This is a genomic window from Roseiarcus sp. (assembly GCF_049514155.1).
Taxonomy (GTDB): Bacteria; Pseudomonadota; Alphaproteobacteria; order Rhizobiales; family Beijerinckiaceae; genus Roseiarcus.
The window spans coordinates 1-55,322 of the sequence record NZ_JBEKVH010000001.1 but is presented as its reverse complement, the minus strand read 5'-3'; the positions used below and the strand labels follow the sequence as shown (position 1 = coordinate 55,322).

General features: G+C 69.3%; 50 protein-coding genes and 1 riboswitch (1 of these 51 running past the window's edge). Of the genes, 26 read left to right on the top strand and 24 right to left on the bottom strand.

Annotation, left to right across the window (positions count from 1 at the left end):
- The 3 genes in view from odhB to lpdA are tightly spaced (at most 28 nt apart) and all read left to right on the top strand, a layout consistent with a single transcriptional unit that may run on beyond the window.
- On the top strand, positions 1-149 hold the end of the coding sequence (odhB, locus tag ABSF49_RS00250; RefSeq protein ID WP_424110624.1) for a 2-oxoglutarate dehydrogenase complex dihydrolipoyllysine-residue succinyltransferase. The gene continues 1,105 nt to the left of window position 1, outside the view; only the last 149 of its 1,254 coding nucleotides appear in the window; its start codon lies beyond the left edge, outside the window; its stop codon occupies positions 147-149.
- Positions 150-177: 28 nt separating this feature from the next.
- The gene (locus tag ABSF49_RS00245) at positions 178-561 is read left to right on the top strand and encodes an MAPEG family protein (protein ID WP_424110614.1); all 384 of its coding nucleotides are present in this window, start codon (positions 178-180) and stop codon (positions 559-561) included.
- A gap of 28 nt (positions 562-589) precedes the next feature.
- The gene (gene lpdA, locus ABSF49_RS00240) at positions 590-1,987 is read left to right on the top strand and encodes a dihydrolipoyl dehydrogenase (protein ID WP_424110613.1); all 1,398 of its coding nucleotides are present in this window, start codon (positions 590-592) and stop codon (positions 1,985-1,987) included.
- Positions 1,988-2,044: 57 nt separating this feature from the next.
- Here lpdA and bfr read toward each other — a convergent pair whose 3' ends face one another.
- Positions 2,045-2,524, bottom strand: a complete 480-nt coding sequence (gene bfr / locus ABSF49_RS00235; RefSeq protein ID WP_424110612.1) for a bacterioferritin — start codon at positions 2,522-2,524, stop codon at positions 2,045-2,047.
- A 193-nt stretch (positions 2,525-2,717) separates the two neighbouring features.
- On the opposite strand from bfr, the gene ABSF49_RS00230 reads away from it, so the two are divergent.
- The 5 genes from ABSF49_RS00230 to ABSF49_RS00210 all read left to right on the top strand — a co-directional run bounded on the left by ABSF49_RS00230 (position 2,718) and on the right by ABSF49_RS00210 (position 8,991).
- Positions 2,718-3,479 (top strand): CDP-diacylglycerol diphosphatase, encoded by a 762-nt coding sequence (locus ABSF49_RS00230; protein WP_424110611.1) that lies wholly within the window; start codon positions 2,718-2,720, stop codon positions 3,477-3,479.
- A 73-nt stretch (positions 3,480-3,552) separates the two neighbouring features.
- Positions 3,553-4,065, top strand: a complete 513-nt coding sequence (locus tag ABSF49_RS00225; protein WP_424110610.1) for a L,D-transpeptidase — start codon at positions 3,553-3,555, stop codon at positions 4,063-4,065.
- Positions 4,066-4,190: 125 nt separating this feature from the next.
- Positions 4,191-5,207, top strand: a complete 1,017-nt coding sequence (locus ABSF49_RS00220; RefSeq protein ID WP_424110609.1) for a protein-L-isoaspartate O-methyltransferase family protein — start codon at positions 4,191-4,193, stop codon at positions 5,205-5,207.
- Positions 5,208-5,280: 73 nt separating this feature from the next.
- Entirely contained in the window at positions 5,281-7,956 is a 2,676-nt protein-coding gene (locus tag ABSF49_RS00215; protein ID WP_424110608.1) for a hypothetical protein, read from the top strand.
- Positions 7,957-8,106: 150 nt separating this feature from the next.
- Positions 8,107-8,991: an alpha/beta hydrolase gene (locus ABSF49_RS00210; RefSeq protein ID WP_424110607.1), complete on the top strand. Its 885-nt coding sequence runs from the start codon at positions 8,107-8,109 to the stop codon at positions 8,989-8,991.
- A 17-nt stretch (positions 8,992-9,008) separates the two neighbouring features.
- Here the strand turns inward: ABSF49_RS00210 and ABSF49_RS00205 are convergent, their stop codons facing one another.
- From ABSF49_RS00205 to ABSF49_RS00185, 5 genes are all read right to left on the bottom strand, one after another.
- Positions 9,009-9,572 carry a hypothetical protein gene (locus ABSF49_RS00205; RefSeq protein ID WP_424110606.1) on the bottom strand — a complete coding sequence of 188 codons (564 nt, stop codon included), beginning with the start codon at positions 9,570-9,572 and terminating at the stop codon, positions 9,009-9,011.
- A 13-nt stretch (positions 9,573-9,585) separates the two neighbouring features.
- Positions 9,586-10,734, bottom strand: a complete 1,149-nt coding sequence (locus tag ABSF49_RS00200) for a TAXI family TRAP transporter solute-binding subunit (RefSeq protein WP_424110605.1) — start codon at positions 10,732-10,734, stop codon at positions 9,586-9,588.
- A gap of 329 nt (positions 10,735-11,063) precedes the next feature.
- Positions 11,064-14,489: a double-strand break repair helicase AddA gene (addA, locus tag ABSF49_RS00195; RefSeq protein WP_424110604.1), complete on the bottom strand. Its 3,426-nt coding sequence runs from the start codon at positions 14,487-14,489 to the stop codon at positions 11,064-11,066.
- A complete protein-coding gene (gene addB / locus ABSF49_RS00190) occupies positions 14,486-17,662 on the bottom strand; it encodes a double-strand break repair protein AddB (RefSeq protein ID WP_424110603.1) in 3,177 nt (1,058 codons plus the stop codon). The genes addA and addB overlap by 4 nt, the downstream gene beginning before the upstream one ends.
- Positions 17,663-17,707: 45 nt before the next feature.
- Entirely contained in the window at positions 17,708-18,586 is an 879-nt protein-coding gene (locus tag ABSF49_RS00185; RefSeq protein ID WP_424110602.1) for a hypothetical protein, read from the bottom strand.
- Between the two features lie 91 nt (positions 18,587-18,677).
- Here ABSF49_RS00185 and ABSF49_RS00180 point away from each other — a divergent pair, with 91 nt between their 5' ends.
- The 4 genes from ABSF49_RS00180 to ABSF49_RS00165 all read left to right on the top strand — a co-directional run bounded on the left by ABSF49_RS00180 (position 18,678) and on the right by ABSF49_RS00165 (position 21,359).
- Positions 18,678-18,923, top strand: a complete 246-nt coding sequence (locus tag ABSF49_RS00180) for a phosphopantetheine-binding protein (protein ID WP_424110601.1) — start codon at positions 18,678-18,680, stop codon at positions 18,921-18,923.
- Between the two features lie 49 nt (positions 18,924-18,972).
- A complete protein-coding gene (locus ABSF49_RS00175) occupies positions 18,973-20,271 on the top strand; it encodes a class I adenylate-forming enzyme family protein (protein ID WP_424110600.1) in 1,299 nt (432 codons plus the stop codon).
- Complete coding sequence (locus tag ABSF49_RS00170; protein ID WP_424110599.1) at positions 20,264-20,992, top strand: SDR family NAD(P)-dependent oxidoreductase; 729 nt, start codon at positions 20,264-20,266, stop codon at positions 20,990-20,992. The genes ABSF49_RS00175 and ABSF49_RS00170 overlap by 8 nt, the downstream gene beginning before the upstream one ends.
- Before the next feature lie 106 nt (positions 20,993-21,098).
- Complete coding sequence (locus tag ABSF49_RS00165) at positions 21,099-21,359, top strand: 2TM domain-containing protein (RefSeq protein ID WP_424110598.1); 261 nt, start codon at positions 21,099-21,101, stop codon at positions 21,357-21,359.
- Between the two features lie 55 nt (positions 21,360-21,414).
- Here ABSF49_RS00165 and ABSF49_RS00160 read toward each other — a convergent pair whose 3' ends face one another.
- From ABSF49_RS00160 to ABSF49_RS00150, 3 genes are all read right to left on the bottom strand, one after another.
- Positions 21,415-23,244 (bottom strand): feruloyl-CoA synthase, encoded by a 1,830-nt coding sequence (locus ABSF49_RS00160; protein WP_424110597.1) that lies wholly within the window; start codon positions 23,242-23,244, stop codon positions 21,415-21,417.
- Positions 23,245-23,366: 122 nt separating this feature from the next.
- Positions 23,367-24,290, bottom strand: a complete 924-nt coding sequence (locus tag ABSF49_RS00155) for an amino acid--[acyl-carrier-protein] ligase (RefSeq protein ID WP_424110596.1) — start codon at positions 24,288-24,290, stop codon at positions 23,367-23,369.
- 21 nt (positions 24,291-24,311) lie between these two features.
- Positions 24,312-25,535, bottom strand: a complete 1,224-nt coding sequence (locus ABSF49_RS00150) for an acyl-CoA dehydrogenase family protein (RefSeq protein ID WP_424110595.1) — start codon at positions 25,533-25,535, stop codon at positions 24,312-24,314.
- Positions 25,536-25,827: 292 nt separating this feature from the next.
- Between ABSF49_RS00150 and ABSF49_RS00145 the strand changes: the two genes are divergently transcribed.
- From ABSF49_RS00145 to eno, 5 genes are all read left to right on the top strand, one after another.
- Positions 25,828-26,085 (top strand): phosphopantetheine-binding protein, encoded by a 258-nt coding sequence (locus tag ABSF49_RS00145; protein ID WP_424110594.1) that lies wholly within the window; start codon positions 25,828-25,830, stop codon positions 26,083-26,085.
- The gene (locus ABSF49_RS00140) at positions 26,082-27,038 is read left to right on the top strand and encodes an alpha/beta hydrolase (protein ID WP_424110593.1); all 957 of its coding nucleotides are present in this window, start codon (positions 26,082-26,084) and stop codon (positions 27,036-27,038) included. Before ABSF49_RS00145 ends, ABSF49_RS00140 begins: the two co-directional genes overlap by 4 nt.
- A 71-nt stretch (positions 27,039-27,109) precedes the next feature.
- Positions 27,110-27,171: riboswitch (Fluoride riboswitch) on the top strand.
- Positions 27,172-27,244: 73 nt separating this feature from the next.
- Positions 27,245-28,417: a cation:proton antiporter gene (locus tag ABSF49_RS00135; protein ID WP_424110592.1), complete on the top strand. Its 1,173-nt coding sequence runs from the start codon at positions 27,245-27,247 to the stop codon at positions 28,415-28,417.
- Entirely contained in the window at positions 28,414-28,833 is a 420-nt protein-coding gene (locus ABSF49_RS00130; RefSeq protein WP_424110591.1) for a universal stress protein, read from the top strand. Before ABSF49_RS00135 ends, ABSF49_RS00130 begins: the two co-directional genes overlap by 4 nt.
- A 139-nt stretch (positions 28,834-28,972) precedes the next feature.
- Positions 28,973-30,244, top strand: coding sequence for a phosphopyruvate hydratase (gene eno / locus ABSF49_RS00125; RefSeq protein ID WP_424110590.1), 1,272 nt, complete (start codon positions 28,973-28,975; stop codon positions 30,242-30,244).
- 120 nt (positions 30,245-30,364) lie between these two features.
- On the opposite strand, the gene ABSF49_RS00120 is transcribed toward eno, so the two are convergent.
- The 10 genes from ABSF49_RS00120 to ABSF49_RS00075 all read right to left on the bottom strand — a co-directional run bounded on the left by ABSF49_RS00120 (position 30,365) and on the right by ABSF49_RS00075 (position 41,099).
- The gene (locus ABSF49_RS00120) at positions 30,365-32,143 is read right to left on the bottom strand and encodes a long-chain-acyl-CoA synthetase (RefSeq protein ID WP_424110589.1); all 1,779 of its coding nucleotides are present in this window, start codon (positions 32,141-32,143) and stop codon (positions 30,365-30,367) included.
- Positions 32,140-32,685, bottom strand: a complete 546-nt coding sequence (locus ABSF49_RS00115) for a flavin reductase family protein (RefSeq protein WP_424110588.1) — start codon at positions 32,683-32,685, stop codon at positions 32,140-32,142. Before ABSF49_RS00115 ends, ABSF49_RS00120 begins: the two co-directional genes overlap by 4 nt.
- A gap of 14 nt (positions 32,686-32,699) precedes the next feature.
- Positions 32,700-33,737 (bottom strand): homoserine O-succinyltransferase MetA, encoded by a 1,038-nt coding sequence (metA, locus tag ABSF49_RS00110; protein ID WP_424110587.1) that lies wholly within the window; start codon positions 33,735-33,737, stop codon positions 32,700-32,702.
- Positions 33,738-33,746: 9 nt separating this feature from the next.
- Positions 33,747-35,039, bottom strand: a complete 1,293-nt coding sequence (locus tag ABSF49_RS00105; protein ID WP_424110586.1) for an O-acetylhomoserine aminocarboxypropyltransferase/cysteine synthase family protein — start codon at positions 35,037-35,039, stop codon at positions 33,747-33,749.
- A gap of 170 nt (positions 35,040-35,209) precedes the next feature.
- Positions 35,210-36,490 (bottom strand): MFS transporter, encoded by a 1,281-nt coding sequence (locus ABSF49_RS00100; RefSeq protein ID WP_424110585.1) that lies wholly within the window; start codon positions 36,488-36,490, stop codon positions 35,210-35,212.
- A 104-nt stretch (positions 36,491-36,594) separates the two neighbouring features.
- Positions 36,595-37,371 carry a peptidoglycan editing factor PgeF gene (pgeF, locus tag ABSF49_RS00095; protein WP_424110584.1) on the bottom strand — a complete coding sequence of 259 codons (777 nt, stop codon included), beginning with the start codon at positions 37,369-37,371 and terminating at the stop codon, positions 36,595-36,597.
- A complete protein-coding gene (locus tag ABSF49_RS00090) occupies positions 37,368-38,459 on the bottom strand; it encodes a class I SAM-dependent methyltransferase (protein ID WP_424110583.1) in 1,092 nt (363 codons plus the stop codon). Before ABSF49_RS00090 ends, pgeF begins: the two co-directional genes overlap by 4 nt.
- A complete protein-coding gene (gene lgt / locus ABSF49_RS00085) occupies positions 38,456-39,286 on the bottom strand; it encodes a prolipoprotein diacylglyceryl transferase (protein WP_424110582.1) in 831 nt (276 codons plus the stop codon). Before lgt ends, ABSF49_RS00090 begins: the two co-directional genes overlap by 4 nt.
- A 110-nt stretch (positions 39,287-39,396) precedes the next feature.
- Positions 39,397-40,152, bottom strand: a complete 756-nt coding sequence (locus tag ABSF49_RS00080) for a sulfotransferase-like domain-containing protein (protein WP_424110581.1) — start codon at positions 40,150-40,152, stop codon at positions 39,397-39,399.
- On the bottom strand, positions 40,149-41,099 hold the full coding sequence (locus ABSF49_RS00075; protein WP_424110580.1) for an aminotransferase class IV: 951 nt from the start codon (positions 41,097-41,099) through the stop codon (positions 40,149-40,151). Before ABSF49_RS00075 ends, ABSF49_RS00080 begins: the two co-directional genes overlap by 4 nt.
- Before the next feature lie 103 nt (positions 41,100-41,202).
- Here ABSF49_RS00075 and ABSF49_RS00070 point away from each other — a divergent pair, with 103 nt between their 5' ends.
- A complete protein-coding gene (locus ABSF49_RS00070; RefSeq protein ID WP_424110579.1) occupies positions 41,203-42,474 on the top strand; it encodes a phenylacetate--CoA ligase family protein in 1,272 nt (423 codons plus the stop codon).
- Between the two features lie 8 nt (positions 42,475-42,482).
- Here the strand turns inward: ABSF49_RS00070 and ABSF49_RS00065 are convergent, their stop codons facing one another.
- Both ABSF49_RS00065 and ABSF49_RS00060 read right to left on the bottom strand, forming a co-directional pair.
- Positions 42,483-43,214 carry an outer membrane protein gene (locus tag ABSF49_RS00065; protein ID WP_424110578.1) on the bottom strand — a complete coding sequence of 244 codons (732 nt, stop codon included), beginning with the start codon at positions 43,212-43,214 and terminating at the stop codon, positions 42,483-42,485.
- Between the two features lie 170 nt (positions 43,215-43,384).
- A complete protein-coding gene (locus tag ABSF49_RS00060; protein WP_424110577.1) occupies positions 43,385-45,268 on the bottom strand; it encodes a potassium transporter Kup in 1,884 nt (627 codons plus the stop codon).
- A 248-nt stretch (positions 45,269-45,516) separates the two neighbouring features.
- On the opposite strand from ABSF49_RS00060, the gene ABSF49_RS00055 reads away from it, so the two are divergent.
- Positions 45,517-46,140 (top strand): transglutaminase-like cysteine peptidase, encoded by a 624-nt coding sequence (locus ABSF49_RS00055; protein WP_424110576.1) that lies wholly within the window; start codon positions 45,517-45,519, stop codon positions 46,138-46,140.
- 7 nt (positions 46,141-46,147) lie between these two features.
- Here ABSF49_RS00055 and ABSF49_RS00050 read toward each other — a convergent pair whose 3' ends face one another.
- The gene (locus tag ABSF49_RS00050) at positions 46,148-46,483 is read right to left on the bottom strand and encodes an MgtC/SapB family protein (protein WP_424110575.1); all 336 of its coding nucleotides are present in this window, start codon (positions 46,481-46,483) and stop codon (positions 46,148-46,150) included.
- A 203-nt stretch (positions 46,484-46,686) separates the two neighbouring features.
- Here ABSF49_RS00050 and ABSF49_RS00045 point away from each other — a divergent pair, with 203 nt between their 5' ends.
- From ABSF49_RS00045 to queG, 5 genes are all read left to right on the top strand, one after another.
- Positions 46,687-47,955, top strand: coding sequence for an NRAMP family divalent metal transporter (locus ABSF49_RS00045; RefSeq protein WP_424110574.1), 1,269 nt, complete (start codon positions 46,687-46,689; stop codon positions 47,953-47,955).
- Positions 47,956-48,052: 97 nt separating this feature from the next.
- Positions 48,053-49,015 (top strand): lysylphosphatidylglycerol synthase transmembrane domain-containing protein, encoded by a 963-nt coding sequence (locus tag ABSF49_RS00040; protein ID WP_424110573.1) that lies wholly within the window; start codon positions 48,053-48,055, stop codon positions 49,013-49,015.
- The gene (gene pncA, locus ABSF49_RS00035) at positions 49,008-49,649 is read left to right on the top strand and encodes a bifunctional nicotinamidase/pyrazinamidase (RefSeq protein WP_424110572.1); all 642 of its coding nucleotides are present in this window, start codon (positions 49,008-49,010) and stop codon (positions 49,647-49,649) included. The genes ABSF49_RS00040 and pncA overlap by 8 nt, the downstream gene beginning before the upstream one ends.
- 92 nt (positions 49,650-49,741) lie before the next feature.
- Complete coding sequence (locus ABSF49_RS00030) at positions 49,742-50,434, top strand: glutathione S-transferase family protein (RefSeq protein WP_424110571.1); 693 nt, start codon at positions 49,742-49,744, stop codon at positions 50,432-50,434.
- Positions 50,332-51,561 carry a tRNA epoxyqueuosine(34) reductase QueG gene (gene queG, locus ABSF49_RS00025; RefSeq protein WP_424110570.1) on the top strand — a complete coding sequence of 410 codons (1,230 nt, stop codon included), beginning with the start codon at positions 50,332-50,334 and terminating at the stop codon, positions 51,559-51,561. The genes ABSF49_RS00030 and queG overlap by 103 nt, the downstream gene beginning before the upstream one ends.
- Before the next feature lie 56 nt (positions 51,562-51,617).
- Here queG and ABSF49_RS00020 read toward each other — a convergent pair whose 3' ends face one another.
- A complete protein-coding gene (locus tag ABSF49_RS00020; RefSeq protein WP_424110569.1) occupies positions 51,618-51,806 on the bottom strand; it encodes a YdcH family protein in 189 nt (62 codons plus the stop codon).
- Positions 51,807-52,064: 258 nt separating this feature from the next.
- Here ABSF49_RS00020 and ABSF49_RS00015 point away from each other — a divergent pair, with 258 nt between their 5' ends.
- Together ABSF49_RS00015 and ABSF49_RS00010 are read left to right on the top strand one after the other, a co-directional pair.
- Complete coding sequence (locus ABSF49_RS00015) at positions 52,065-52,271, top strand: DUF465 domain-containing protein (protein WP_424110568.1); 207 nt, start codon at positions 52,065-52,067, stop codon at positions 52,269-52,271.
- Positions 52,272-52,329: 58 nt separating this feature from the next.
- Positions 52,330-52,857: a methyltransferase family protein gene (locus ABSF49_RS00010; RefSeq protein WP_424110567.1), complete on the top strand. Its 528-nt coding sequence runs from the start codon at positions 52,330-52,332 to the stop codon at positions 52,855-52,857.
- A gap of 48 nt (positions 52,858-52,905) precedes the next feature.
- Here the strand turns inward: ABSF49_RS00010 and ABSF49_RS00005 are convergent, their stop codons facing one another.
- Complete coding sequence (locus tag ABSF49_RS00005) at positions 52,906-55,311, bottom strand: phosphoketolase family protein (protein WP_424110566.1); 2,406 nt, start codon at positions 55,309-55,311, stop codon at positions 52,906-52,908.
- Between the last annotated feature and the right edge of the window lie 11 nt (positions 55,312-55,322).

Sequence of the window (55,322 nt, the reverse complement as noted above, 5' to 3'; positions counted from 1 at the left end):
TCGTCAACGGCAAGATCGAGATCCGGCCGATGATGTATCTCGCGCTCAGCTACGATCACCGCGTCGTCGACGGCAAGGAGGCGGTGACCTTCCTGGTGCGGGTCAAGGAGGCGCTGGAGGACCCGGCGCGACTGGTGCTCGACCTCTAGCGGCCGAGCGAACAAAACGGGGGAAACGATGAGCGAACTTCTCTGCCTGGAACTGAGCGTCGTTCTGTGGTTCGTCTATCTGTTCACGCAAATCTTGACGTCGCGCGCAGAGTTCGGCGACGCGTGGCTGTTCACGCCGCGCGACGACGCCCCGGCGGCCAAGGGGCTCGCCTGCGGCCGCGCCAAGCGGGCGCTCGCCAACTACATCGAGAACTGGGTGCCGTTCGTGGCGGTCGATCTCGCGCTGATCGCGACCCATCATGCAGGCAGTTGGGGAGCCTGGATCTGGGTCATCGCGCGGCTCGTCTATCTGCCGGCCTATGTGTTGGGATGGATCTACGTGCGCACCGCGCTGTGGGCGATCGGCCTCATCGGCCTGCTGATGATGCTCGTCCAGTTGGCGTTGCTCTGAGCGGAATAGAAGGAAAGCGAGCGGGCGAATGGCTTACGACGTTGTGGTGATCGGCGCCGGCCCCGGCGGCTACGTCTGCGCGATCCGCGCCGCGCAGCTGGGCATGAAAGTCGCCGTGGTCGAGAAGCGCAAGACACTCGGCGGGACCTGCCTCAACATCGGCTGCATTCCCTCGAAAGCGCTGCTGTACGCCTCCGAAATGTTCGAGGAGGCGGGCCACGGGCTGGGCGCGCTCGGCGTCGTCGTCGCGCCGCCCAAGCTCGATCTTCGCGCGATGATGAAGCACAAGGACGACACCGTCGCCGCTAACGTCAACGGCGTCGCCTTCCTGTTCAAGAAGAACAAGATCGACTGGCTGCAAGGCGAGGGCCGCATCACGGCGCCGGGCCACGTCGTGGTCGTCGGCGCCGACGGCGCCGAAACGACCCACGAGGCCAAGGCGATCGTCATCGCCACGGGGTCCGACGTCGCCCGCCTGCCGGGGATCGAGATCGACGAGCGTCAGATCGTCTCCTCGACCGGCGCGCTGTCGCTGGCGAAGCCGCCGAGGTCGCTGATCGTCGTCGGGGCCGGGGTGATCGGGCTCGAACTCGGCTCGGTCTGGCGTCGGCTCGGCGCCGAGGTGACGGTGGTGGAGTTCCTCGATCGCATCCTGCCCGGCATGGACGGCGAAGTCGGCAAGCAGACGCAGCGCCTGCTCGAGAAGCAGGGGTTCACGTTCCATCTTTCGCACAAGGTCGCCGCGGTCGAGAAGAGTCAGAATGGCGTCAAGGCGACGATCGAGCCCGCCGCCGGCGGCGCGGCGCGCACGCTCGAGGCGGAAGTGGTGCTGGTGGCGATCGGCCGCCGCCCCTACACGCAGGGTCTCGGGCTGGAGGCGCTTGGCGTCGCGACCGAGCGCGGCCAAGTGCTGATCGACAATCATTTCGCCACCAACGTTGCGACCGTCTACGCGATCGGCGACGTCGTGCGCGGGCCGATGCTCGCCCACAAGGCCGAGGACGAGGGCATGGCGCTCGCCGAAATCCTCGCCGGTCAGGCGGGCCACGTGAACTATGACGTCATTCCCGGCGTCGTTTACACCAGCCCGGAGATCGCGAGCGTCGGCAGCAGCGAGGAAGAGCTGAAGGCGGCGGGAATCGCCTACGCGGTCGGCAAGTTCCCGTTCACCGCCAACGGCCGCGCGCGGGCGATGCGCCACACCGACGGTTTCGTCAAAGTGCTGGCCGACGCGGCGAGCGACCGCGTCCTCGGCGTCCACATCGTCGGCTTCGGCGCCGGCGAAATGATCCATGAGGCGGCCGTGCTGATGGAGTTCGGCGGCTCGGCCGAAGACCTCGCCCGCACCTGCCACGCCCACCCGACTATGTCGGAAGCGGTCAAGGAAGCCGCGCTGGCGGTGGCGAAGCGGGCGATTCACGTGTGAGGCTGACCGGGACGCTCATCGCGTCCCGGCGCCGCGGCCGCGTGGTCGGAAGAAGCTCTACTCTTCCAGCCCGCCCATATGCTTCTGCGCGTAGAGTTCGACGCCGATCTGGCGGATGAGCTCGAGCTGAGTCTCGAGGAAGTCGATGTGGTGCTCCTCATCCGCCGTCAGCTTCTCGAAGACGTTCTTGGAGACGCGATCGTTCGCCGAGTCGCAATGCCGAGCGGCTTCGAGGTAAAGCGTGCGCGCGCCGACCTCGGCGGCGAGGTCGCATTCGAGCATATTCTTGAGGTCCTGTCCGATCCGCAATCCGTCGCTCGGCTGCATGTTCGGGTGGCCTTCGAGAAACAGAATGCGGGCGATGAGCAGGTCGGCGTGCTCCATCTCCTCGATCGACTCTTTGCGCCAGGTCTTGGCGAGGTCCTTGAAGCCCCAGTTGTCGAGAATTCGGTAGTGCAGCCAATATTGATTGACGGCGGTCAGCTCGTGGCGGAGAGCCTTGTTCAGGTACTCGATGACTCGTTGGTCGCCTTGCATGGCTCTTCCCTTGCTTCTGTCGCCACAAGCGCGACGCGCGGCGATTCGCGTCCCTCGTCCTTCGGCCGAGCCGAAGACGGATGTCGTCCTGTCGTCATGAAAGCTAGCATGAGAATCCGCCGGTCGGCCAGACCTGGCTGGCGCGGCGATCGTCGCCGCCGCGTCGATTGTCCAACGCCTTGAAAGGGAGCCCATGAAGAGGTCAGCGCCCGTCTTCGCCGTCCTGCTCGCCGCCGCTTTTGCGGCTGCGCCGGCGCACGCCGACCGGCTGGCGTTGTGGACGATCGTCCATGGTCAGTGCGTCGCGCACGCGGAGGCGGGGCAGGGGCCGGCGCCGTGCGAGCGGGTCGATCTGTCGCATGGCGAGGACCAGGGCGTCGCGCTGCTGAAAGACCGCGTCGGCGTCGCGCAGTTCCTCGCCATTCCGACCCGGCGCGTCACCGGGATCGAGGACCCGTTCGCGCTCAATTCCGTTGCGCCCGACTATTTCGCCTTCGCCTGGTCGGCGCGCGACGCGCTGGCGGCCAAGCTCGGGGTCGCCTTACCGCGCGAGGAGATTGCGATCGCGATCAATTCCGAGTTCGCCCGCAGCCAGGACCAGCTCCACCTCCACCTCGATTGCCTCGACAAGGCCGTCGCGGCGGCGCTCGCCGGCGACCTCGGCGCGTTCGACGAGATCTGGCGGCCGATGGCCGAACCGCTGAAGGGGCGCGTCTATTGGGCGCGGCGCGTGCTCTCCGACGACCTTTCCGGCGTCCGGCCGCTCGAGCTTCTGGCCGACGGCGTCGCCGACGCCAAGGCGCACATGGCGGACGAATCGCTCATCGCCGTCGGCGCGACTTTCGCCGGCAAGCCGGGTTTCGTCCTGCTCGCCGACCGCGCTGAACTGACGCAAGGGGGCCACGCCGAGGACCTGCAGGATCACGATTGCGCGGTGGCGCGAAAAGCGCCATGAAACGCGCCGAGCTCACGCTCGCAGTCCGGCCCGAATCGCGACGGCGGCGAAGCGCGCCGGCTGGGGATTGAGCATGGACTGGAGAGGCGTCCCGGCGGTTGCGTTCGCCCTTTTGGCGGCCGCGGGGCCCGGCGCTGCGCAGGTCCGCGTCGACGTCGATCTCGGCGCGCAGGTGATGCGCGTCGCCGCCGGCGCCGGCGTGAGCTACGAATGGCCGATTTCCTCGGGCAGCCTCGGTCGCGCCACGCCGCGCGGCGAGTTCCGCCCCTATGCGCTCTATCCGATGGTCTATTCGTGGAAGTACGGCAACGAGCCGATGCCGCACTCGATCTTCTTCCATGGCCAATACGCCATTCACGGCACGCTGGAGACCGATTTGCTTGGCCGACCGGCCTCCCACGGCTGCATCCGCCTGTCGCCGCGCGCCGCCGCGACGCTCTACGAGCTGGTCGCGCGGGAAGGGGCGGTGATCCGCATCGGCGGCGGGCCGGAATTCGTCGCCACGCCGCCCTCGCCGCGCCTCATTGCCCTGCCAATGGGGCGGGCGCTCGAGGTCGCGCCGGCCGATTCGCCGACCGCCCGCTGATCGAGCGATTCGGCCGAACTGGAGGCCGCCGCCGTCCCGTAATTCGGCTGTCGCGTTTCGCCGCATTTTGCGCTATCAGGCGCAGCATCCTTCCTTCCTTTCCTGCTTCATTCGAGGAGGCGTTCGTGGAGCGACGACAATTCTTGGCCGGCGCCGCCGGGCTGGTGGGCGGCGCGCTGATTCCGCGCTTCGCGTTCGCCAAGGTGCCGACCCCGTTCACTTTCGACATGTCGCCGCCGATGGACAGCCGCGAGAAGTTCATCGAGTGGGGCGTCGCCCAGCGTGGCGAAGATCCGAAGTTCCTCGGCGAGCGGTTCGACCGCTTCGGCGCGATGGTGCGCAACGAAGACATCTGGGACGAGCGCCACAAGCGCGCCTTCCTGCTCACCCCACGCGAGAAATTCGTCCTGCCGCAGAACCTCGGCCGCGCCTATGAGCACGCCTTCCTCGACATCGGCTTCGGCGTGACGATCTCCGGCCCGCACATCGTCGGCCGCATGACCTCGACCATCGATCCCAAGCAGGGCGAAAAGGTGCTCGAGATCGGAACCGGCTCCGGCTACCAGTCGGCCTATCTCTCGCACCTGACCGATCAGGTCTACACGGTCGAGATCATCAAGCCGCTCGCCGAGCGCACGCGCGGCATCTACGACAGCCTGATCGCCGACGGCTATGTCGAGTTCAAGGCGATCCAGTCGCGCAACGCCGACGGCTATTACGGCTGGGTCGAGGCGCCGGTCGCCCCGCCGACGCCGGCCGCGACGCCTGCCGCCGCGGCTTCGCCGACGCCGGCTCAGAGCGCGACGCCGGCCGCTGCGGCGAGCCCGACCCCGGCTGCGACGCCTGCGGCAGCGGCGGCGACGCCCGCGGCGCCCGAGCCGATCATGTTCGACAAGATCATCGTCACCTGCGGCATCGACCACGTTCCGCCGCCGCTGTTGCAGCAACTCAAGCCGAACGGGATCATGGTCATTCCGGTCGGCCCGCCCGGCGCCCAGCGCGTGCTGAAAGTCGTCAAGAACCAGGCGACCGACGGCTCGATCACCGTCGCGCGCTCCGACATCTACGGCGGCCGCATCGTGCCCTTCGTCCCCTTCACCAAGCTCGAAGGCGACGCGATCAAGGGCACGCACAACAATTGATCGGCGCGCCCAGCGGCGCTCGCCCGCGCGCGCGGGGCGCGACGCCGAAGAACTTCCGTCAGGAGACCTGCGTATGAACGAGCGCGTCGACGCGGCTGCGACGATTGTCGGCCCAGCCGACGTCGAGCTCGACGCGGGCGGCCGCCTCGCCCTCTATCTCGCCGTCGGTCTCGGCGCCGGCGCGGTGATCGCGCTGCAGATCGACATCATGCGCGTCTTCGCCGTCGGCAACTGGACGCACTTCGGCTCGCTGGTCGTGTCGTTGGCGATGCTCGGCTTCGGCCTCACCAGCGCGGTGATGGCGATCGCCAAGAACTGGTTCGCGCGCCATTGGCTGGCGATCGCTTCGGTGGCGTTGGGCCTGTTGGGGCCGCTCGCCGTCGGCGCCAATCTCTACATCCAGCGCCTCGGCTTCAATCCGATCTATCTGGTCTCGGATCCGAACCAGAAATGGAAGCTCGCCGAGATCTTCCTGGCGTCGCTGACGCCGTTCCTCGCCGGCGCAGTGTTTCTCGGCTGCGTGTTCCTCAAGAGCAACAAGACCTTCGGCCGCGTCTATTTCGCCGATCTGGCCGGCTCGGGCCTGAGCGGCCTCGTCTTTCTCGGTGCGATGTACGTCTTCCCGCCGGTCGACCTGATCGCCGCGCCGCTGACGCTGTGGGCGGCCTCTTGCGTGTCGTGGTGCTTCCTTCCCGGCGCGCGGCGCGCTTTCGCGCCGTACGTTGTCTCGGCTGCGGTCGCGTTCGGCGGCCATTTCGTCGTCGCGCCGGATCTCGGCCTGTCGCGCCTCGCGGTCAACGACTACAAGGGCGCCTCCTACGCGCGGCGGCTCCCCGAAGCGAAAAAAGTCTATGAGAGCTGGTCGCCGTTCGGCTTCCTCGAAGCCTACTCGACCTCGTACCTGCATTTCGCGCCGGGCCTGTCCGACAACGCCGGCTTCAACCTGCCGGAAATGCCGGCCAACGCCTATCTCGGCCTCTACATCGACAGTGACGGCCCGATCGGCGTCATGCGCCATCTCACCGAGAAGGAATCGGCCTATTTCCATTACCTGCCGATGGACTACCCCTATGTGATCAAGAAGGCGCCCAAGACCTTCATCGTGCAGTTCGGCGGCGGCATCTCGACCGAGGTGGCGCTGAGTTCCGGGTCGAAGGACGTCACCGTCGCCGAAGGCAACCGCGCCATTCTCGAAGCCTTCCGCAGCCCGGTGTTCCGCAATTTCACCGACGACATCCTCAGCAAGGTGCGTGTCGTCGATTACGAGGGCCGCCACTTCCTCGCCCAGACCAAAGAGAAGTTCGACGTCATCGACCTGAGCCTCGCCGATTCGACCGGCCTGTCGAATCCCGGCGGCTTCGCCGTGGTGGAGAAGTTCGCCTACACCGAGGAGGCGATGGAGACCTACATGCGCGCCCTCGCCGAAGGGGGCGTGCTGGCGGTCACCATCTGGAACAAGGAAGAGCCGCCGAAGTCGGTGCTGAAGCTCTACGCCACCATGGCGGCGGCCTCGCGCGCCCTCGACGGCGACCGCATGGCCGACTCGTTCTTCGTCGCCTCGTCCTATCTCTCGACCGCGACCGTGCTTTACAAGCGCGGTGGCTTCTCCGTCGACGAGATCGCCGCGCTACGCAAGCACTCGCGCGATTTGTCGTTCGACGAGATCTATTCGCCGGGTTTCTTCTACGACGGCTCGCAGACCGACCGCACCCTCGACGGCTATGTCGCGCAGTTCTTCTCGACGCCGGTCAACGGACCGCCCAGTTCGTCGGCCAAGGCCGACGTCGATCCGACCGCGCCGCCCGATGACGGGACCGGCGCCGAGCCCGGCGGGCCGCCGGGCGGGGCCGACGAAGGGGTGCTGCCTTCGACCGTCATGGGCCGCCTCGCCTGGCATACGCTGGTCAACGGCGGCTGGGCCGAGATCGCCAAGCGATACGTCTTCAATACGCGTAAGCTGACCAACGACGCGCCTTACTTCGCCGCCTACGTGAAGACCAAGGACCTGCCGCAGGTGCTGTTCGATCCCGACCGGCTCGAACCGCTACAGGACGAGTGGGGCTATCTGCTGATCTGGGCGACGCTCGGCGTCGCCTGCGTCACCGCCGCAGTGCTGCTGGCGATCCCGGTGATCTGGGGCTGGCGGTCGATCTTCGCCAAGACGCCGGGCAAGGCCCTGAGCGTCGTCTATTTCGCCTGCCTTGGCGCCGGCTACATCATGGTCGAAGTCGGCCTGATCGCCCATTTCGTCATGGCGCTGGGCAATCCAACCGTCTCAGCCTCGATCCTCATCACCGGCATGCTGGTGTTCTCGGGGCTGGGGGCGCTGGTGTCGGAGCGCATATTGCCGATCAAGCGCCTGTTCATGCCGGCGCTGTTCCTCGTCGTCGGCGGACTGCTGATCGGTTACGCCCACTATCTCAACGCCGCGCTCGACGCGATCGGCTCGCTGCCCTATGTGGCGCGGCTGGCATGGTGCTTCGCCTTCATCGCCCCGCCAGCCTTCCTGATGGGCTTTCCGATGCCGACCGCAATGACGACGCTCGGCCGGCTGGGCAAGGAGCACCTGTTCATCTGGGCGTGGGGCGTCAACGGTTGCTTCTCGGTGATCGGCGCCGCCGCCGCGCCGGTGCTCGCCACCAATTTCGGCCTCGGCTCGGTGATCGAGATCGCCGGCGTCGCATACCTGCTGGCGCTGCCCGCGTTCTTCGGGGTAATATCCGAAGGGGCGCCGCGACGGGCGGCTTAGCGCGCGCCTAAACCAGACGGAGGTCCGGCGATGACCGTGCGGCCGACTCGCGTCCTTTGCTGCGCGGCCGGCGTCGGGCTGGCGTTGGCTGTGGCGGGCTGCAACGCCGGGCCAGGGCCAGTGGCGGGGCTCACGGGCGGAGGTTCCACTATGCAGGCGGCAGGAGGCGGCAACGTCGCCTTCGCGGAGTTCAAGACCTCCGCCTTTCCCTATCGCGGCATGATTCCGGCCGACGCCGACACCAACGAACGGGCGAAACCGTTCCTCGACGTCAGCGCCGACGGCCGGCTCGGCCACACCTCGCCCCGCGGCGGCCTGCTATGGGAGGACACGACCTATAACGATCGTCGTGTGCTGCTCGCCGCCGGTCCGGACTTCGACCCCAGCCGGCCGGGCGTCATCGTCGTCTACTTCCACGGCAACCAGACGATCCTGGCGCGCGACGTCGTCGACCGCCAGCAGACGGTCCGTCAGCTTGCGCAGTCGAACCTCAACGCGGTCATGGTCGCGCCGCAGCTCGCCGTCGACGCCGCCGATTCCAGCGCCGGCAATTTCTGGCGCCCCGGCGCCTTCGCCCAATTCCTCGACGAGGCGGCGGGCAGGCTCGCCGACCTCTATCCCGGGACCTCCCGCTGGACCTTCCACCACATGCCGGTGATCGTCGCCGCTTATAGCGGCGGCTACGAGGCTGCGGCCTTTTCGCTGGCCGAGGGCGGCGCCGGCGATCGCGTCCGCGGCGTGGTGTTGCTCGACGCGCTTTATGGCGAGGTCGACAAATTTGCGCGCTGGATCGAGGCGTCGCGCGGCGGCGCGTTCTTCGTCAGCGCCTACTCGACTTCAACCCACGACCAGAACGCCGCTTTGCGCGCGCAATTGCAGCGCGACGGGGTCGCGGTCGAAAACGGGCTGCCCGACGATCTGCGGCCAGGCGTCGTCGCCTTCGTCGATTCCGGCGACGTCAATCACGACGACTTCGTCAACGTCGCCTGGACCAGCGACCCGCTCAGCGCCGTGCTGTCGCGCATCGATCGCTGAGCGCCGCTCACGCGCCGCTATTGCAAAATCTCGGTGGCGGCGATGCGCTGTCGCGCGGCGGCGAGGCCGGCGTCGTTCGCCCGCTGGTAGTAGTCGCGCGCGCGCGACTCGTCGCCCTTGACGCCGATCGCGCCGAGGCGGGTCAGAGTCCCCGGATCGTAAGCGTCGCCGAGCACCAGCAGCGCGCGCGCGTCGCCCGCGTCGGCGGCCCGCTCGAGGAAGGCGCGCGCGGCGGCGACATCGCCGCCGGCCAACGCGACCAGGCCCTGCGCCCGCAACCGCCGCGCGTCGTCGCTTGGCGCGCTGAAGTCGACGTTGGTCGCGGTCAGCGCCAGGCCGCGCGTCGGCCCGTCCGCGGCGGGCGCCGCGTTCGGCTGCGCGTCGCGCAGCGCCAGGGCAAGCTTGTCGAGCGCCGATTTCTCGAGTGCGTCCGGCGCCGATCGCGCGACCGGCTGGGGTTGCTCGACGACGGGTCGCGCCGCGACCGTCGCCGGTTGGACCTGCGGCCAATACGCCAGACTGAGCGCGCCGAGCGCGACGCCGGTGAACAGGCCGGTCACGGACTTCAACAGGAATGGCATTACGCGCCTCCTTTCATTGCCCCGCCCCGCGCCATTGCATCAGACTGTCGTAGAGACGGTCGGAATCCTGCGCCGCCGGGCCGCCGTCGGCGCTCGCGGCGTCATGCGCGACGGCGCGGAACGTCTGCAGCGACGGGTCGGAAGCCGGCCGGGCCGCGTCGATCCATTCCTGCGCCGCGCGCAGGCGCGGCCACGGCGCCTCGGCGGCGAGATTGACGTCGCGCCAGGCGCCGTCCTTGTCGGGGACGAGCAGTCGGTCGAAGCCGGCGAAGAAGGTCTTGGTCAACGCGGCCGCCGCCTGGGCGCGCGACGAGCCCGGCGCGGCGTCAAGCGCGATGAGCGCGCGCGGAGCGGCGACGGTGTCGATCCGTTCCGCCGCATCGATGAGGTTCGGACGATCCTTGGCGGTCAGCCGGGCCGGCGCATAGACCGATCGCAACGCCGGCGTCCAGCGGACGGCGAGCTCGTGGAAGTGCCGGTCGGCGCCGAACTGCGCCAGCGTCGGCGCGCAGCGTCCGTCGACCGCGACGACGGCGGCGAGACGCCCGGCCGCAAGGTCGTTGAGCGCGTCGGCGAGCGGCTCGTAGGCGGGCCGCGGCGCGACGCCGAGCGCGTTGAAGAGAGCCGCCGCGCTGGTCGCGTCGGCGCCGTCGGCGGGACCGAAGCCGACTTCGCGTCCGGCGAGCTGGCGAAGGTCGGCGACATCGCGCGCGGCGATGATTTCGATCGGTTCGCCGCTGAGCTTGGCGATAAAAGGCGCGCGCTCGCGCCAGACTGCGCTCGCCTGCGGGTCGGCGACGAGCGCGTCCAGCGGCGCGATGGCGAGATCGGCGCGATCGCCCTCGACGGCGGCGCCGAGCGCGGCGGCCGAGACCCCGCCGGCGAGGATCTTGCCGCTGGCGCCGCCCGCCTGCATCGCGGCGACGAAGTCAGCCGCAAGTCGCGTTGCGCACGCGTCGCTTGGATCGGCGAGCAAGACGAAGCTGTTTGGGCTTGGCTTCGCCGGCGCGGGGACGGCGGCGGTCTGGCGTTGGTCCTTGGGGCCTTGCGCCTGATCCTTGGGGCTCTGCCCCTGGTCCTTCGGCTTGACCCTGTCGCGCCAGGCGCCGTGCCAAAGGATGAGTCGGCCGTCGCGATAGACCGGATGGTCGTATCGCTCCATGCCCGGCGGCGTCGTTTGGGCGGCGTCGCTGGCCGGAGCGGGCTGCGCGGCAGCGCTGGTCGTCGGCGCGGCCTCGCCCGTCGGCGCAGTCTGCGCGACAGCGGCGGTCGTCGCGGCTGTCGCGATCGCGGCGGCCGCGACGAGACAGGCGCACCGCCTGCGTTGTGTGAGGGGCATTAACGGCTGGTCGGCTGACGCGACGCGCCGGCTTGGTCGCCGCCGTCTCACAATGATCGTCATGCGTCGATCTAGAAAGGAAACTTTGGCCTCATCAGGGCCTTAGCAGGGCAATTGGCGGACCCTGGCGGCGCCTCTTCGCCGCATTTCTGTCAGCTCGCGGCAAGGTGGGCGAGCGACGCGTCGAGCTCGGCGGCGGCGACCTCGACCGCTTCGACGCCGGTCAGCCAAATGAGGAAGGCGCGAATGGGTCGATCGGGAAAGAGCGGCGCCAGCGCCGCGCGGTAGAGCGCCAGCTGAGCCACGTAGGCGGGCGGGTTGGCGCCGGGGGGCCGCGCAGCGGTTTTGTAATCGGCGAGGTAGACCGCGTCGGCGGCGACCGCGAGGCGGTCGATGCGGCCGAAGAATGGCTGCGCATTCCCGCCCTTTCGCGGCGCGGCGCCGGCGATCGCCACCTCGGCGCGCGAACCGGCGGCGAACAGCGGCGCGAGCGCAGGCAGCGCGAGGACCGCGAGCGCAGCGTCGACGAGCGACGCTTGCTCGGTTTCGGCGATCGCGCCGCTCTGCGCGGAAAGGAAGTTCTCCGCGGCGGCGCGACGGCGCTGGGGCTCGACCTCAGGCAGACGCTGCAGCAGCGCGTGGGCGAGCACGCCCGCCTGTCGGCGGCTGCGGCCGGATTCGTCGGCTCGCCGCTGCGGCGCGGCGGCGCGCGACGGGCTCAGAATCGTCAGCGGCGATTCGAGCGTCGCGGGGCGGCGCAGCCAGTCCGGCTCGACGATGGGCGCCGGCGTCGGCGCGGGGCTGGCGCAAGCGTCGTCGCGCGGCGGCGCGCCGAAACGCGCAATCGTTTCGCTTGCGTCCCACGGCGCCGGCGCGGGCTGTAGCAGTTCGCCGAGGCCGACGCCGACCAGCGCGTGCCAATTGTCGTCGGCCGGGCCGTTGACGCCGTGATGGCCGACGACGATCAACCTCTGCGCGGCGCGCGTCATCGCGACATAGAGCACGCGGCGATGCTCGCCGGCGGCGGCGGCGCGCGCGCGTTCGCGCGCGGCGACGAGCGGCGCAGAATCTTCGGCCTTGCGCGCCGCCCAGACGAACAAAGGCGAGCCCGCTTCGCGATCGCCGAGGTCGAGCAGGCGTTCGGTCATGCGCGTGTAGCCGACCGAGCAGGCGTCGGCGAGAAAGACGATCGGCGCCTCGAGCCCCTTGGCGGCGTGCACCGTCATGACGCGCACGCCGTCGCTCCTAGCCTCCATGTCGCGCTTGATCGGCGCGTCGTCGGCTTCGAGCTCGGCGAGAAAGGCCGCAAGCGAGGGCGCCTGCTCGCGCTCGTGGGCGAGCGCCAACGCCATAACTTCGTCGATCGCGTCGCTCGCTTCGGGGCCGAGACGCTCGAGCAGCGCCCGCCGCCCGCCGTCGGCGCCGAGCAGCGCCGCGTAGAAGGCGAAGGGCGTGCGTTCGCGCGCGCGCTGGCGCCAGGTCTCGAGCCGCTCGCGCGCAGAGACGAATCGCGGCTCAGACGATGCGGCGAGCGCATCGAAAAGCGAGCCGGCGCGGCCCGGCGCGATCTTGACCAGGTCGTCGTCGTCGAGACCGATCAGCGGCGACTTGAGCGCGGTCGCCAGCGTCAGGTCGTCTTCAGGCCGTAGCGCGGCGCGGCCGGCGGCGGCGAGGTCCATCGCCGCCAGCGAGTCGCGCAGCAGCAGCCGGTCGGCGCCGGCGGTCGCGATGTCATTTTCCTTCAGCGCGCGGATCATCGCTTCGAAGAAGGCGCCGCGCGAGCGCACCAGCACCATCACGTCGCCGGGCAGGATGCGGCGCAGCCGGCCGGCGGAAACGTCGTAGACGCGTTCGCCGGCCTCCGGGACGAGCCAGGCCTTGATCGTCGCGGCGATGCGCCGCGCCGCGATCACCGCCGGCTCGGCGGCGCCGGTCTCGTCGAGCGGCATGCGCCAGTCCTCGCGCTCAGGCGTCTTTTCCGCGCCGATCGGCGGCCAGACCTCGATCGCGCCGTTGAGGTCGTCGCGCAGCGCCTGGTGCGGCGGCGGCGGCGCGTCGTCGCCGGTCAGGCCTCGCCAGGCGCGCTCGGCGGCGAAGACCGCGTCGACGCTCTTGAGGACGTTCGGCGCGGAGCGGAACGAAACCGACAGCGGCACCGCGGCGAAGGCGAGCCGCGCCTCCTCATGGCGTCGCGCGAGCCGGCGGCGCATCGCCGAGAACATGTGCGGCGCGGCGCCCTGGAAGGAGAAGATCGACTGCTTCTCGTCGCCGACAGCGAAGAAGGTGCGCTGGCCGCGCGCGCCTTTGCCGGAGAGAAACTCCTCGCTGAGCTTGGCGAGGATCGCCCATTGCGCCGGCGAGGTGTCCTGCGCCTCGTCGACCAGCAGGTGCTCGAGCGAAGCGTCGAGTTTGTACAGCACCCAGGCCGTGTCGGCGCGCTCGAGCAGCGCGCGCGTGCGGGTGATGAGATCGTCGTAGTCGAGCAGGCCGCGCGCGCCTTTCAATTCCGCGTAGCGTTTGATCGTCGCCTCGGCGACGCGGTAGAGCGCAATGCTGCGCTCGAGCGCCTCGGCGCTGCGCAGCCGGTCGCGTTGCGTGACGAGCCGCTCCTGTTCGGCGGCGAGACGCTGCGGCAGGCTGGGCAGGCGTTTGGCGAGCGCCGCGGTGACGAGGCCTCGCTTCTCCCCGCCGCGCGGCTTGCCGTCCTTGGTGAAGAACGCGTCGAGATAGGCCGAAAGGCGGTCGTCGAGGTTTGTCGCTGCAATCGCGCGGCGCAGGCTCGCGGCGAGATCGCGGTCTTTCGCGCTGCCGTTGTCGAGTTCGTCGGCCCATTGGGTCCATTGCGGCGCGGGCGTAAGCATCTGCGCCTTGATCGTCGCGCTCGTGTCGTTGGCGCCGAGGCCGAGCGCGCGGCGCAGCGCCGCTGCGTAGACTCTTGTGTCGCCAAGGGCGTCGAAATCGGCGCGGCGGGCCAGGGTCTTGGCGAGCAGTTCGTCGAAGCCCTCGGCGCCGGCGTCGCGCGCCACGCGTTCGACCTCCGCGGCGCGGTCCGGCGCGCCGAGCTCCTCGGCGAAGGCGCGGGTGCGCGCTTCGGCGATCAGCGCCGCCGCCTCGCGGTCGTCGGCGACGCTGAAGCTCGCCGGGACGTTGGCCTCGAACGGGAAGAGATGCAGCAGGCGTTCGCAGAAGGCGTGGATGGTCTGGATCTTCAACCCGCCCGGGGTCTCGATCGCGCGCGCGAACAGGCGGCGCGCGAAGGCGAGGCCTTGCGCATTCGGCTTCGGCGCGCCGAGTTCGGCGATCGCTTCGGTCAAGCCCGCGTCGTCGAGGCCGGTCCATGACGCCAGCGTCTCGAACACGCGCGCCGCCATGTTGGCGGCGGCGGTCTTGGTGAAGGTGAGACACAGCAGGCCCGACGGCGCGGCGCCGGCGATGAGCAGCCGCAGCACCCGCTGGGTCAGCACATGGGTCTTGCCCGAGCCGGCGTTGGCTGAAACCCAGGCCGAGGCGGCGGGGTCCGAAGCCTGGCGCTGGCGCTCGCGCACGGGAACCGGAATATTGAGCCGCGGCGCGCTCATGCTTCGTCCGCCGTCGGTTCGTCGGACTGGCCGGCGGTCGCCGACCATTCCTTGACCCGCGCCAGGTGGTCGTAGTCGCCCGCCCGCTTGGCGAATTTCGGGAACAGCCGCGGCGGGTAGGGCGTCGCCGGATCGGCGAATTGCGCCAGCAGCGCCTTCAGTCCGTCGAAGTGGCGCGCCGCGACGGCGCGAAAATCGTCGAATTTGAGGCGCTTGACCTCGCCGCCGGCGGCGCCGCCGAGCTTGAAATAAAGCGCTTCACGCGTTTCAATCGCCGGCGCGCCGTCGAACGCGCCGTTGGCGAGCATCGTCGCTTCGAGGGTCAGTTGCGGGGCGAAACCGACCTTGACCTCGTTGGGTCCCGGCGGCGCGCCGGTCTTGTAATCGATCAGCGCCGCGCCGCCGCCGCTGAGAATCTCGATGCGATCGGCGCGCGCCGCGAGGGTGAAGCGCGAGCCGTCGTCGAGGGGGAATTCGAATTTGCCTCTGCGCTCGACGAGCACGCGCTCGACCGCCATGCGCCGTTCGGCGTCGAAAGCGAGGAAGGCGTCGAGCCCGGCGACGATGCGCGGCCAGCGCAGCGCGCGGAAGCTCGGGTCGGCGAGCGGCGCGGCGAAATGCTCCTGCGCGAAGGCCAGCAGGCGCGCGCGCGCCTCGGCGGGCGGCGCGCCGTCGACGAAGGCTTCGCCGTAAGCTTGCAGCGCCGCGTGCCACATGTCGCCGATCTCGCGCGGGCCGATCTCGGGGCCGACCGGCGCGAGCGGCGCCAGCTCGAGAATGCGCTCGGCGAAGATCGCATAAGGGTCGCGACGCAAGGTCTCGATCCGGGTGACGCTGAGCTGAGAGGGCCGCAGCGCCAGCGGCGGCTTCGGCTCGGGGCGGCGGCGGGGCCGATAGGCGACAGGGCGGTCGAGCGCCTGGGCGAGCGCGAGATAGCGCGCGCCGCGCGCCTTGGCGGCGGCGTAGGCGGTCTCGCCGGCGACGGCGGCGATGCGTTGGAGAAAGCGCGAAGCGACGGTCGGCGCGCCGCCGCGTTTGCGCGCTCGGCTGACAATGGCCTGCGGCGCGCCGAGCGCGGCGACGAAATCATGCGCCGTCTGGCCGATGCGCCGTTCCGGCGGCGACAGGCCGAGCGCGGCGCGCATCGAGCGGTTGAGGAAGGCGTCGGTCTCGGCGGCCGGCGGCCAGACGGTCTCGTCGAGCCCGGCGACGAGCGCGAGGTCGAAGGCGAGCAGCCGCGCTTCGAGCAGACCGAGAATCTGCAGGCGCGGGTGGTAAGCGCGCGACGGCGGCGCGCGCTCGGCCGCCAGCACCGCGCCGAACAGCGCCGCGTAATCGGCGAGCGAGCAGCGGAAGCCTGGATCGACCTCGGCCGCCCAGTCTTCCAGTAGCGCCTCCAGCGCTTCGCCGCCGCTCGCGTCGCGCCAGTCGCAATCCTCGGCCGCCAGCGCGGCGAGGGCGGCGCGATGCGCGGCGACGAAATCGGCAAGCGGCGCGTCGGACCCGAGCGCGCGCAAGGGCGCGAGCGCCGCGGCGGAATCGGCGAGCAGCGCCGCCGCGGCGCTCCAGTCGGCGTCGGTGAGGCGCTGGCGCGCCGGATGGGCGTGCGCGGCGCGCTGGACGGCGCGCCCCGCGGCGAGCGCCGTCGCGTGGTCGGCGAGGCCGCCGGGCGGCAGGACGACGCGCAGAACGCCGATCTCGAGCGCTCGCGCCGCGTCGTCGAAGGCTCGCCGTGTGCGGCCGAGTCGCATCAGTCGGTCGCCGAACAGGGCGGCGAGCGTCGACGGAGCGAAGTCGCGCGCCGCGGCGAGCGCCAGCCGCGCGAATACGCCCGCCTGCGTTTCGCCGAGCGGGCGGCCGGCGGAGGGTTCGACCTCGATCCCCCAACGCGCGAGCTCGGCGGCGACCCGCCGCGCGACGGCGACGTCGGGGGTGATCAGCGCCGCGGTGCGGCCGGGCGTGTCGAGCGCCTCGCGCATCGCGCAGGCGAGCGCCAGCGCTTCCTCGTTCTCGTCGGCCGCCTCGACGATCGCCACGCTGGCGAGCGCGCTTTCGATCGCCGCTTCGCTCAAAGCCTGGCCGGCTGTGTCGCTGCGGTCGCGGCGCCAGGCGTCGGTCGAGTCAGCCGGGCGCAAGGCTTCGCTGAGGAAACGCGCGCGAGCGGCGAGCGCTGGGCTCGCTTCGCCGAGCGGGGGCGCCGCGTCGCGGCCGACGCCGACGATCTCCAGCAGACGATAGAGGATCGCCTGCGGATGGCCGGCGACGCCGACGGCTTCGCCGTCGGGATCGCCGAGCAGCGACCAGGCGGCGTCGTCGAGGTCGCGATCGAGGTCGGGCAGCACCACCGCGCCCTGCGGGGCGCGCGCGACCGCCGACATCAGCCGCGCGGTGGCGCTGTTGGCGCCGGTCGAGCCGGCGACGATCGTCGGTCCGCGCTTAAGGCCGGCGGCGAGCGCCTCGATCTCGGCGTCGATCGCCAGCGCGGCGCGGCGCGCGCGATCGACGAGGCCGCGCTCGGCGAGCCAGGCGGGCCAATGAGCGAAGGCGATCTTGAGGAAGTCGAGGGTGACGCCCCAATAGGGATCGAAGCGGTCGGCGACGAGGTCGGCGAGCCGCTCCGGTTCGACGCCCTCGATGATGAAGTCGTCGATCAGACCGGCGAGGTCGCCGGCGAGCGCGAAGGCTTGCGCCGGGCTCGTCGCCACCAGCGGCGGCTCTGCCGCGTCGAACGTGAGCAGCCCGTCGGCGTCGACGCCGCGGATCGCGCCTCTGAGCGCCTGGCCCCAGGCGCGCGTGAGCCGCGTGAGCGTCATTCGCCGGGCACGTTCGCCGACCGCCGCCGGGAGCTGGTCCTCGGCGAACGCGTCGTCGGCGAGCGGATCGGGCGCGTCGCGGCTCGGCTCGAAGGCGCCGAGCGGGGCGATGCGCGGCAGGATCAGGCTCGCCCCGCCGCTCGCCGCGACCAGCGCCCGCGCCAACGCCGCGGCGGCGCGCTGGGTTGGCACGTAGATCGTCGCGTCGGCGAGCGCCAGCGGTCCGCCAGCGCCGGGGAATCCCGCGATCAGCGCGCCGTCGACGAGCGCCCGCGCCAGCGTCGGCGCGAACGGGACGCCGGCGGGAATGGAGAAGATATTGGCCGTTTCCAGGAGACGACTCGCGCGTTGTTGACGCATTGGCGCTTGTCTCGCGCTCATGAGGCGAAGGCAAGCGGGCGAGCGTCAGCGGCCGAAGATCACCAGCTCGCTGTCGGCGAGATCGCAGGGCGAGGGGGCCCGCGGACCCTTGTAGTAACGCGGCTCGCGCTCGGCGAAATAACGCCCGGCGAGACCGGGGATGGGGCCCACGGCGTCGACGACGACGAAGAGGCGGCCGTGGCGGGCGAGGCGCCGTCCATAGGCTGGGCCGAAGCGCGCAAGGTCGCCCGGCTCGCGGCAATAGATCAGGTGGACGCAGGGGATGAGCTCACGCCAGATCCGCCGCGGCTGGAAGACGAGCGGCCGCGCCTCGTTTCCGGCAAGAGCGATGAAGGCGTGGCAGCCGAGTGCGGCATGGTCGGCGAGCAGGCGCGCGTCGCTCTCGGACAGCAGCGCCGCTTCCGGCTGGTCGGGCGCGTACGCGATGACGCGCGCACCGCTTTCGCCGTGCGACAGCAGCGGCGCGAAGATGACTTGACCCTCGGAATAGCGGCGATAGCCGACCGCGGCGAGCGTCTTCAGCGTGAACGGCGCCGGGGTGACGGTGAAATAGACGACTTCGCGCCGACCGATCGCGCGGGCGTGGAGCGGGTGAGCGTAGCCGCGGTAGTCCGGGTCGACGCACCAGCCCACCATGTTGCAGCGGGCGAACGCGCCGGCCTCCGTTTCGCGGGTCGAGACGATCTGCAGCAGCGCGCCGACGACCTTGTCGCCGGCGGCGAGCAGATGGCCGAAGCGCGGCAGGTCGCCGACCGCCGGCCGCGCGGCGAGACGCGCCAAACCGTCGGTCCAATACGCGCGCGGCCGCTCGGGAAAGCTTCGCATCAGACAGTCGACGACTTTGGCGAGGTCACGCTCTTCGATCACGCGGCAAACGACGTCGGCCGCAGCGGAATCGACCATAAAAATTTACCGTTCACGAAGATGGCGCGGCGCGCGCGCGAGGAACCATAGTAGAATGAGGCATATCCCTCAACGCGGGGCGACGCCCGTCATGACGACTCGGTTAACGATCCTCGCCGCCATTGGCGAGGTCGCGGCGGAACAAAGCAAGACGCTGGCGCCGCTTAGCGACGACTTGCCACTGATGGAAACAGGGCTCGATTCTCTGTGCTTCGCCATCCTCGTGGCGCGGCTCGAGGACGCGCTCGGGACCGACCCGTTCACCGCGGCTGGCGATGGGCGCCTGCCGTCGACCGTCGGTGAACTGATCGCCTTCTACGACAACGCGCTTGTCTGACCCCACGACCCTTTTCGAACGGATGGCCGCGAGCGGTCGCGGCCGCCGCGTGGCGACGCGCGACTTTGCGCTCGAACTCGATCGCTTCGCCGATTCCGGCAGCCTCGGCGACGGCCTGGCGCGGCTTGAAGGCCGATCCGTCCTGCTCGCGGTCGGCGACATGGCCAAGGCGGCGGCGGCGTTGATCGAGCTCGACGGCGTCGCGCGCCAGATCGTGCTCTGCCCGCCGGGCGCCGGCGCAGATTCGCTCGCCGCGCTGGCGCGCGCCGCCGCCGCCGACGCGTTGGTCCATGACGCTGACGCACCGGCGCCTCAGATCGACATCACGACCCGCGTCGCCTGCCGCCTGCCGCTCGCCGCGCTCGCCGCGCCGCGCGCGGCCCGCTTCGTCACCGAATGGGCGATGCCGACTTCCGGCACCAGCGGTCCGCCGAAACTCGTCGCCCATACGCTCGCCACGCTGACCGCCGCGTTTCACCCCGTCGCCGGCCAACGCTGGGCGACGTTCTACGACATCCGCCGCTACGGTGGGCTGCAGATCCTGTTGCGCGCGCTCTTGGGCGCCGAGTCGCTGACGCTCGGCGACCCGAACGACGGCGTCGACGCGTTCCTCGTCCGGCTCGGGGAAGCGGGCGCGACCCACATATCCGGCACGCCGTCGCATTGGCGCAAAGTGCTGATGAGCGGAGAAGCGCGCCGCATTGCGCCGCAGCGCGTGCGCCTCTCCGGCGAGATCGCCGACGACGCGACGCTGGCGGGCCTCCGCGCGCTCTATCCGAACGCCCATGTCGAACACGCCTATGCGTCGACCGAAGCTGGCGTCGCCTTCGTCGTCTGCGACGGGCGCGCGGGCTTTCCCGCTTCCATTGTCGACGAGCGCGGCGAGGTCGCACTGCGCGTCGTCGAGGGCGTGTTGCGCGTTCGCTCCAACCGCGCCGCGCTGCGCTATCTCGGCGCCGACGCGCCAGCGCTGAAGGATTGCGACGGCTTCGTCGACACCGGCGACGTCGTCGAGCGGCGCGGCGACCGCTATCTGTTCGTCGGCCGGCGCGGCGGGATTATCAACGTCGGCGGGGCCAAGGTCCACCCGGAAGAGGTCGAGGCGGCGCTCAATGCGCACAAGGCGGTCAGGGCGAGCCGCGTCTTCGCGCGCAAGAGCCCGATCACCGGGGCGCTGGTCGCCGCTGAAATCGTGCTGCGCGACGGCGCGGCCGCCGACGAGGCGACGAAGCGCGACATCCTCGCCGCCTGCCGGGCCGCGTTGCCCGCCCACAAGACGCCGTCGTTTCTCCGTTTCGTCGCCGAGTTGCCGATGACCGACGGCGGCAAGGTGGCCCGCCATGGATAACGTGCTCGTCACCGGCGCCAGCCGCGGCATCGGCCTCGCCATCGCGACGCGTCTGGCGCGCGAGGGTTTTTGCGTGATCGGCGTCGCCCGCAAGCCGAGCGAGGCGTTCGCTCGGGCGGCGGCGGAACTCGGCGGCGCCGGGGCGCTGCATTTCGAGCCGTTCGACCTGACCGATGTCGCCGCCATACCCGCCTTCGTCCGCGGCCTCAAGGAACGCCACGGGCCGATCTACGGCTTGGTCAACAACGCCGGGGTCGGAACCGGAGGGTTGCTGGCGAACACATCGAACGCTGACATCGAGGCGCTGCTGCGGCTCAACACGCTCGCGCCGATCGTGCTGACCAAATATGTCGCGCGCGGCATGATGGCGGAAGGACGGGGGCGCATCGTCAACATCGCCTCGATCGTCGCCGCGACCGGCTACAACGGCCTGTCGGTCTATTCGGCGAGCAAGGCGGCGCTGGTCGGCTTCACCCGCGCGCTGGCGCGCGAGGTCGGCAGAGTCGGCGTCACCGTCAACGCCATCGCGCCCGGCTTCGTCGACACCGAACTGACGCGCGGCCTCGACGCGGCGCAACGCGATCGCATCGTCGCCCGCGCCGCGCTGCGCCGGCTGACCGACGTCGAGGACGTCGCGGCGATGGCGGCGCTGCTGATGGGCGAAGGCGGGCGGAATGTGACCGGCTCGGTGCTGACGGTCGACGCCGGCGCGACGGCTTAGGCGGCGCAATCAAGGGACGGCCGCTTCGCCGATTGACGCTGGCCATTGCCGTGGCCGACGGCGGCGTGGTTAGTCTTGCGCCGCTCGCGATTGACAGGAGGGGAGGATGGCCGACGCCGACATGCGCCGCGAAGCCGCGATCAAACGGCTCGAAGCCAAGCGGGGCTTCGCCGTTCACGCGGCGATCTACGTGATCGTCAACCTATTGCTCGTCGTCATCTGGGCGTTCTCCGGACACGATTACTTCTGGCCGATCTGGCCGATCGTCGGCTGGGGCGTCGGTTTGGCGATCCACGGTTGGATGACCTACTTCCAGAAGCCAATCAGCGAGGACGACATTCGCCGCGAAATGGAAAAGGGCGGTTGAGCGCAGTCGCCTTTGCGCGTTTGACGACGATCGGTCTTGCGCCTGCGGCCGCCGCTCAGTGGGCCTTGATCGTCGTCTCCGATTCCGGATTGTAGAGCGCCGCCACCGCTTCGGCGCGGCGTCGCAGCACTGCGCGCTGGTTGAGCGAACCCTTGTCGGTGATCTCGCCGGCGTCGAGCGACGGCGGGTCGGCGAGCAGCAGGATGCGTTCGACCCGGCTCGCCGAGCCGCTCGCTTTGGCGGCAAAGGCGGCGAGCCGCTTGCGGAACGCTTCGCGCACCTTCGGGTCGTCAAGGTCGTCGCCGCCCGCTAGCGGCCGGCAGGCGTCGAGGTCGGGGAAGATCAAGGCCGCGACGTCGTCGCGGTCGTGGCCGGCGATGACCACGTCCTTGGCGAGCGGCGCCAGCGCGGAAACCAACGCGGCGCGCAGCGGCCCGACGCTGACCCAGGTGCCGGTCGCGAGCTTGAAATCCTCGGCGATGCGGCCGTCGAACAGGAAGCCGCCCTTGGCGTCGCCGGGCGTGGCGAAGCGCACGCCGTCGCCGAAGCGATAGAAGCCTTCCTCGTCGAACGCCCTGCGCGTCAGCTCCTCGTCGCGCCAGTAGCCCGGCGTCACGGTCGGCGCGCGTACGCGCGCTTCGAGCTTGCCCTCGACGGGGGCGAGCTTGAGTTCCACCCCGGCCATCGGCTGGCCCATGTTGCCGGGTTCTTCGACGTCCATCAGGCACATCAGCGCCGAAGGCGAAGTCTCGGTCGCGCCGAGCCCGGTGACGAACGGCATGTCGCCGCCGGTTTCGCGCCTAGCCATGGCGCGATAGGCGTGGAAAATCTCCGGCGACAGGCCGGCGCCGGCGTAGAACAGCATTTTCAGGCGACTGAAGAACTTCGCGCGCAAGCGGGAATCGGCCTCGAGATGCGGCAGCAGCGCCTCGAAGCCTTTCGGCACGTTGAAATAGGCGGTCGGCGCGACCTCGTTGAGATTGGCGACCGTCTCCTCGATTCCGCCCGGCATCGGCCGTCCGGCGTCGAAATGAAACGTGCCGCCATGGGTGAGGGCGATGCCGAAATTGTGGTTGGAGCCGAAGGTGTGGCTCCACGGCAGCCAGTCGAGCAGCACCGGCGGCGCCCAGTCCAAGAACGGGAACGCCTGGGCGAGCATCGCCTGATTGGCGCAGATCATGCGCTGGGTGTTGATCACCGCCTTCGGCCGTCCGGTCGAGCCGGAGGTCAGCAGGAATTTGGCGATCGCGTCCGGACCGACGGCGGCGCGCGCGCGCTCCAGTTCGACGCTGGGCCGCGCGGCGAGAAGGTCGGCGAACGCCAGGCCATTGACTGCGTCGGCGTCGCGCGCGGCGACGCGCGGGATCCCGGGTCGAGCCACGGCGTCGAACGCCCGAGCGAAGGCGGCGCCGTCGGTTGCGTAGACGAGGCCGGGCGTCAGCAGGCCGAAGGCGAACTTGAGCTTGGCGAAATCTTGCGAGGCGAGCGAATAGGGGGGCGAGATTGGGCAGTAGGGAACGCCGATCTCCATCGCCGCCAGACCGATCAAGGCGTGCTCGACGTCATTGCCCGACAGCACGACGATCGGTCGCTCGGGGCTGAGATCGAATTTGAGCAGCGCCGCCGCGATGCGCGTGACCGCGTCGAGCGTCTCGGCGTAGGTGAGCTTGCGCCAAGAGCGGTCGGCGTTGCGCTCAGCGAGGAAGACGCGGTCGGGCGCTTCGCGCGCCCAGCGGCGCAGGCCGTCGCCGAGCCGGCGCGGATAGTCCGGCAGCGGTTCGGCCGAACGGACGAGGAACGAGCCGTCAGGGCGGGCGACGAGGCTCGGGGTCAGCGCGCCGAGCACGGAAGGCGACGACTCGCCGTCTGCGCGGATCGCCCGCATCGTGTCCTCCCGCTGTTCGGCCGGCCCCGTCGCTCCGCGGAGGCGTGGGCGACCGATAGCTATAGTGTATAACTATCTTGTCAGGCCCGCGCGGGGTCGTCAAGCAGCGCCGCGGGACGTCCTCACAGGTTCAACGCGGCGCGCACCGACGTGGGCCAGCGGTCGGAATCGACCCCATGCGCGGCGAACAATGCCGCCGCCAGTCGGTCGATCCCAAAGGCGACGCAGGCGGTGTGGGCGGTCGCGCCGTCATCGCTCGTCAGGCCCCAGGTCTGGCCGAAATGGTCGCGGTGGCAGTTGAAGCTCATGCAGGCGGTCGGCGTCTCAGCCGAGCGCACCGGGACCATCAGCTCGAACTTCAGCGCCTGCTCGACCTGGAAGCGGCCGACCATCGCGCCGCCGCGGCCGAAGAACGGGTCGCTTGCCGGATCGATGCGTGAGGAGAGTCCGAGCGAGGCGGCGAAGTCGCCGGCGCGCGCCTTCCATGTGTCGCGGAAGTCGGTCGCCGCCTCGGGCGCGCCGATGAAGACGAATTCGCGCATGCGGAACGACTGCAGGCGGTCGAGGTCGCGCGACGGCTCGCGGCGGAAGCAGTCGGAGGCGACGTCGAAGATCAGCCCGTCGCGCGGGATCGGCCCACGTCGCGCGGCCAGCGGATAGACCGGATAGCAGGCCGCCGGCGCGAGCACGAGGTCGCTCGCCTCGAGGCCGTCGGTCCAGGGGCCGCCCGTCTCGAAGCGCTCGACCGCCGCGCCGATCGCCGCGTCGCCGCCTCCGAGCGCGCAGACGCAGCCGAGCAGATGCGGGAAGCTCTTCAGATAGCCGGACTTCTCGATCAGCGCGCGGCTGACGACCGGCGGGAAGCGTACGATCTCGGCGCGCGGGTCGCGCGCGCGGTTGATCAGCGTGGCGAGTCCTTCGACGACCGCCTCATAAGCGCCGGAGCGGCCGTAGACGCCGTCGACGCCGGTCGGATGGAACAGCGCCTCGAGGATCGCTTCCGCACTCGCTGCGGGCTGGCCGAGGCGATTGGGCGCGAGGTTCATGGCGGCTCCTTTCGCCGGTTGCTAGAGGCTCAGCGCGGTCGGGGCCTCGCTCATCAGCACCGCGGGATCGGCGCTGGCGAGAATGCGGTCGTTGTTGATCATGATCGGCGACGAGAGGATGTCGCGCAGGAAGCGGCCCATGGCGAAGGGACTGTCGTTGCGATAGCCGGCGAGGCCGCAGGCGCGCATCGCGGTGAGCACCGTCGTCGTCGCGAGCTCGGAGGCCTCGACCTTGAGCATCGTCAGCGCGAGCTGCGCCTCGGTCGTCGCCAGTCCGCCGGGATCGGCGGCATTGCGTTCGAAATTGGCGACGCCGGCCTGGACCGCGCCGCGCAGGGTTTCGAGCGACAGACGGGCGCGGGTGAGCTGGGCGGCGGCGGGCGGCATGCGGCCGCCGGCGGCGCGCGCCGCCTGGCGGACGAAGGCGCGGGCGCGGGCGACGGCGCCAGAGGCGATTCCGCACCATGCCGCGCTCCAGAACATATGTGCGTAAGGCACCATCGTCTGGCTGTGGATGCGCTCGTAAGGCTCGGCGAGCACCTGCTCGGCGGCCCCCTCGGCGCGCAGGATGAAGCCGACGCTGCAGGTGCCGCGCATGCCGAGCGTGTCCCAGGTCTGGGTCGGTTCGAGCCTGTAGTCCTCGCGGCGGAAGACGACCAGAACCTGGTCGGATTTCGCCGCGCCGTCGGAGCGGCGCGCCGTGGTGACGAGCGCATCGGCCTCGCGGCCGTAGGAAATGCAGGAGGCGTCGCGCTGCAGCGAGACGCGTCCGCCGGCGACGCGCACCGGCGCCTCGCTCGAGCGGATGTCGGCGCCATTGCCGCCCTCCGTGGTCGAGGAAGCGAGCAGCAGTTGCCGCTCGGCGACCTCGCTCAGGAAAGCGAGCTGCCAGGCGGCGCCGCGCGCGTGGCGCGCGAGGCAGGCAAGCTTCACCTGGTGCATGGCGAAGATCATCGCCGTCGAAGCGCAGGCGCGGCCGAGAATCGCGCAGACGTCGACGACGTCGGCGGCGCGCGCGCCGTCGCCGCCGAGTTCGGCGGGAACGAGCATGCCGAGCAGCTTCTGCTCGCGGATGGCGGCGAAGGCTTCGGCGGGGAAGCGCGCCTCGCGATCGACAGCGTCGGCGCATGGCTCGGCGATCGCCGCGACTTTCTCCGCGCGAGCGATGAAATCGCGCGATCCGGGCGCTTCGCCGGCCCGGGAACGCGGCGTGCGGGGGGAGAGCGGGGTAACGTTGAGGCTCATGACGCCAACTCCGACTCGTGATCGAAATACGACAGAGAAAGCACCGCGTTCGTGGTATATCTGCTGAACTCTACGGCGGACAGCAGCATAGAATTTGATGCAAATGCAGCGATATCGGAATTCGCTAACTTGATCGACAATTCGAATGTTTAATTATTAACAGATCGTTAATGCCGATGCTGAAAAGCGGCGTTAGCTCGACGGGCGTTAGTCTTAACGCGCAAAGCCGTGAGCGCAGAACGATTCAAATGTTAGACACGCGGCCGTCCTACCCTGCCTCGGGCATCACGTCATGAGCGACCGCGTCGCCCTCGATTCCAAACTCGGCGATCTCGTCCGCGAATTTGCGCCGGCGCTGCCAGGCGATCCCTCTCTCGCGCGCGCCGCCGATCTGCATGATGCGGGACTGACCTCGATGGCGACGGTCAAGCTGATGCTGGCGATCGAAGCGGCCTATGACGTCGCCATTCCCGACGCGGAATTGACGCCGGAGAACTTCCGCTCGATCGCGGCGATCGCGGCGCTGCTCGAGCGCCTGAAGTCCGCGTGACCGGGGCGCCGCCGCTCGTCTCGCCGGCGATGGGGCTCGATCCGCGCGCGCGTCGCTTTCTCGATCTCATCGCCGCCGGCGCCAAGCCGCGCGACAGTGCGCCGACGCTCCAGGAACTGCGCGCCGCGACCGATGGGCTCGCTTCCTTCGCAGCCCCGCCGCCGCCGGTCGAGCGCTGCGACGATGTCGTGGCGGCGGGGCGCATCGCCGTGCGCCTCTACGCGCCGCCGGGCTCAGGCGACGCGCAACTGCCGGCGTTGCTCTATTTCCACGGCGGCGGCTGGATCTCCGGCGGGATAGCCAGCCACGACGCGATCTGCGCGACGCTCAGCGCGCTTGGGCTCTGCCGGGTGATCGCGGTCGACTATCGCCTCGCGCCCGAGCATCGTTTTCCCGCCGCGCTCGACGACGGCGCAGCTGCGTTGCGAGCGATCGCCGCCCGGCCGCGCCGCTACGGCGTCGATCCCCGGCGGCTGGGGATCGCCGGCGACTCCGCCGGCGCCAATCTCGCCGTCGTCGTCGCGCGCGAGGCGTCGGCGCCGCTGGCGCTGCAACTGCTGCTGTGCCCAGTCGTGTCGCCGCTCTGCCGCACGCCGTCTCGCGCCGCGCTGGCTGCGGGCTGGCTGATCGAGGAAGCGACGATGGCGGCCTACTGGGAGCACTATCGCGTCGCGGGTCTTTCGCCCGACGACCCACGCGTCGCGCCGCTCAACGGCGGCGATTTGGCGAAGTTGCCGCCGGCGCTGGTTCATGTCGCCGAATTCGATCCCTTGCGTGATGAGGGCGAGGCCTACGCCACCGCGCTGACGAGAACGGGGGTGCGCGCCGACCTCACTGTCCATGCCGGGCTGATCCACCATTTTTACGGCCTCGGCGGCGTCGTCCCCGCGGGTCAGGCGGCGTTTGGACGCGTCTGCGACGGGCTCAGGCGAGCGTGGGCCGCTGGCGCGTGAAGCCCGCGGGGAGCCCCCCCTGCGGCGCCGAGCGGTTTGACGCGCGCCGCCGCCGAGCGTAATTCTAGCCAAATCCCCAAGGGGATGGAGTCCCCCAAAACCGCCTGTCCAGGCTGATGACTCCTGCCGCGAAACGTGCGGTGGGAGGCGTTTAGCCGTTCTGTCGGCCGGACGCTGATTGCCGTGTCAAAGGAGGCGAGGCGTCGATGGGACAGGTTTGGCTGCAATCGGCTTTGTGGATCGGTCTGGCGCTGGTCGCCGCGATCGTTTCGATTCGCGTCGCCGTTTCGGTGGCGCTGATCGAGATCATGGTCGGCGCGCTCGCCGGCAATGCAATCGGTCTTCCACTGACGGAGTGGGTGAATTTTCTCGCCGGATTCGGCGCGATCATGCTGACTTTTCTCGCCGGCACGGAAATCGATCCCGGCGTGGTGCGCAAGCACTTCCGCTCCGCCATTTCGATCGGCGTCGTCGGTTTCTTCGCCCCCTATGTCGGCGTCCTCGCCTACGCGCATTACGCGATCCATTGGCCGTGGGATCAGGCGCAGATCGCTGGAATCTCGCTGTCGACGACGTCGGTGGCGGTCGTCTACGCGGTGATGATCGAGACCGGCTTCAATCGCACCGAGATGGGCAAGATCATTCTCGCCGCCTGCTTCGTCAACGACCTCGGCACGGTGCTGGCTCTCGGCGTGGTGTTCGCCCATTACGACATGCGGCTGGCCTTCTTCGGCGCGACGACCGCCGCGGTGCTGTGGCTGCTGCCGCGCTTCGCGCCGTGGTTCTTCGCCCAGGTCGGCAATCGCGTCAGCGAGCCGGAAACGAAATTCGTCGCGTTGATTCTGCTCGGGCTCGGCGGTCTAGCGGCGATCGCCGGCAGCGAAGCGGTGTTGCCGGCCTATCTCGTCGGCATGGCGCTTGCGCCGGCCTTCCTGCTCAACCCCGAGCTGCCGCACCGCATGCGGATCATCGCCTTCACCATCCTGACGCCGTTCTACTTCCTGAAGGCCGGCTCGCTGGTCGATTTCGCCGCGCTGGTCGGCTCGGCAGGGCTCATCGTCGTCTTCCTCGCGATCAAAATGGCGACCAAGTTCATCGGCATCCTGCCGCTGACTCGGGCCTTCCGCTTCGACCCACGCGAAGGCATGTACACCACCCTGCTGATGTCCACCGGTCTGACGTTCGGCTCGATTTCGGCGCTGTTCGGTCTGACCAACCACATCATCGACCAGGGCCAGTATACGGTGCTGGTGACGGCGGTGATCGGCAGCGCGGTCGTGCCGACGCTGATCGCCCAGCGTTGGTTTCTGCCGGCGCTCCCCGACGCGGCGGACCTCGCGGCCGTCGAGCCGACGCCAGCGGAGGAGGGGGCTGAATGATCCGCAGGATGCTCATCGCCGACGACGGCTCTCCCAGCGGCGAACGCGCCTTCGCCGCCGCGCTCGATCTCGCCCGCCGGCTGTCCGTCAGCCTGGACATGATCTGCGTCGAGGAACTGCCGCGCTTTCCCGCCACGATCGACGAAGTCGAGGAGACGCGCGCCGATTTCGGCGGCGGCTTCGCCAAGGTGGTCGAGTCGGCGAAAGCGAAGGCTGCGGCGGTCGGCGTGCCGTTCGTCGCGCACGTCGTCGCCGGGCACCCAGTTTCGAGCATCGCCGAATTCGTCGAGCGGCGCGGCTACGATCTGCTGATCGTCGGCTTCATGGGCCATTCGGCGCTGTACAACCGCGTCATCGGCGGCGTCACCAACCGTCTTGTCGAACTCGCCCGATGCACGGTGATGGTGGTCAAATAGGAAGAGGAAAGGACGCCGCTGGAGAGCGCCGAACCAGCCGTCGCCCCGCCGCTGCAGCGGTTTTATGCTTGATTTGCGTCACAACCACATCAGCGCAACGCGTTAAAGCAAAGCGCAGATTGAAAATGCGGAGTTCGCCATGGCCAGAATCGTATTCGTCGACGCGCTCGAAATCCTCGACTCGCGGGGCAACCCAACAGTGAAAGTGAGGCTCGGCCTCGACGATGGAACGCACGCCTCCGCTTGCGTTCCTTCCGGCGCTTCGACCGGGGAGCACGAGGCGGTCGAGTTGCGCGACGGCGACAAGGCGCGCTACGGCGGCAAGGGCGTCAAGAAGGCGGTCGCCAACGTCGTCGACAAGATCGCGCCGGCGCTGGTCGGTCGCGACGCCACCCGCCAGGGCGAGATCGACGGATTGATGCTGGCGCTCGACGGCACGCCGAACAAAGGCGTGCTCGGCGCCAACGCGATCCTCGGCGTGTCGATGGCGGTCGCGCGCGCCGCGGCGAAGTCGGCCAAGCTGCCGCTTTACGCCTATCTCGGCGGCGCGGGCGCGAACCGCCTGCCGGCGCCGATGATGAACATCGTCAACGGCGGCAAGCACGCCGAGAACTCGGTCGACTTCCAGGAATTCATGGTGATGCCGATCGGCGCGCCGAGCTTCGCCGAGGCGCTGCGCTACGGCGCCGAGACGTTCCACACGCTCGCCAAGCTGCTCAAGGGCAAAGGCTACGCGACCTCGGTCGGCGACGAGGGCGGCTTCGCGCCGAATCTCGGCAGCAACGAGGAAGCGTGCGAACTGATCGTCGCGGCGATCGAGGCGGCCGGCTACAAGCCCGGCAAGGACATCGCCATCGCGCTCGATCCGGCGGCGAGCTCGTTCTTCTCCAAGGGCTCGTATGATCTCGCCAAGTCCAAAGGCGGCCGCAAGTCGAGCGACGAAATGATCGCGCTTTACGGCAAATGGATCGACCGCTTCCCGATCGTTTCGATCGAGGACGGGCTCGACGAAAACGATTGGTCCGGATTTGCCCGCCAGACCGCGGCGCAAGGCGGACGCATCCAGATCGTCGGCGACGACGTCTTCGTCACCAACCCGGAGTTCATCAAGCGCGGCGTCAAGGAAAAGGCGGCCAATGCGGTGTTGATCAAGCTCAATCAGATTGGGACCGTCACCGAGACGATGGAGGCGATCGCACTGTGCCGCAAGGCGGGCTGGAACTACGTTGTCTCGCATCGCTCCGGCGAAACAGAGGACGCCTTCCTCGCCGACTTCACCGTCGCGATGGGCGGCGGCCAGATCAAGACCGGCTCGGCGAGCCGCAGCGAGCGCATCGCCAAATACAACCGGTTGCTCGAGATCGAACTCGAGCTCGGCCGCGCCGCGCTCTACGCGTCGCCGTTTGCATAAAGGGGCGCGACCTCCCCTCATCCGGCCGCTTCGCGGCCACCTTCTCCCGCGAGCGGGAGAAGGGTTTCGTCCCCTCTCCCGCCTGCGGGAGAGGGTCGGGGTGAGGGCGAGTCTGCGAGACTATAGCCGCGCGTCGCCGCGCGCGATCGCAGCGTAGCGCTCGGCGTCGAGCGCGACATAGGCCTCCAGCTCGCTGTCGTAGACATAGAGTGGGTCGGCGACGCGGGTCGGGTCGAAGCCTTCCGCGACAAGCGCGCGTTTCACCGGCTTGAAGGTGGCGGTCGCCTCGAGCGCGGGCGTGAGTCGCAGGAACAACGGCCGCGCGTAGCGGGGCAGGGCGAGCGCCGCGCGCGCGATCGCTGCGAGGTCGGGCGCGCCGTCGATCGTCAGCGCCGCCATGCCCGCCTTGCCGTCGGCGTTGGGTATCGCGACGCCGTAAACGACCGCTTCGCGCACCCCTGGCGCGCGGCCAAGCGCGGCGGCGACCTCGCTCGTCGCGACGTTTTCGCCCTTCCAGCGGAACGTGTCGCCGACGCGGTCGACGAAATAATAGAAGCCTTCGCGGTCGCGGCGCATGAGGTCGCCGGTGCGCATCCACGCGTCGCCGGGCGCGAAGACGTTGCGCAAGATCTTCTTCTCTGTCTCGGCCGGCTCGGTGTAGCCTTCGAAGCGCTGACCCGCTTCGTGGCCAATGCGGCCCAGCGCTTCGCCGACCTCGTCGACGCCGCAGCGTGCGCCGAAGCCGTCCGCTCCGCGCTGCGGCTCTTCTCTCTCATAATCGAAGCGCGCCAGCGCGATGGCGTCGCGCGCGGCGAGGAACGGCGGCTGGCGGCCGATCGCGCCGACCTTGCCCTCGACGTTGTAGAGCGTCAGGTTGCCTTCGGTGGCGGCGTAGAACTCGAGGATCTGGGCCAAGCCGCTACGCTCGGCGAAATCGCGCCATACGTCGGCGGAAAGCCCGTTGCCGCAGGCGAGGCGCAACCGATGCGCCTTCTCCGCCGGCGCCGGCGGCGCGGCGACGAGATAGCGGCAGAGCTCGCCGATGTACTGGAAGATCGTGCAGTCCCAGCGCGCGACCTCGCTCCAGAAGCGGCCGGCCGAGAATTTTTCGGCGATCACCACCGAGCCGCCATTGACTAAGGCCGCGGGAAGCGCGGCGACGCCGCCGACGCTGTGGCTGAGCGGCAGACAATCGTACAGGCGGTCGTCGGCGCGCATGTCGGCGAGGCCGGCGAACCAATGGCTCCAGGCGACGACGCGGTGGTGGCTGACGGCGGCGGCCTTCGGCAGGCCGGTGGTGCCGGAGGTGAAGATCAGCAGCGCGCGGTCGGGAAGCGTCGTTCCGCGCCGTTCGTCGTCGTCGAGCGGCGCGCCGGGGAACGCTGACAGCGCGAGATCGACGCGGCGGGCGTCGTCGGCGCCGCCGTGGGACCAGAGTTCGAGCGGCAGGCCGGCGAAGGCCTCAGCGCAGATCCTATCGAATTGCGCTTCGATGATCGCCGCGCGCGCGCCGGCGACTCTGACGCAATGGGCGAGCGCGGCGCCGGCGAGGTTGACGTTCAACAGCGCGACGACGACGCCAACCTGGGTCAGGCCGAGCCACAGCGCGAAATATTCGGGCCGGCCGCCCATCATCAGCGCGACGACGTCGCCCTTGGCGAGTCCCGCCGCGAGCGCCCAGCGCGAATAACGATTGGCGCGCTCGGCGAGCGCGCGGAAGCTGAATTGTTCGCGGTCGCTCAGCACGGCCGGCGTTTCGCCATAGACGGCGGCCCACTCGCCGGCGGCGCGGCCAAGGGTGCGGGCGGGATCGCGCGTCGCCTGGGCGGTCGTCTCGAGCGCCTTGAGCCAGGCGCGGGCGGGCGTCGCGGCGGCCGGCCGCGGCGCGGCCGGCCTCATTCGAGCGTCTCGTAGTGGCTGCGCCAATGGGCGAGCGCCGGACCGTGTTCGCCGCGCTGGACGGCGACGACCGCGCCGATGACGATCGCGTGGGTGTGGCGCTCGATGATCTCTTCGACCCGACAGTCGATCGCCGCCAGCGCGTCGGCGAGCAGCGGCGCGCCGGTGACGAGCGTCGTCCAACGGCCGACGGCGAAGCGCGCCGGACCGCGTTCGCCGACGCGGCTGGCGAAGCGATCGGCGAGCTCGCGGTGGCGCGCCGCGAGCAAATTGACGGAGAAGGCGCCGGTCTCACTGAGCCGCTTGAGGGTCAGCGCGTCGCGGCTGAGGCAGACGAGTAGGGTCGGCGGCGTCAGCGACAGGGAGGTCAATGCGGTGACGGTGCAACCCGAGCGCTGCTCGCCGGCGCCACAGGCGACGATCGACACGCCGGCGGCGAATTCGCGCATCGCCTGACGAAATACGGCGGAATCGCCGCTGCTCGACGGCGCGGTCATGCGCTTGTCTTCGTCATCGCGTTGGGGACTTTCGACATAGACCATTGTGGGCCGCCCTTCTAGCCGCCCCAGCGGGCGACTGCAAACGTCGCCGCGCTGCGCGCCGTCTTGCGCCGCGCCACCAGGCTGAGCCAATTGTGAACGAGCTGGACGCCCGCCTGACGCCATGGCTCGTCGTCGAGCGACAGGGCCGAGACGGGGAAGCCCGTCGCCACGGCCGCATCGGGCGCCGCCATCGCGCGGCGGGCAAAATTCGCCACCGCGGCGGCGGCGGCGGGCGGGTAGTAGTTCGCCGGCGGGTTCGGCGCCGACGCCATTTCGCCGCGCAAGAAGCGCAGCAGGTCGCGGCGGTGCTCGCGCGCCAGGGTGTCGGCTTCGTATTCAGGATGGCCTTGGAGGAAGACCAGCAGGCTGCGCGCTTTGCGGACGAACAGGTCGACGCCGCATTCCGGCGAGCGCGCCAGCACGCGATAGCCTTTCTCGACCAGCCTCGCCTCGTCGAGGTCGTTCCAGCGCGAATGCGGCGCGCGGTAGCGCGGTTCGAGCCCGCGCACCAGCTCGTGGTCGGCGACGACGTCGACGGAAAAGACGCCGGCGCGCTTGCGGGCGAGCGGCCGGCGCGCGATCCGATCGCTGCGCAGCACTTCCGCGTGCGCGGCGAGACAGGACAGCAGCGACGAGATGGTGTTTTCGGCCGCCCAGTCGAGCACGAAACCGAGTTCCTCCCAGAACGGCTCGTCGCGCAGGTCTGCGGCGCAGGGCTCGGCGCCGGTGACGACGAGCGCGTCAAGCCGCGCGCCGGTGAGCGCGCGGACGGGGGCGTAGTCTTCGGCCATGGCGCGGCGCGCTTCGTCAGCGCGCGGCAGCGTCTCGAGCGCGAACAAGCTGAGCCGGACGTCGAGTTCGCCGCTTGCGCCTTCAATCAGCCGCACGAACTGACGCTGCGTCGCCGCGACCGCGGCGTCCGGCATGTTGTTGACCAGGCCGATCGTGACCGTGCGCCAGCCGCGATCGGCGAACACGCCAGGGTGCGCGCGGCGTTGGCCGGACGCTTGGTCCGTCGGGGGCGGGGCGGGGCGTTCGATCGTCAGCGGCATCGCGAGGGCCTATTCCGCGGCGCGCCGCGCGCCGGCGGCGGCGAGCGCTTGATCGAGATCTTCGAGGATGTCGTCGATATGCTCGAGGCCGACGCTGATGCGGACCGTCTCAGGCCGCACGCCCGCCTTGAGCTGCTCCTCGGCAGTCATCTGCCGATGGGTGGTCGAGGCGGGATGGCAGGCGAGCGACCGCACGTCGCCGATGTTGACCAGCCGTTTGACCAAATTCAGCGCGTCGTAGAAGCGTTTCGCCCGCTCGAGCCCGCCGACGACGCCGAACGTCAGCAGCGAAGCGGCGCGTCCGCCGAGGTATTTCTGAGCGAGCGCGAAATAGGGGCTGTCGGGCAGGCCGGCGTAATCGACCCAGGCGACGCGCGGGTCGACGCTCAGCCATTCGGCGACCGCGCGGCCGTTGGCGACGTGGCGCTCGATGCGCAGCGGCAGCGTTTCGATGCCCTGCAGCAGCAGGAAGGCGCTCATCGGCGCCAGTACCGCGCCGGTCGTGCGCTGATAGACGCTGCGCGCGCGGGCGAGAAACGCGTCGCGGCCGAAGCGGTCGACATAGACGAGGCCGTGATAGGATTCGTCCGGCTCGGTGAACTGCGGATAGCGCTTCGCTTGGGCGCGCCAATCGAAGCGGCCAGCGTCGACGATCGCGCCGCCCATCGCGACGCCGTGGCCGCCCATGAACTTGGTCAGCGAATGGACGACGATGTCGGCGCCGTGGGCGATCGGCTTGAGCAGGATCGGCGTCGCGACGGTGTTGTCGACGATCAGCGGCACGCCGCGCGCATGCGCGAGCGCGGCAAGCGCCGCGATGTCGCAGACGTTGCCGGCCGGATTGCCGATCGACTCGCAGAACAGTGCGCGCGTCGTTTCGTCGATCAACGGCGCGAGGTCTTCGGCGCGCTCGCTTCTGGCGAAGCGCGCCTCGACGCCGTTGTGGCGCAGGGTGTGGGCGAGCAAGGTGTGGGTTGTGCCGTACAGCGTCGGCGGCGCGACGATCGAGCCGCCGTGGTCGGCGAGGGTCAGGAAGGCGTAGGCGAGCGCGGCCTGGCCGGAGGCGACGGCGAGCGCGCTCGCGCCGCCCTCGAGCAGCGCGACGCGCTTCTCGAGAATCTCGGTCGTCGGATTGGCGATGCGGCTGTAGCGGAAGCCTTCGGCTTCGAGGTTGAACAGCGCCGCGCCATGGTCGGCGCTGTCGAATTCATAGGCGACGGTCTGGTAGATCGGCGGCGCGACCGCCTTGGTCGTCGGGTCGCAATCGAAACCGCCGTGAATCGAAATGGTTTCGCTTCGCATGGGCTCGCCTCGGCGCGCGCCGGGCAAAAGGAACGCAAAACGATCCCAACGCCACGCGACGTAGCGGCAGAGATGCGCGGCTTCGCTTGCATTTTCAACAATTGCAGCCGAACGATCGCGCGTTAGCGTTAAGGTTTGAGAAGGGTCGATGAAGAATTTCGGTTAACGCTTCAAGCCGACGCGCGCGCCGGCGCGGCGGTCGGGCGTTTGTCGATCAGCCACACCAGCGCGGCGGCGACCAGGCATAGCGCGCCGGCGGCGTAGAGAGCCGGCAGGTAAGACTGCAGCACGCTGCGCGAATAGCCGGCGCCGTAGGCGGCCGTCGCTGCGCCCGCCATATGCGCGGCGTAGATCCAGCCGAACGCCGCGCCGGCGCGCTCGCGACCGAAGGCCTCGGCGGTCAGTCGCACAGTCGGCGGCACGGTCGCGACCCAATCGAGGCCGTAAAACACGCCGAACAGCGACAGGCCGTAGATCGAGAACGATGAGCCGGGCAGGTAGATCAGCGACAGACCGCGCAGGCCGTAATAGCAGAACAGCAGGGCGCGATTGTCGTAACGATCCGAGAGCCAGCCGGAGCCGATCGTACCGACGAAATCGAACGCGCCCATCAGCGCCAGCGTCGACGCGGCGGTCACCGAGCCGACGTCGAAGTCCGAACACAGCGCGATGAAATGCGTCTGGATCAGGCCATTGGTGCTGAGGCCGCAGATAAAGAAGGTCGTCGCCAGAATCCAGAACGCGCCCGAGCCGACGATCTCGCCGAGCGTCCCGAGTTCGCCGCCGCGGCGCGGCGCCGGCGCGGGCGGCGCGACGGCGCTTTCGCCATACGGCGCGAGGCCGAGGTCGGCGGGACGGTCGGCCATCAGCAGCGCGACCAACGCGCCCGCCGCGACGAGACCGGCGAGCGTCGGGCACAGCGCCGCGCGCCAACCCCAGCCGCGCTCGAGCCAGGCGGCAAGCGGCAGGAAGATGAGCTGCCCCGCCGCTGCGCCGGCGGTCAGCACGCCGAGCGCGAGGCCGCGCCGTTCGGTGAACCAGCGCGTCGCGACGACCGCGCCGAGCACCAGCGCGGTCAGGCCGGCGCCGACGCCGACCATCGCGCCCCACAGCAGCGTGAGTTGCCAGACCTGGCTCATCCAGAGCGACATTGCGAGGCCGGCGCCGATCAAGACGACCGCGCCGATCATCACCCGTCTGAGGCCGATGCGATCGATCAGGCCCGCGGCGAAGGGCGCCATTAGCCCGTAGATGAGCAGCCGCAGCGCCACCGCGGCGGAAATGTCCTCGGCGCTCCAGCCGAACTGGCGTTCGAGCGGCAGCATCAGCACGCCCGGCAAGGCCATCGCGCCGGCGGTGACGACGGAGAGGGCGAAGACGACCGCCAGCACGACCCAGCTGTAATGGAGTCCGAGACGCGACAGGCGCCGCGCCAACCTCCCGGCCAGCATGCACGGTCCTTTCCGGCGGGCTTGGGGCTTTGCGCCAACCGTGCGGCGCGCCGACGGAAATGAGCGCCGGGGCGGAGCTTGTCAACCGACCCGCGCAGAGGTCGTCAGGCGAGCGCGATCGCCGCCACCAGGCGGCCGTAGTCGGGCTCCTTGCGATGGGTGGCGCGGCGGTAGCTGAAGAAGCGCGCCTCGTCGGCGTAGGTGTCGAGGCCGAGGTCCTCGAAGCGGGCGATTCCGGCGCGCGCGGCGCGGTTGGCGATATAGCCGTGGAGATCGAACATCGACCGCCCGGCGTTGAGGCTTCGCGCGAAGAAACGGTCAGAACCCTTGTCGCCGGCTTCGAACGCGGCGACAAACTCCGCGCCGACCTCGTATGAGGGCTGGGCGATGCAGGGGCCGAGCGCCGCCTGGATGCGGTCGGCGCGGGCGCCGAGCGCCTCCATCGCCGCGACGGTCGCCTCGACGACGCCGTTGAGCGCGCCCTTCCAGCCGGCGTGCGCGGCGCCGATTATGCGCGCTTGGGCGTCGACGAACAGGATCATGCCGCAATCGGCGCCGGTGACGCCGAGACCAAGGCCGGGCGTCGCGGTGACCAGCGCGTCGCAACGCGGCCGCGCTTCGCGCGGGAACGGCGCCGTGATCGCCAGCGCGTCGGGCGAGTGGACTTGAAACGGGATCGCCAGACGCTCGGGCGCGATCGCCAGCGCAGCGGCCATGCGCGCGCGGTTCTCGCGCACCGCCTCGGCTTCGTCGTGCGAGCCGACGCCGCCGTTGAGCGAAGCGTAGACGCCCGCGGAGACGCCGCCGCGGCGGGTGAAGAATGCGTGCGCGACGCCGGGCAGCTCGAGCGTCGTGGCGCTGAGGGACTCGGCCGTCGTCACGCCGGCTTCGCCGGGTTGGGCTGAAAGCCGGGCGGCGCCGGCACGGCGCGGTTGGCGACCGCCATCGCCTTGAACAGCGCGCCCATCTCGTTGTCGCCCTTGCCGACCAGACGGCGGCGCGCCGCCTCGATTTCGCCGGCGCGCTCGGGCGAACGCTCGCCGAGGGCGCGGGCGCGCACGTCGACGCCGAGCGCGCGCAGGAAATCGCCCTGGTCGATCGGCCCGTGGACCGCCGCGCCGGCGGCGCGCGCGCTACGCGCCATCGCCGCGAAGTCGACATGCGCCGTGAGGTCGCATTCGCCCGGCTCGGTCAACGGGCCGACCGAAATGTGGGCGCGCAAAGCCTGCAGCGTGTCGCCGAAGCCGGTGACCGCGTGGCCGTAATCGAGGAACAAGGCCGCGCCGCCTTGCTTGGCCAGCCGCGCCGCGAGCTCGAACATGAAGCGGTGCGCGGCGGCGCTGACCTCGATCACCGACCCTTCGTCGGCTTCCGCGTTGAGAAACGGCTGGGGCTTGTCGGCGACGCCGAAGACGAGTTCGCCCGCGCCGTTGAGACGCACCACCCGCTCGCGCCATTGCCCGCCGCGCCGCTCGAACTGCTTGACCGGCAGCGCGTCGAGGAACTCGTTGGCGAGAATGATCGCCGGACCGTCCGGCGCCTCGGCGAAGCTTCCCCTCCAGGCGATCGGCGCGCCGGCGGTGAGCAGCGCGTCGTATTGGATCTGGGCGAGCGGCGGGCTCGTCTCGATCAGCGTGACGTCGAGCGCGGCGCGGAATTCGGGGACGACGCGCGCGGCGCGCAAGGCGTCGCTCATCAGCGTGCCGCGGCCCGGACCAAGCTCGATCACGCGCACCGGGTTGGGCCGCCCCATCGACGTCCACACTTCCGCCGCCCACAGGCCGATGAGCTCGCCGAACATCTGCGAGATCTCCGGCGCGGTGGTGAAGTCGCCTTCGGTCCCGAACGGGTCGCGCGTCATGTAGTAGCCGTATTGCGGATCGGCGAGCGCGAGTTCCATGAAGCGCTCGACCGTTATCGTCCCGCCCTTGGCGAGCGTCAGCTTGATCTGATCGCCCAGCGCGCTCATGCCGGTCCTCCGGCGACGGTCTTGGTCCGCAGACTCCAGCCGATCAGCGCGACGCCGATGACGATCAGCGGCGCGGACAGAAGCATGCCCATCGTCAGGCCGCCGCCGAGGTCCTCGAGATGGGGATCGGGGTCGCGGAAGAACTCGCAGAAGATGCGCGCCAAGCCGTAGAGGACGCCGAAGCCGCCGGCGATGAGGCCGGGACGGCGAAACGCCCCGAGGCGCGCGGCGATCGAAAGGACGACGAAAACGGCGAAGCCTTCGAGCATGGCTTCGTAAATCTGGCTGGGATGACGCGGCAGCCCGTCGGAGCCGGGGAAGACGATCGCCCAGGGCACGTCGGTTGGCCGTCCCCACAGCTCCGGCTTGATGAAGTTGGCGAGCCGGCCGAGGAAGATGCCGATCGGCGCGACCAGCGAGGCGAGATCGAAGATGGTCAGCGCCGGCGCGCCAGTGCGGCGCGCGAACAGCCAAGCGCCGAGCGCAGCGCCGATCAGGCCGCCATGGAAGGCCATGCCGCCGCGCCAGACTTCGAAGATCTCGAGCGGGCGCGCGAAATAATAGCTCGGGTCGTAGAACAGCACGTTGCCGAGCCGACCGCCGACAATGACGCCGAGCGCGCAATAGACGAGCAGGTCGTCGACGCTGTCGGGGGTGGGGCGCTTCACGGCGCCCCACAGCGAGTCGACGGCGACGAGGCGGCGGATCAGCCACCAGCCGGCGACCAGCCCGACGACATAGGCGAGCGCGTACCAGCGAATCGCCAACGGACCCCACTGGAACAGAATGGGATTGATGACCGGAAACGGCAGCACGAGAATGGGCATTGGAATCCTGATGCGACGGGCGTTTCTGTCCGTCAAGGGCGGGCCGGCGTGTTCGACCCGCTATCCGCTGGCTTTCAGCGCCGCCCCGGCTTTCGCCGCCTCGCGAGCGGTCATGCGGCCGCGAGCTTGTGGCGCGCCAGACGCTCGTAAAGCGGTCGCGCGGCCTCCGCGATGGCTTTAAGCGAATCGGGCAAGTCGTCGAATCCAGGCTCGGCGGCTGGCGGCGCGAAGCCGGTCGATTTCTCCACCTCGGCGTACCAGGCCGGCGCCCAGACCCCGTCGCTGTCGCGCCGTCCCGGCGGCCAGGCGAGCATCGCAGCGTCGAAGGCGAGCCCGAGCGCCGCGCACAAGGCGCCGAGCGCGCGGCGCGGATCGGCCTGAAGGTCGCGGCCGTCGACGACCGGCGGGGCGCGGCCGAGCCGGTCGGCGGCGCGTTCGAACAGCTCAACTTGCGCTGGCAGGCCGATCTCGTCGAGGCCGAGCGGGCCGGGTCGCTTGCGCACGTAGGAGGCGAGCGCCGCCTCCGGCGCGCGGATGAGGAAGGCGTTGCTGACGCCGTCGATCCAGTCGCGGCCGAAGTCCGGCAGCATGTGGTGGGTCATGTGCTTCTGGTACCAGACCGCCTTGCCGCCGGGGGCGGGGCCGAGCATTGCGCTCACGACATCGCGCCAGTCGGTCGGCTGCGCGGCGATCACCGCTTCGCGCATCGGGTGGTCGAGGCCGGTTGCGGCGAGATAGGCGGCGTAGAACGGCTCGTCGCTGACCGCGCAGTCGGCGCGGGCGCCGAAGGCGCGCATCATCGCGGTCGAGACGTTGCGCGGCCCTGACCACATCGCAACGCGCAAGGGCGCCGTCGGTCGCGTCATCGGCCGCGCGCTTCCTCGGCCTCGAGCGCCTTGTAGAGCGCGCGCAGCCTCTTCGTCATCGGCCCCGAGGCGTCGGCCGAGTCGCGCGGATCGTCGCCGATTGCGCGCCCGTCGACCTTCACCACCGGCGTGAGCCCGGCGAAGGTGCCGGTGCAGAAGGCCTCGTCGGCGGCGTAGACGTCGAACAGCGAAAAGTCCTTTTCGTACGCGGGAACGCCGGCGCGCCGCGCCGCGCGCAGCACCGCGTCGCGGGTGACGCCGCCCAGGCAATAGCCGCCGGCGGAGGTCCACAGCTCGCCGTTGCGGACGATGAAGAAATGGGTCGAGTTGCAAGTGGCGACGAAGCCGCGGTCGTCGAGCATCAGGGCTTCGTCGGCGCCGGCCTCCATCGCCTGGATGCAGGCGAGGATGCAATTGAGCTTGGAGTGGGAGTTGAGCTTCTGGTCCTGCTCGGCTGGGCCGGTGCGCCGGATGTGGACGGTGAACAGCGACAGACCGCGAGCCAGCATTTCCGGCCGGGGCAGCTTCCACTCGGGGATGATGACGATCGTCGCGGCGCCGACGGTCAGGCGCGGATCCTGGTAGGGCGAGCGCTTGACGCCGCGCGTCACCATCAGGCGGATGTGCACGCCGTCGCGCATGGCGTTGGCCTCGATGACGTCGAACAGGCGCGCCACGAGCGCCTCGCGGGTCAGGCCGATGTCGATGCGCAGCATCTTGGCGCCGTCCCGCAGGCGGTCGAGGTGTTTGTCGAGGAAGGCGATGCGCCCGCCGTTGAGCCTGAGGCCTTCCCAGACGCCGTCGCCGAGGACGAAGCCGGAATCGAACACGGAAACCTTGGCCTCCGGACGGGGCGCGAGCTCGCCGTTGACGCTGATCAAGACGTCGTCGTTGCGTGGGTCGCCGACGTAGTCCTGCGAGCCGGCGGCGGTGACGGTCGGGTCCAAGGGCGGTTCTCCAGTGAGGCGGGGCGAGGATAAGCGGGAAGACGCGGAACGGCTAGAGCCGCCGCGCCTCGCTGCGCGGCGGAAAAGACGGTAAGGAGCCTGCATGTCCGATCTGCAGGCGAAGCTGATCTTCCAGCAGTTGACGCAGGCGTTCGCCGCCAGCCCCGACTTTCCCCGCCGCGAGGTCGAGCGGCGGCAGGCGGCGCTGATCGAACGGCTCGTCCGCCACGCCGCCGCGAACGTGCCGTTCTATCGCGACAGCGGCCGGCTGAAGCCGCTGTTTCGCGCCGACGGCGCCTTCGACCTCGCCGGCTGGAGGGACGTGCCGGTCCTGAGCCGCAACGAGGCGAAGGCCAACGAGGATGCGCTTCAGGCGCGCGTCACCCCGCCCGATATGGGCGAACTCGCCGCCTATTCGACCTCGGGCTCGACCGGCACGCCGCTCAAGTTCCGCCAGACATTGGTGCAGCGCGTCGCCTCCGAAGTTCTGATCAACCGGGCGCTGCGCTGGAACGATCTGTGGCCGATGCAGGCCTTCGCGATGTCGAAGAACGTCGCGCCGGCGCGCGAGCCGCCGCGGGGGCTTCTGGTCGTCCCCACCGACATCGATTTCGCGGCGCAGGTCGACAGGCTGCGGCGTCATCGCACGACGCACGCGCTGGCGCTGCCGAGCGTCGCGATGGCCTGGGCGGAAGCGGCGGGCGCGGGCGGGCTGCCTGACCTCAAGGCTGTGCTTGTCGCCGGCTCGGTCCTCACCGCCGAGACGCGCGCGCGAATCGAGCGCGGCCTCGGCGCCAAGGTCGTCAACCTCTATTCGGCGAGCGAGCTCGGCCCGGTCGCCGCCGAAGGCCCGGACGGGCGACTGCGCGTCAACGAGGAGATCGTCTGGCTGGAGGGGCCACGCTCAGCGACGGAAGGGAAGTCGGCGACGCCGGTCGTCGTGACGCCGCTGTTCGCGTTCGCCACGCCGCTGATCCGCTATACGCCGGGCGATTACGTGCGGTTCTCGGCCGCCGCGCCGAAACGCGCGCCCGGCCTGCGTCGGCTCGAAACGGTCATCGGCCGCGCGCGCAACCTGCTGCGGCTGCCCGACGGTCGGCCGTTCTTGCCCTCCGCCATTCGGGGGGACACGCTCGCGAAAGTGCTGGACCACCGCGAGTGGCAATTGGTGCAGACGAGCCTCGGCGAGATGACGTTCAACATCGTCGCGCCAAGGCCGCCGACTGCTGAAGAGGCGCAAGCGCTGCGCGCTTATCTTGATGCAGCGTTGCCCGCACACCGCACGACGATCGCCTTCATCGAGGCGATCGCCAATCCAATGGCGAACGGCAAGCCCTACGAGCCGTTTCTTTCGCTGATCGTCCCGCCGACCTGAGCGCGCGCTCAGAAGCCGTAGCTCAGCGAGACGAGGGCGAGATTCTCGTTGAAGCCCGCACTGTAAGGGACGCCATCCGCGGAGAAGCCCGACGACTTGGGGAAGTCGACGTAGCGCCATTCCGCGCCGAGGCGCCAATGGGCGTCAAACGCGTATTCGGCTCCCAGGCCGATCGCCCCGCCCGTGAGCGTTTGGGTCTGCGATCCCGACCATAGGGTTCCACCGTTCGTCTGGGTGATCGTCGCGCTCTCGCGATCGTCGCCGACGGCTAGGCCGCCGGTCACGTAAACGAGCCAGCGGTCGAAGGCGACGCCGGCGCGCGCCAGCAGGAACGCCTGCCAGGTGTTGTGGAAGGCGAGCGTGACGGTGCAGCCCTCGGAGTAGCAGCTGCCGTTCGATGCGGCGGTCGCGCCGTGCAAGTCGAAGCCGTCGAGTTCGGCGCGGGCGCCGATGACGAACGAGCCGAATTGCTGGTCATAGCCGACATGCGCGCCGCCGAACGGGCTGTTGGCGGTGAAGTGATCCGCCGTGAAGCCAAATGATGTGACGCTGAGGTCGTCGCTCTCGGCGCCCCAGCCGTAACCGCCCTGCAGACCGACGTCGAAACCGGTCCACGAGAAAGGCGAAGCGACCGGCGCCGGCGGCGGCCCTTTCATGGTCGGCAGGTCGGCGGCGGCGGCGGCTGACGCCACGGCGCATAGCGCGACGGACGCCAGCGCCAGGCTGCGAGTTATCGACATCAACGGCCCCCAAAGCGTCAATTATTATTATAATAGTTCAAAGCATTGGACCGCGAGAGTCAATCGGCGACGGAGCAGAAGACCGCCAACTCTAGGGAAAGGGCTAAGTTCGCGACGCGCTGCGGCCCAACGGCAACAGCGACCGCGACGCCCGGGAGGGTCCGCACTGGTCAGATTTCGATCTCGCGGCCGATCTCGACGACGTGGTCGCAGGGCAGGCGCAGATAATCGCTGATGCGGGCGGCGTTGCGCGCCATCGCGGCGAAAATCTCCTCCTGCCAAAGCGCCAGCCCCTTTCCGTCCTCGCGCGGCACGATGGTCTCGTGGCCGACGTAATAGGTGACGTCGGCGAGGTCGATCTCCGCGCCTCCGGCCTTGCATTCGGCGACGAGCGCGGGAATGTCGGGCTGCTCCATGAAGCCGTAGCGCGCCTCGGCGCGCCAGTAATGGTCGGCGACGCGTTCGATCGTCAGCCGCTCGCCCGCCGCGACGCGCGGGGTCGAGACGACGGTCAGCGTCAGCGCCAGCACGTATTGGTGCAGCGCGCGATTCTTGCGCACGTGCCAGGCCAGGACCGGCGGCGTGTCGTTCTTGGCGCGGGTGAGAAACACCGCCGAACCCGGCACGCGCGCGACGGCGCCCGAATCCAGCGTCGCGATGAAGGTCGCCGTCGGCGTCAGGTCGGCGATGGCGCTCTCGTGCAGCGCGATCGAGCCGCGATGCCAGATCCACATCACGCCATAGACGGCGCTGGCGAGCAGCAGCGGCACGTAGCCGCCCTGCAGCGCCTTGGCCATGTTGGCGGCGAAGAATCCGCCGTCGACGACGAGAAACAGTCCGGCGAGCGCGCCGGCGGCGAGCGCGTTCCAGCCCCAGATCTCGCGCATGGCGATGAAGAGCAGCACGGTGGTCATCAGCATCGTCAGCGACACCGCGATGCCGTAGGCGGCGGCGAGATTGTCGGACTTGCCGAAGCCGAGCGTCAGCCCGAGGGTGACGATCATCAGCAGCCAGTTGACCGCCCCGACGTAGATCTGGCCATAACCTTCGGCCGAGGTCTGCTTGATGACGAGGCGCGGCAGCCAGCCGAGCTGGATCGCTTGGCGCGTCATCGAAAAGGCGCCGGTGATGATCGACTGGCTGGCGATCACGGTCGCGACGGTCGCCAGCGCAATGAGCGGCGTCAGCAGCGGGGTCGGGCAGAGACGGTAGAAGATGTTGCCGTCGATCGGCGCCCCGTCGAGCGCCAACGCCGCCTGGCCGGCATAGTTGAGCAGGAGGCTCGGGAAGACCACGCCGCTCCAGGCGACGCGGATCGGGCCGGCGCCGAAATGGCCCATGTCGGCGTAGAGCGCTTCCGCTCCGGTCACGCAGAGAAACACGCCGCCGAGGACGAGGAAGCCGTTCAGTCCGCCGGAGGCGAGGAAGCGCAGGCCGTAGACGGGATTGAGCGCCCACAGCGCCGCCGGGTGCTGGGCGATCCCCCACAGGCCGAGCGCCGCCATGACGCCGAACCACAGCAGCATGATCGGGCCGAAGGCCCTGCCGATGCGCGCCGTGCCTTGTGGCTGGACGGCGAACAGCAGCAGCAGCACGAGCGTCGCCGCCGGCAGCACATAGGCCGTCAGCGCCGGCGCGACCTGCTCGACGCCTTCGAGCGCCGACAGGACCGAGATCGCCGGCGTGATCGCGCCGTCGCCGTAGATCAGCGCCGCGCCGAACAGGCCGGCGGCGATGATGATCGGGCGACGATGTCGCTTGACGCCGAGCAGCGTCATCAGCGCGATCACGCCGCCTTCGCCGTCGTTGTCGATGCGCATCGCGACATTGACGTACTTGATCGTGGTGACGACGATCAGCGTCCACACGATCAGCGACAGCGCGCCGAGGACCATGGCGGGTTCGGGACGCGGGCCGGCGAAGTCGAGCACGGTCTTGAAGGTGTAAAGCGGGCTGGTGCCGATGTCGCCGAAGACGACGCCGAGCGCGGCGACGCCCATCGTCGCCAGCCGCCGGTTCGCGCCGCCGCGCGCCCTGTCCCCGCTCTCCGCCATCGCCGTCCCGCTCGCGTCCGCGCCGCGACGGCGCGAAAAACCTCTGCCAATTCTATAGGTCGCGTCTGTGACGAAGGGAAAGCCGGCACGGTCCGCCGCCTCCCGGGCGCCGTAAGAACCGGTCAACCTTAAGAAATTTCAGGGTTTCTTCCTACCGGAGATGCTTCGAATTTTACCGAATTGCTTTTCGTCGCGCCAAGCCGATTGGCCGAACTTGTCCCGTGTCGAAAACGGCGAGGCGGGCGACGATGTTCGGTTGGGTTGCGCGAGCGACTTTTGGGGCGGTTCTCTTCGGCGCGGCGTTCAGCGGCCTAGTCCAGGCCTCCGAGCCGAAGCTGCCGAGCGCGTCGTTCGCCGAAGTCGGGGCGCCGACGTCCATTCCCTACGGCTGGGTCGATTTCTGCGGCCGCCGGCCGGAGGAGTGCAATCTCGGCAAGCTGACCCCGCGCGACATCCACCTGACCAAGCAGGTGCTGGCGACCCTCGCCAAGGTCAACGCTTTCGCCAACGCCGAGATCGAGCCGATCAGCAATCTCGATCATTGGGGCACGATGCTCGACCATTGGGATTATCCGACCGACGGCAAGGGCGATTGCAAGGTCTACGCCCTGTTCAAGCGCAAGCAGCTCGTCGACCAGGGCTTCCCGCGTCAGGCGCTGCTGATGACGATCGTGCGCGACCAGGACGGGGAGGGCCACGCCATTCTCACCGTCAAAACCGACCGCGGCGATTTCGTCCTCGACAACCTCACCGATGAAATCCTGCCTTGGGACGGGACCGGCTATCGCTTCATCAAGCGCCAGGCGCAGGACGACCCCAACGTCTGGCTGGCGATGACCGGCGCGGCGACGAGCGTCGCCAGCGGCGACTGACGTCCACTCATCCCGTCGCAATGCCTTCCCAAGTCGCGTGTTCGACGCCGCGCGCGCGCTCGAGCTTGGCTGCGACCGCGTCGAGCTTCTCAGCCACGACCGACGTCGCCGCCAGCGTCGCGACGATGTCGACCAGATCGTCGCCGCGCCCGCTTGTTTCGACCTCCGCGACGGGATAATGCGCGCCTTCCAGCGCCTCGACCGACGCGTTGGTGCGAAGGCCTGCGGAACGCTGGCGATACTGCCGCTCTGCGCCGATCAGCGTGCCGAGGACGAAGGCGGCGAGCAGGCAGACGGCGGAATTGACGAAAGCGGAGAGATCGAAGGTCTCGATGAAGCGCATGGGAACCTCGGCGTGCGAAAGCGACGACGCCGCGCCCGTTTAGGCGCGACCGTGTCGTCGTCGTGTCGGCAAACGACCCCGGCGCCGCGGCCGGCCTCGAGCGGCCGCAAAGCGAGCAATTGCGCCGCGGCGGAAACCGCCCTATGGCGGGCGCGCGGCCCCGGCGCCTCGCGGCCCGACGACGCGAATGCGGAGACGACGCAATGGCGAACCGGCGCGACGGCGCGGCCGAAGTCGGGGACGGTCCTCGACCGTGGCCGTCTTCCCGGTTGTCGTGGCGCGCCTTCCTCGTCGTCGCCGGGCCGGGCCTGGTGGCGATGCTCGCCGACACCGACGCCGGCAGCGTCGTCACGGTCGCGCAAAGCGGCGCGCAATGGGGCTATCGCCTGTTGCTCTCCAATCTGCTGTTCATCCCCTTCATGTTCTTCGCCCAGGAGCTTGCGCTGCGGATCGGCCTCGGCGCGCAGCAGGGCGCGGTCGCGCTGGCGCGCCGCCGTTTCGGCCGCGCGCCGGCGCTGCTGCTCCTCGCCGTGCTGGCGGCGAGCTGTTTTGGCGCGCTGGTCAGCGAGCTTTCCGGGCTCGCCGGCGCCGGCCAGGCGGTCGGTGCGCCAGTCGGCGCGACCATGGCGCTCGCGTTCTTCGGTCTGATGGCGATGGTGGTGACTGGCTCCTATCGCTCGGTCGAGCGCGTGGCGCTGTTCTTCGGCCTGTTCGAGATCGCCTTCCTGGCGATGGCGTGGCGCGCCGCGCCGGGCGTTCAGCCGATCGTCGCCGAGGTCTTGCGCGCGCCGCCGCGCGACCCCGAATTCTATACGCTGCTCGCCGCCAATCTCGGCACCAGTGTCATTCCCTGGGCGCTGCTCTACCAGCAGTCGGCGACCGTGCATAAAGGTCTCAGGCCCGCCCATCTGATGGCGGCGCGGGTCGAGACGCTGGTCGGCGTCGTCGTTTGCCAGGTGATCACCTCGGCGCTGCTGATCGCCGCCGGCGCGACGCTCTCCGCCCACGGCACGCTCGACTCGATCGCCGACATCGAGACCGCTTTCACCGCGACGCTCGGGACCGCCTTCGGGCATGTCGTCTTCGTCCTCGGTCTCACCGGCAGCGCGCTGACCGCGACCATCGTCGTCTGTCTGACGCTGGCGTGGTCGGTCGGCGAAGCGTTCGGCGTCGGCAGCTCGCTCGACCACAGCCCGTCGCAGGCGCCGTGGTTCTATGGCGCGATGGCGCTGCTGCTCGCCGCCGGCGGTGCGCTGGTCGCCTCGGGCGCCAATCTCGTCAGCTTGTCGATCGCCGCCGGCGTCGCCAACGCCGTGCTGCTGCCGGTGGTGCTCGGCTTCCTCTATTTCCTCGCCCGCACGGCGTTGCCCGAGCCGCTGCGCCTGCGCGGCTTCTATGCCGTGGCGACCGCCTTCGCCTTCCTGACGGTCGCAGGGGTCGGCGTCGGCTCGGCGATCGCCGGTTTGCTCTGAGGCCGACGCGCCGGATGGACGCCTTGCGCCGGCCGCCCCGCTCGTGCAGGGAAAGGGCGGGCGCGTAAGGCGCCGGAGCGCCAGGCGCGGAACGAGCATGAAACGGGTGATCGACGTCCTGTGGCCGATCGTCGGCCTCGGGGCGGTGGCATTCACGTCCTGGCTGCTGTTCAAGGAGCTGCGCGGTCTTTCGCTCGCCGAGGTTGAGGATGCGGTCGACGCGATCTCGCCGTTGCGCTGGGCGCTCGCCGCCGCTTCGACCGCCGCCGCTTATTGCGCGCTCGCGTGGTACGACCAGATCGCGCTCAGGCATCTCGGCCGGCGGCTGAACTGGCGCTTCGTCAGCCTCGTCTCCTTCACCACCTACGCGCTCGCCCACAACGTCGGCGCCTCGGTTCTGTCTGGCGCCGTCGTCCGCTACCGCGCTTACTCCACCAAGGGGCTTGGGGTCGGCGAAGTCGGCCTGCTGGTGGCGTTCTGTTCGTTCACCTTCACCCTCGGCAACGTGCTGCTCGCCGGATTGACGCTGCTGATCGACCCCGCTCTCGCCGACCGCTACGTGGCGGGCCTGCCCGACTGGGCGGGGCGCTCGCTCGGCCTCATTCTGCTCGCCGGCCCGTGGCTCTACACGGTCGGCTCGCTGTTGCATTTCAAGCCGCTGCGCCTGCGCGGCTTCGCGCTCGTCTATCCGCGTCCGCCGATCGCCGCGCGGCAATTGCTCGCCGGTCCGCTCGAGCTGCTCGGCGCCGCCGGCATCATCTATTTCGCTCTGCCCCAGGCGAGCAATCCGGGCTTCATCGTCGTGCTCGGGGTGTTCCTTGCTTCGTTCACCCTGGCGCTGGTCAGCCATGCGCCGGGCGGCCTCGGCGTCCTCGAATATGCGTTTCTCAAGGCGATGCCCGACGCGCCGCCGGCGAGCGTGCTGGCCGCGTTGCTTGTCTTCCGACTGCTCTATCTTATTCTGCCGCTGCTGTTCTCGCTGTTCGTCGTCGTCGCCTTCGAGCGCGAGCGGATCGGCGAGCTGGTCAAGGCGCGCCTGCGAGGACGAAACGATGGATGACGCGCTCGCTGCACGCGACGAAGACGCGCTGATCGTCGTCGACGTGCAGAACGATTTCGTGCGCGGCGGCGCGCTCGCGGTTCCGGACGGCGAGGCGATTCTGCCGCTGGTCAATCGGCTGATCGGCGCCTTTGCGCAGGTGGTCGTGACCCAGGACTGGCATCCGCCCGGCCACGCTTCCTTCGCCTCCTCGCATCCTGGCGCAAAGCCGTTCGACATGATCGCGGCGCCCTACGGTTCGCAGGTGTTGTGGCCGGATCATTGCGTCCAGGGCGCGCCGGGCGCGGCGCTCGTCGCGGGTCTTGCCGTCGATTCCGCTTTCCTCGTGCTACGCAAGGGGATTCACGCCGCGGTCGATTCCTACTCCGCGTTCCTCGAGGCCGATCGCAAGACGACGACCGGGCTCGGCGCTCTGCTCAGCGCGCGCGGCGTCGACCGCGTCTTCGTCTGCGGGCTCGCCACCGATTTCTGCGTCGCCTTCACCGCGCTCGACGCCCGCATCGCTGGCTTTGAAACCTTCGTCGTCGAGGACGCCTGCCGAGCGATCGACGCCAACGGTTCGCTCGCGGCGGCCCGGACGCGGATGGACGCGACAGGCGTGCGACGCATCGCGTCGGCCGCGCTTCTTCCCTGAATGCAGGCGTGAGCGGAGACTTAACGGCGGCTTAACCAGCGGCGCTCCATGACTGCCGCCGTTGTTCACGGCTGTCGTCGGCGCGTATCGCGATGATCACCCTCCATCACCATCCGTTCTGTCCGCAATCACGCTTCATTCGCCTGGTCTTGGCCGAGTTCGGCGTGGAGCCGACGCTGGTCGAGGAACGGCCATGGGAGCGGCGGCGCGAATTCCTGCTGCTCAACGCCGAGGGCGCGACGCCGGTGCTGAGCGAGGAGAGCGCGCCGAGTGTGCCGGGCGCCGACGTGATCGCTGAATATCTCGATGAGACGCGCGGCCTCGCCCTCGGCGATCGCCGCCTGCTGCCGGAGGAGCCGCTTGGCCGGGTCGAGGTCCGGCGGCTGATGCGCTGGTTCAACGTCAAGTTCTACGCCGAGGCCAGCTATCTGCTGGTGACCGAGAAGATCTACAAGCGCTACATGAATTCTCGCGACGGCGGCGGCGCGCCGGATATGGACGCGATCCGGGTGGCGCGCGCCAATCTGCGCTATCATCTGCGCTACATCGGCTATCTCGCCGGGACGCGCTCTTGGCTCGCTGGCGACAAGCTGACCTACGCCGACCTGGCGGCGGCGGCCCATCTGTCCTGCGTCGACTATCTCGGCGACGCGCCGTGGAACGAAAGCGAGACGGCCAAGGCATGGTACGCGCGGATCAAGTCCCGGCCGTCGTTCCGGCCGCTGCTGAACGAGAGCCTGCCGGGCGTGAGCGCCAGCGCGAGCTACGCCGATCTCGACTTCTGAGCGGCCTTAGGGCGCGCGCTCGCGCGCTCGGCTTCGACGGCTGCCGCGTCGCCGCCGCCGCCGCACCGCCCGGCGCGCGCGACGGCCTCGCCGCCTTTCTTGCCGCCGGATCGCACGGCGACATGGCGTGGATGGCGGAAACCTTCGCTCGCCGCGTCGATCCCAAGATCCTGTGGCCGGAGGCGCAGAGCGTCGTCATGCTCGCGCTCAACTACGGACCCGCCGCCGACCCACTCGTGGCGCTCGAACAGAAGGACCGCGGCGCGATCTCCGTCTATGCGCGCAACCGTGACTATCACGAAGTGGTCAAAGGCAAGCTGAAGACGCTCGCCGCCTGGCTCGTCGCCGCGGCCCGCCCCCAGGCGGTCGAGGTCAAGGTTTTCGTCGACACCGCGCCGGTGATGGAGAAGCCGCTGGCGGCGGCGGCCGGCCTCGGCTGGCAAGGCAAGCACACCAATCTCGTCAGCCGAGAATTCGGCTCATGGCTGTTCCTCGGCGCGATCTTCACCGATCTCAGCCTGCCGCCGGACGAGGCCGAGCGCGATCATTGCGGCGTCTGCCGCGCCTGCCTCGACGCATGCCCGACGGCGGCCTTTTCCGCGCCCTACAAGCTCGACGCGCGCCGCTGCATTTCGTACCTGACGATCGAGCACGAGGGGGCGATCGCGCGCGAGCTGCGGCCGTTGATCGGCAACCGTATATACGGCTGCGACGATTGTCTCGCGGTCTGTCCGTGGAACAAGTTCGCTCGCGTCGGCGCCGAAGCGAAGCTCGCCGGGCGCGACGACCGCGCGGCGCCGCCGCTGGCCGAACTCGCCGCGCTCGACGACGCCGGCTTTCGCGCGCGCTTCGCTGGCGGCCCGATCAAGCGGATCGGTCACGCGCGTTTTCTGCGCAATGTGATGATCGCGATCGGCAACTCCGGCGACCGGTCGCTGATCGCGGCGGCGCGGAGCGGAATCGAGACAGATTCGCCGCTGGTCAGGGCGATGGCGGTGTGGGCGTTCGGCCGACTCGCCTCCGCGGCGAAAATACACGCCGCCGCTCTGCGATTCGCGCCGGAGGAGCGCGACGCCGCGGTGCTGGAAGAGTGGAAAACGGCTCTCGCGGTCCCGGCGGAGCGCTGAGCCCCACGGGACCCGACGGACGCTAGACGCGAAAGGGGAATTCGCGAAGTGACGCTTCAGTGCGTCGTCGCGTGCTCGGTCTCTTGCCTGAGTTTTTCGATTTCGTCTTTAAGCTGGAGTCGCTTGCGCTTCATCTCGTGGAGCTTCACATCGTCGACTGACGGATGCTGCTCTTCCAGGGCGATCGCGCTATCCATCGCCTGGTGGCGGCGCACAAGTTCCGTCAGATGCGATTCTAGGGACATTGGCAGGCTCCCTTGGCTCATTGACGAACAAATTGTGACACAAAGTCCATTCCTTGCAAGCCCTCCAGACGAGTTTGACGTTCAAATCGAAGCCAAATTTCGCGACGAACGTAAGCGCTTCATGACCTCGGCCGCCGCGGCCTCGGTCGCGACCCCGCCGGCCGCTTGCGCGGTCCGGCGCCCGCTTGCATAGTCGCTGGGCGGGCGCCCGCTTTAGCAGGCGCGATTCGGGCCAAATGCGGCATGGCGCATAGCGAAATGAGCGAGGAAGAGCGCGCCGCGCTGTCGATTCAACTGGAGCGGTTGCGCGAAGAGCATCGCGATCTCGACGCCGCGATCGCGGCGCTGCTTCTGGCCGGCCAGGCCGATCAGCTCCAGTTGCAGCGGCTCAAGAAGCGCAAATTGCTGCTGCGCGACCGATTGACGCAACTCGAAGACGCGCTGACCCCCGATATCATCGCCTGAGGGCGGCGAATCCGTCTTCGCGCCGACGCGGAGGCGCCGCGCCCGGAGGAGGCGCAGCGTGGCGATCTTCATATTTTTTCTGGGAACGATCGCATTCGCCTATTTCAGTTGGCGGTACGCGATCGTCAACCCACGGCGGCAAGGCCCGTATCGGTTCGTCGTGTTCGAGGGGATCCTCGCGCTGGTGTTGATGAACGACAAGGCGTGGTTCAACGCGCCGGGCTCGACAGTCCAGATCGTTTCGTGGATTGCGCTCGCTCTGTCGATCTATCTGGCGATCGCCGGCTTTGGGCTGCTGAGGAGCCGCGGCAGGCCGCAGGGACATTTCGAATACACGACCGTGCTGGTGACGGACAATGTCTATCGCTACATCCGCCATCCGATGTACGCGTCGCTGTTTCTGCTCGCGACCGGCGTCGCCCTGAAGCAGCCGACCTACTGGCCGGCGATCGTCGTGTTCGCGATCGTCGTCGTCGCCGTCTACATGACCGCCAAAGCGGAAGAGCAGGATATGCTCGCGACGTTCGGCGCAGCCTACGCCGCCTACATGAAAACGTCGAAGATGTTCATCCCGTTCGTCCTTTGACCGAGGCGGCCGCGCGCCGGTCCGCAGCGCGCGGCCGCGATCGCCGAGTCAGACGTTGTCGGCTTCGGTCGAGCTCACGTGGACCGCGCCCTGGGTCGCGCCCCACGTCCAGCCCTTGATCTCCAGCATGTCGTCGCCGTGGATGCGAATGTATTCGCGGTGGTCGACCAGCGCGTCGCGGATCTCCTGCTTGATGTAAGCGCAGCGCGCGGCGAGGCCGGGCACGCGGTCGATGACGTCATTGGCCAGGTGGAAGCGGTCGATATCGTTCATGACGCACATGTCGAACGGCGTCGTCGTCGTCCCTTCCTCCTTGTAGCCGCGCGCATGCAGGTTGGCGTGGCCGTGGCGTCGGTAGGTCAGACGATGGATCAGCCACGGGTAGCCGTGGAAGGCGAAGATGATTGGCTTGTCGACAGTGAATAGTGCGTCGAAGTCGGCGTCCGCCAGTCCGTGCGGATGCTCGCTCGGCGGCTGCAGCTTCATCAGGTCGACGATGTTGATGACGCGGATCTTCACCTCCGGCAGGCGCTTTCGCAGGAAATCGACCGCCGCCAGCGTCTCCATCGTCGGCACGTCGCCGCAGCAGGCCATCACGACGTCGGGCTCGCCGCCCTTGTCGTTGCTTGCCCATTCCCAAATGCCGAGCCCGAAGGCGCAGTGCTTGATCGCCTGATCCATGGTCAGCCACACCGGGGCCGGCTGCTTGCCGGCGACGACGACGTTGACGTAGTTGCGACTTCTCAGGCAATGGTCCGTGACCGACAGCAGGCAATTGGCGTCCGGCGGCAAATAGACGCGCACCACTTCGGCCTTCTTGTTAACGACGTGGTCGATGAAGCCGGGGTCCTGGTGGCTGAAGCCATTGTGGTCCTGACGCCAGACGAGGCTCGACAAGAGATAGTTGAGCGAGGCGATCGGCCGCCGCCAACCGATTTCGTTGCAAACCTTCAGCCACTTGGCGTGCTGGTTGAACATCGAATCAATGATGTGGATGAACGCTTCGTAGCACGAAAAGAAGCCGTGCCGCCCGGTCAGCAGATAGCCTTCGAGCCAGCCCTGGCACTGATGCTCGCTGAGCATTTCCATCACCCGCCCGTCGGGCGCGAGATGGTCGTCGTAGGGCAGGGTTTCCGCGTCCCAGGCGCGGTTCGTCACCGTCAGCACGTCTTGCCAGCGGTTGGAGTTGCTCTCGTCGGGGCTGACGAGCCGGAAGTTGCGCTGGTCGAGATTGAGCCGCATGACCTCGGCGAGGAAGCGGCCCATCTCGCGCGTCGCCTCGGCGTTCGCCGCTCCTGGCGTCGGCGTGGCGACGGCGAAGTCGCGGAAATCGGGCAATTTGAGATCGCGCAGTAACGCGCCGCCGTTGGCGTGCGGGTTGGCGCCCATGCGGCGCGTTCCCTTCGGCGCAAGTTCGGCGAGCTCGGGCCTGAGGCGCCCGGCTTCGTCGAACAGCTCTTGCGGCCGGTAGCTCTTCATCCATTGCTCGAGAATGCGCACGTGCTCCGGGTTCTCGTACATCTCGCTCATCGGCACCTGGTGGGCGCGCCATGAGCCCTCGGTGCGCTTGCCGTCGATCTCCTTCGGGCATGTCCAGCCCTTGGGCGAGCGCAGCACGATCATTGGCCAGGCGGGGCGGGCGGAGGTTTCGCCGTTGCGCGCCGCCTGCTGGATCGCGTCGATGTCGGCGATCGCCTGTTCGAGCGTCACCGCCATCAGCGCGTGCATCGTCATCGGGTCGTCGCCCTCGACGTAGCGCGGCGCGTAGCCGTAGCCGCGCATGAGCTGGTCGAGTTCGTCATGCGGGATGCGGGCGAGCACGGTCGGGTTGGCGATCTTGTAGCCGTTGAGGTGCAGGATCGGCAGCACCGCGCCGTCGGTCTTCGGGTTGAGGAATTTGTTCGAGTGCCAGCCGGTCGCGGCCGGGCCGGTCTCCGCCTCGCCGTCGCCGACGACGCAAGCGACGATCAGGCTCGGATTGTCGAACGCCGCGCCATAGGCGTGCGACAGCGCGTAGCCGAGCTCGCCGCCCTCGTGGATCGAGCCGGGCGTTTCCGGCGCGACGTGACTGGGAATGCCGCCGGGGAACGAGAACTGCTTGAACAGCCGCTTCATCCCGACTTCGTCGAATGAGATGTTGGGATAGACCTCGCTGTAGGTCTGCTCGAGATAGGCGTTGGCGACGAGCGCCGGGCCGCCGTGGCCGGGTCCGGTGACGAACATGACTTCGAGGTCGAGCGCTTTGATCAGGCGATTGAGGTGGGCGTAGATGAAGTTCAGGCCTGGCGTCGTGCCCCAGTGGCCCAGCAGACGCGGCTTGATGTGCTCCTTGACCAGCGGTTCGCGCAGCATCGGATTGTCGAAGAGGTAGATCTGTCCGATCGACAAGTAGTTGGCGGCGCGCCAATAGGCGTCGATCAGCTCAAGTTCGCGTTGCGCAAGCTGCGTTGCCATCGCTGTTCCTT

Excerpts from the sequence above, each read along its gene's own strand:
- addA (WP_424110604.1), bottom strand. The coding sequence starts at position 14,489 with ATGAGCGCGCCGCGGCTCAATATTCCGGTTCCCGTGCGCGAGCGCCAG.
- ABSF49_RS00055 (WP_424110576.1), top strand. The coding sequence starts at position 45,517 with ATGTTCGGTTGGGTTGCGCGAGCGACTTTTGGGGCGGTTCTCTTCGGC.
- ABSF49_RS00230 (WP_424110611.1), top strand. The coding sequence starts at position 2,718 with ATGAAGAGGTCAGCGCCCGTCTTCGCCGTCCTGCTCGCCGCCGCTTTT.
- metA (WP_424110587.1), bottom strand. The coding sequence starts at position 33,737 with ATGCCGCTGACGATCGAACGCCCCGCCCCGCCCCCGACGGACCAAGCG.
- ABSF49_RS00210 (WP_424110607.1), top strand. The coding sequence starts at position 8,107 with ATGCAGGCGGCAGGAGGCGGCAACGTCGCCTTCGCGGAGTTCAAGACC.
- ABSF49_RS00115 (WP_424110588.1), bottom strand. The coding sequence starts at position 32,685 with ATGGTCTATGTCGAAAGTCCCCAACGCGATGACGAAGACAAGCGCATG.
- ABSF49_RS00080 (WP_424110581.1), bottom strand. The coding sequence starts at position 40,152 with ATGACGCGACCGACGGCGCCCTTGCGCGTTGCGATGTGGTCAGGGCCG.
- ABSF49_RS00105 (WP_424110586.1), bottom strand. The coding sequence starts at position 35,039 with ATGCGAAGCGAAACCATTTCGATTCACGGCGGTTTCGATTGCGACCCG.
- ABSF49_RS00150 (WP_424110595.1), bottom strand. The coding sequence starts at position 25,535 with ATGAGCCTCAACGTTACCCCGCTCTCCCCCCGCACGCCGCGTTCCCGG.
- ABSF49_RS00020 (WP_424110569.1), bottom strand. The coding sequence starts at position 51,806 with ATGTCCCTAGAATCGCATCTGACGGAACTTGTGCGCCGCCACCAGGCG.
- ABSF49_RS00205 (WP_424110606.1), bottom strand. The coding sequence starts at position 9,572 with ATGCCATTCCTGTTGAAGTCCGTGACCGGCCTGTTCACCGGCGTCGCG.
- ABSF49_RS00090 (WP_424110583.1), bottom strand. The coding sequence starts at position 38,459 with ATGAGCGCGCTGGGCGATCAGATCAAGCTGACGCTCGCCAAGGGCGGG.
- ABSF49_RS00065 (WP_424110578.1), bottom strand. The coding sequence starts at position 43,214 with ATGTCGATAACTCGCAGCCTGGCGCTGGCGTCCGTCGCGCTATGCGCC.
- ABSF49_RS00200 (WP_424110605.1), bottom strand. The coding sequence starts at position 10,734 with ATGGAGCGATACGACCATCCGGTCTATCGCGACGGCCGACTCATCCTT.
- queG (WP_424110570.1), top strand. The coding sequence starts at position 50,332 with ATGGTACGCGCGGATCAAGTCCCGGCCGTCGTTCCGGCCGCTGCTGAA.
- ABSF49_RS00165 (WP_424110598.1), top strand. The coding sequence starts at position 21,099 with ATGGCCGACGCCGACATGCGCCGCGAAGCCGCGATCAAACGGCTCGAA.
- ABSF49_RS00180 (WP_424110601.1), top strand. The coding sequence starts at position 18,678 with ATGACGACTCGGTTAACGATCCTCGCCGCCATTGGCGAGGTCGCGGCG.
- ABSF49_RS00100 (WP_424110585.1), bottom strand. The coding sequence starts at position 36,490 with ATGCTGGCCGGGAGGTTGGCGCGGCGCCTGTCGCGTCTCGGACTCCAT.
- ABSF49_RS00050 (WP_424110575.1), bottom strand. The coding sequence starts at position 46,483 with ATGCGCTTCATCGAGACCTTCGATCTCTCCGCTTTCGTCAATTCCGCC.
- ABSF49_RS00245 (WP_424110614.1), top strand. The coding sequence starts at position 178 with ATGAGCGAACTTCTCTGCCTGGAACTGAGCGTCGTTCTGTGGTTCGTC.
- ABSF49_RS00060 (WP_424110577.1), bottom strand. The coding sequence starts at position 45,268 with ATGGCGGAGAGCGGGGACAGGGCGCGCGGCGGCGCGAACCGGCGGCTG.
- ABSF49_RS00160 (WP_424110597.1), bottom strand. The coding sequence starts at position 23,244 with ATGCGGGCGATCCGCGCAGACGGCGAGTCGTCGCCTTCCGTGCTCGGC.
- ABSF49_RS00005 (WP_424110566.1), bottom strand. The coding sequence starts at position 55,311 with ATGGCAACGCAGCTTGCGCAACGCGAACTTGAGCTGATCGACGCCTAT.
- lpdA (WP_424110613.1), top strand. The coding sequence starts at position 590 with ATGGCTTACGACGTTGTGGTGATCGGCGCCGGCCCCGGCGGCTACGTC.
- ABSF49_RS00135 (WP_424110592.1), top strand. The coding sequence starts at position 27,245 with ATGGGACAGGTTTGGCTGCAATCGGCTTTGTGGATCGGTCTGGCGCTG.
- eno (WP_424110590.1), top strand. The coding sequence starts at position 28,973 with ATGGCCAGAATCGTATTCGTCGACGCGCTCGAAATCCTCGACTCGCGG.
- lgt (WP_424110582.1), bottom strand. The coding sequence starts at position 39,286 with ATGCCCATTCTCGTGCTGCCGTTTCCGGTCATCAATCCCATTCTGTTC.
- ABSF49_RS00045 (WP_424110574.1), top strand. The coding sequence starts at position 46,687 with ATGGCGAACCGGCGCGACGGCGCGGCCGAAGTCGGGGACGGTCCTCGA.
- ABSF49_RS00015 (WP_424110568.1), top strand. The coding sequence starts at position 52,065 with ATGAGCGAGGAAGAGCGCGCCGCGCTGTCGATTCAACTGGAGCGGTTG.
- ABSF49_RS00070 (WP_424110579.1), top strand. The coding sequence starts at position 41,203 with ATGTCCGATCTGCAGGCGAAGCTGATCTTCCAGCAGTTGACGCAGGCG.
- bfr (WP_424110612.1), bottom strand. The coding sequence starts at position 2,524 with ATGCAAGGCGACCAACGAGTCATCGAGTACCTGAACAAGGCTCTCCGC.
- ABSF49_RS00170 (WP_424110599.1), top strand. The coding sequence starts at position 20,264 with ATGGATAACGTGCTCGTCACCGGCGCCAGCCGCGGCATCGGCCTCGCC.
- ABSF49_RS00120 (WP_424110589.1), bottom strand. The coding sequence starts at position 32,143 with ATGAGGCCGGCCGCGCCGCGGCCGGCCGCCGCGACGCCCGCCCGCGCC.
- ABSF49_RS00130 (WP_424110591.1), top strand. The coding sequence starts at position 28,414 with ATGATCCGCAGGATGCTCATCGCCGACGACGGCTCTCCCAGCGGCGAA.
- ABSF49_RS00215 (WP_424110608.1), top strand. The coding sequence starts at position 5,281 with ATGAACGAGCGCGTCGACGCGGCTGCGACGATTGTCGGCCCAGCCGAC.
- addB (WP_424110603.1), bottom strand. The coding sequence starts at position 17,662 with ATGCGTCAACAACGCGCGAGTCGTCTCCTGGAAACGGCCAATATCTTC.
- ABSF49_RS00155 (WP_424110596.1), bottom strand. The coding sequence starts at position 24,290 with ATGAACCTCGCGCCCAATCGCCTCGGCCAGCCCGCAGCGAGTGCGGAA.
- pncA (WP_424110572.1), top strand. The coding sequence starts at position 49,008 with ATGGATGACGCGCTCGCTGCACGCGACGAAGACGCGCTGATCGTCGTC.
- ABSF49_RS00145 (WP_424110594.1), top strand. The coding sequence starts at position 25,828 with ATGAGCGACCGCGTCGCCCTCGATTCCAAACTCGGCGATCTCGTCCGC.
- ABSF49_RS00040 (WP_424110573.1), top strand. The coding sequence starts at position 48,053 with ATGAAACGGGTGATCGACGTCCTGTGGCCGATCGTCGGCCTCGGGGCG.
- ABSF49_RS00185 (WP_424110602.1), bottom strand. The coding sequence starts at position 18,586 with ATGGTCGATTCCGCTGCGGCCGACGTCGTTTGCCGCGTGATCGAAGAG.
- ABSF49_RS00225 (WP_424110610.1), top strand. The coding sequence starts at position 3,553 with ATGGACTGGAGAGGCGTCCCGGCGGTTGCGTTCGCCCTTTTGGCGGCC.
- ABSF49_RS00030 (WP_424110571.1), top strand. The coding sequence starts at position 49,742 with ATGATCACCCTCCATCACCATCCGTTCTGTCCGCAATCACGCTTCATT.